51 protein-coding genes, 1 pseudogene and 1 riboswitch (1 of these 53 only partly in view) are annotated in these 56,358 nt (G+C 68.6%); of the genes and pseudogenes, 29 read left to right on the top strand and 23 right to left on the bottom strand.

Annotation, left to right across the window (positions count from 1 at the left end; genetic code table 11):
• Nucleotides 1–19 precede the first annotated feature (19 nt).
• Entirely contained in the window at nucleotides 20–1,219 is a 1,200-nt protein-coding gene (locus tag ACSZL9_RS03290; RefSeq protein WP_446664037.1) for a glycoside hydrolase 5 family protein, read from the bottom strand.
• 51 nt (nucleotides 1,220–1,270) lie between these two features.
• On the bottom strand, nucleotides 1,271–2,779 hold the full coding sequence (locus ACSZL9_RS03285) for an integrin alpha (protein WP_446664036.1): 1,509 nt from the start codon (nucleotides 2,777–2,779) through the stop codon (nucleotides 1,271–1,273).
• Nucleotides 2,780–2,893: 114 nt separating this feature from the next.
• Here ACSZL9_RS03285 and ACSZL9_RS03280 point away from each other — a divergent pair, with 114 nt between their 5' ends.
• The 6 genes from ACSZL9_RS03280 (at nucleotide 2,894) to acs (ending at nucleotide 9,669) form a co-directional block, all read left to right on the top strand.
• Nucleotides 2,894–4,081, top strand: coding sequence for a histidine kinase (locus ACSZL9_RS03280; RefSeq protein WP_446664035.1), 1,188 nt, complete (start codon nucleotides 2,894–2,896; stop codon nucleotides 4,079–4,081).
• A 10-nt stretch (nucleotides 4,082–4,091) separates the two neighbouring features.
• On the top strand, nucleotides 4,092–4,826 hold the full coding sequence (locus tag ACSZL9_RS03275; RefSeq protein ID WP_446664034.1) for a LytR/AlgR family response regulator transcription factor: 735 nt from the start codon (nucleotides 4,092–4,094) through the stop codon (nucleotides 4,824–4,826).
• Nucleotides 4,823–5,239: a hypothetical protein gene (locus tag ACSZL9_RS03270; protein ID WP_446664033.1), complete on the top strand. Its 417-nt coding sequence runs from the start codon at nucleotides 4,823–4,825 to the stop codon at nucleotides 5,237–5,239. Before ACSZL9_RS03275 ends, ACSZL9_RS03270 begins: the two co-directional genes overlap by 4 nt.
• Nucleotides 5,236–6,825 (top strand): sodium/solute symporter, encoded by a 1,590-nt coding sequence (locus tag ACSZL9_RS03265; protein ID WP_446664032.1) that lies wholly within the window; start codon nucleotides 5,236–5,238, stop codon nucleotides 6,823–6,825. The genes ACSZL9_RS03270 and ACSZL9_RS03265 overlap by 4 nt, the downstream gene beginning before the upstream one ends.
• Before the next feature lie 127 nt (nucleotides 6,826–6,952).
• Nucleotides 6,953–7,555, top strand: a complete 603-nt coding sequence (locus tag ACSZL9_RS03260) for an acetate uptake transporter (RefSeq protein ID WP_446664031.1) — start codon at nucleotides 6,953–6,955, stop codon at nucleotides 7,553–7,555.
• A 134-nt stretch (nucleotides 7,556–7,689) separates the two neighbouring features.
• A complete protein-coding gene (gene acs, locus ACSZL9_RS03255; RefSeq protein WP_446664030.1) occupies nucleotides 7,690–9,669 on the top strand; it encodes an acetate--CoA ligase in 1,980 nt (659 codons plus the stop codon).
• 102 nt (nucleotides 9,670–9,771) lie between these two features.
• On the opposite strand, the gene ACSZL9_RS03250 is transcribed toward acs, so the two are convergent.
• Nucleotides 9,772–12,783, bottom strand: coding sequence for an alpha-mannosidase (locus ACSZL9_RS03250; protein ID WP_446664029.1), 3,012 nt, complete (start codon nucleotides 12,781–12,783; stop codon nucleotides 9,772–9,774).
• A gap of 282 nt (nucleotides 12,784–13,065) precedes the next feature.
• Between ACSZL9_RS03250 and pyrH the strand changes: the two genes are divergently transcribed.
• The 5 genes from pyrH to ACSZL9_RS03225 are packed head-to-tail and all read left to right on the top strand — an operon-like array spanning nucleotide 13,066 to nucleotide 17,381.
• Nucleotides 13,066–13,809, top strand: a complete 744-nt coding sequence (pyrH, locus tag ACSZL9_RS03245) for a UMP kinase (RefSeq protein WP_446664028.1) — start codon at nucleotides 13,066–13,068, stop codon at nucleotides 13,807–13,809.
• Nucleotides 13,810–13,861: 52 nt separating this feature from the next.
• Nucleotides 13,862–14,428: a ribosome recycling factor gene (frr, locus tag ACSZL9_RS03240; protein ID WP_446664027.1), complete on the top strand. Its 567-nt coding sequence runs from the start codon at nucleotides 13,862–13,864 to the stop codon at nucleotides 14,426–14,428.
• A gap of 20 nt (nucleotides 14,429–14,448) precedes the next feature.
• Complete coding sequence (locus ACSZL9_RS03235; protein WP_446664026.1) at nucleotides 14,449–15,360, top strand: phosphatidate cytidylyltransferase; 912 nt, start codon at nucleotides 14,449–14,451, stop codon at nucleotides 15,358–15,360.
• Nucleotide 15,361: 1 nt separating this feature from the next.
• Nucleotides 15,362–16,525 (top strand): 23S rRNA (adenine(2503)-C(2))-methyltransferase RlmN, encoded by a 1,164-nt coding sequence (gene rlmN, locus ACSZL9_RS03230; protein ID WP_446664025.1) that lies wholly within the window; start codon nucleotides 15,362–15,364, stop codon nucleotides 16,523–16,525.
• Between the two features lie 19 nt (nucleotides 16,526–16,544).
• On the top strand, nucleotides 16,545–17,381 hold the full coding sequence (locus ACSZL9_RS03225) for a phosphatase PAP2 family protein (protein ID WP_446664024.1): 837 nt from the start codon (nucleotides 16,545–16,547) through the stop codon (nucleotides 17,379–17,381).
• Here the strand turns inward: ACSZL9_RS03225 and ACSZL9_RS03220 are convergent.
• Together ACSZL9_RS03220 and ACSZL9_RS03215 are read right to left on the bottom strand one after the other, a co-directional pair.
• Nucleotides 17,368–18,378 carry a LuxR C-terminal-related transcriptional regulator gene (locus ACSZL9_RS03220; protein WP_446664023.1) on the bottom strand — a complete coding sequence of 337 codons (1,011 nt, stop codon included), beginning with the start codon at nucleotides 18,376–18,378 and terminating at the stop codon, nucleotides 17,368–17,370. The genes ACSZL9_RS03225 and ACSZL9_RS03220 overlap by 14 nt on opposite strands.
• Complete coding sequence (locus ACSZL9_RS03215) at nucleotides 18,375–19,526, bottom strand: LOG family protein (protein ID WP_446664022.1); 1,152 nt, start codon at nucleotides 19,524–19,526, stop codon at nucleotides 18,375–18,377. The genes ACSZL9_RS03220 and ACSZL9_RS03215 overlap by 4 nt, the downstream gene beginning before the upstream one ends.
• 167 nt (nucleotides 19,527–19,693) lie before the next feature.
• Here ACSZL9_RS03215 and ACSZL9_RS03210 point away from each other — a divergent pair, with 167 nt between their 5' ends.
• The 3 genes from ACSZL9_RS03210 (at nucleotide 19,694) to ACSZL9_RS03200 (ending at nucleotide 22,224) form a co-directional block, all read left to right on the top strand.
• Complete coding sequence (locus ACSZL9_RS03210; protein WP_446664021.1) at nucleotides 19,694–20,185, top strand: hypothetical protein; 492 nt, start codon at nucleotides 19,694–19,696, stop codon at nucleotides 20,183–20,185.
• A 208-nt stretch (nucleotides 20,186–20,393) separates the two neighbouring features.
• The gene (locus tag ACSZL9_RS03205; RefSeq protein ID WP_446664020.1) at nucleotides 20,394–21,557 is read left to right on the top strand and encodes an AAA family ATPase; all 1,164 of its coding nucleotides are present in this window, start codon (nucleotides 20,394–20,396) and stop codon (nucleotides 21,555–21,557) included.
• Between the two features lie 34 nt (nucleotides 21,558–21,591).
• Entirely contained in the window at nucleotides 21,592–22,224 is a 633-nt protein-coding gene (locus tag ACSZL9_RS03200; protein ID WP_446664019.1) for an SIMPL domain-containing protein, read from the top strand.
• A gap of 1 nt (nucleotide 22,225) precedes the next feature.
• Here ACSZL9_RS03200 and ACSZL9_RS03195 read toward each other — a convergent pair whose 3' ends face one another.
• Complete coding sequence (locus ACSZL9_RS03195; RefSeq protein WP_446664018.1) at nucleotides 22,226–22,858, bottom strand: histidine phosphatase family protein; 633 nt, start codon at nucleotides 22,856–22,858, stop codon at nucleotides 22,226–22,228.
• Nucleotides 22,859–23,201: 343 nt separating this feature from the next.
• Here ACSZL9_RS03195 and ACSZL9_RS03190 point away from each other — a divergent pair.
• Nucleotides 23,202–23,660: pseudogene (locus ACSZL9_RS03190) on the top strand (alpha/beta fold hydrolase); the annotation flags it as partial.
• On the opposite strand, the gene ACSZL9_RS03185 reads toward ACSZL9_RS03190, so the two are convergent.
• From ACSZL9_RS03185 to ACSZL9_RS03165, 5 genes are all read right to left on the bottom strand, one after another.
• Entirely contained in the window at nucleotides 23,642–24,718 is a 1,077-nt protein-coding gene (locus tag ACSZL9_RS03185) for a winged helix DNA-binding domain-containing protein (protein WP_446664017.1), read from the bottom strand. The pseudogene ACSZL9_RS03190 and the gene ACSZL9_RS03185 sit on opposite strands and share 19 nt — an antisense overlap.
• Nucleotides 24,719–24,766: 48 nt before the next feature.
• Nucleotides 24,767–26,002 (bottom strand): saccharopine dehydrogenase family protein, encoded by a 1,236-nt coding sequence (locus ACSZL9_RS03180; RefSeq protein ID WP_446664016.1) that lies wholly within the window; start codon nucleotides 26,000–26,002, stop codon nucleotides 24,767–24,769.
• Nucleotides 26,003–26,024: 22 nt separating this feature from the next.
• Nucleotides 26,025–26,858 (bottom strand): hypothetical protein, encoded by an 834-nt coding sequence (locus ACSZL9_RS03175; protein WP_446664015.1) that lies wholly within the window; start codon nucleotides 26,856–26,858, stop codon nucleotides 26,025–26,027.
• Nucleotides 26,859–27,032: 174 nt separating this feature from the next.
• Nucleotides 27,033–28,457, bottom strand: a complete 1,425-nt coding sequence (locus ACSZL9_RS03170) for an aspartate aminotransferase family protein (protein ID WP_446664014.1) — start codon at nucleotides 28,455–28,457, stop codon at nucleotides 27,033–27,035.
• Nucleotides 28,454–28,930, bottom strand: coding sequence for an Lrp/AsnC family transcriptional regulator (locus tag ACSZL9_RS03165; RefSeq protein ID WP_446664013.1), 477 nt, complete (start codon nucleotides 28,928–28,930; stop codon nucleotides 28,454–28,456). The genes ACSZL9_RS03170 and ACSZL9_RS03165 overlap by 4 nt, the downstream gene beginning before the upstream one ends.
• A gap of 88 nt (nucleotides 28,931–29,018) precedes the next feature.
• Here ACSZL9_RS03165 and ACSZL9_RS03160 point away from each other — a divergent pair, with 88 nt between their 5' ends.
• On the top strand, nucleotides 29,019–30,392 hold the full coding sequence (locus tag ACSZL9_RS03160) for an L-serine ammonia-lyase (RefSeq protein ID WP_446664012.1): 1,374 nt from the start codon (nucleotides 29,019–29,021) through the stop codon (nucleotides 30,390–30,392).
• A 215-nt stretch (nucleotides 30,393–30,607) separates the two neighbouring features.
• Nucleotides 30,608–32,056: a gamma-aminobutyraldehyde dehydrogenase gene (locus ACSZL9_RS03155; protein WP_446664011.1), complete on the top strand. Its 1,449-nt coding sequence runs from the start codon at nucleotides 30,608–30,610 to the stop codon at nucleotides 32,054–32,056.
• A gap of 135 nt (nucleotides 32,057–32,191) precedes the next feature.
• On the opposite strand, the gene ACSZL9_RS03150 is transcribed toward ACSZL9_RS03155, so the two are convergent.
• Genes ACSZL9_RS03150 through ACSZL9_RS03135 form a run of 4 tightly spaced genes read right to left on the bottom strand, consistent with a single transcriptional unit; the run spans nucleotide 32,192 to nucleotide 34,628 of the window.
• On the bottom strand, nucleotides 32,192–33,232 hold the full coding sequence (locus ACSZL9_RS03150) for a C40 family peptidase (RefSeq protein WP_446664010.1): 1,041 nt from the start codon (nucleotides 33,230–33,232) through the stop codon (nucleotides 32,192–32,194).
• A 48-nt stretch (nucleotides 33,233–33,280) separates the two neighbouring features.
• Nucleotides 33,281–33,649: a fluoride efflux transporter FluC gene (locus ACSZL9_RS03145; protein ID WP_446665097.1), complete on the bottom strand. Its 369-nt coding sequence runs from the start codon at nucleotides 33,647–33,649 to the stop codon at nucleotides 33,281–33,283.
• A gap of 5 nt (nucleotides 33,650–33,654) precedes the next feature.
• Nucleotides 33,655–34,092 carry a fluoride efflux transporter FluC gene (locus tag ACSZL9_RS03140; RefSeq protein WP_446664009.1) on the bottom strand — a complete coding sequence of 146 codons (438 nt, stop codon included), beginning with the start codon at nucleotides 34,090–34,092 and terminating at the stop codon, nucleotides 33,655–33,657.
• Nucleotides 34,092–34,628 carry a universal stress protein gene (locus tag ACSZL9_RS03135; RefSeq protein ID WP_446664008.1) on the bottom strand — a complete coding sequence of 179 codons (537 nt, stop codon included), beginning with the start codon at nucleotides 34,626–34,628 and terminating at the stop codon, nucleotides 34,092–34,094. Before ACSZL9_RS03135 ends, ACSZL9_RS03140 begins: the two co-directional genes overlap by 1 nt.
• 53 nt (nucleotides 34,629–34,681) lie before the next feature.
• A riboswitch (Fluoride riboswitch) is annotated at nucleotides 34,682–34,755 on the bottom strand.
• A gap of 57 nt (nucleotides 34,756–34,812) precedes the next feature.
• Between ACSZL9_RS03135 and lipB the strand changes: the two genes are divergently transcribed.
• The 4 genes from lipB to ACSZL9_RS03115 all read left to right on the top strand — a co-directional run bounded on the left by lipB (nucleotide 34,813) and on the right by ACSZL9_RS03115 (nucleotide 40,697).
• On the top strand, nucleotides 34,813–35,478 hold the full coding sequence (gene lipB, locus ACSZL9_RS03130) for a lipoyl(octanoyl) transferase LipB (RefSeq protein ID WP_446664007.1): 666 nt from the start codon (nucleotides 34,813–34,815) through the stop codon (nucleotides 35,476–35,478).
• A gap of 101 nt (nucleotides 35,479–35,579) precedes the next feature.
• On the top strand, nucleotides 35,580–37,949 hold the full coding sequence (locus ACSZL9_RS03125; protein ID WP_446664006.1) for a GNAT family N-acetyltransferase: 2,370 nt from the start codon (nucleotides 35,580–35,582) through the stop codon (nucleotides 37,947–37,949).
• 83 nt (nucleotides 37,950–38,032) lie between these two features.
• Nucleotides 38,033–39,604, top strand: coding sequence for a serine/threonine-protein kinase (locus tag ACSZL9_RS03120; protein WP_446664005.1), 1,572 nt, complete (start codon nucleotides 38,033–38,035; stop codon nucleotides 39,602–39,604).
• Nucleotides 39,605–39,683: 79 nt separating this feature from the next.
• Complete coding sequence (locus tag ACSZL9_RS03115) at nucleotides 39,684–40,697, top strand: acetamidase/formamidase family protein (RefSeq protein WP_446664004.1); 1,014 nt, start codon at nucleotides 39,684–39,686, stop codon at nucleotides 40,695–40,697.
• A 17-nt stretch (nucleotides 40,698–40,714) separates the two neighbouring features.
• Here the strand turns inward: ACSZL9_RS03115 and ACSZL9_RS03110 are convergent, their stop codons facing one another.
• The 4 genes from ACSZL9_RS03110 to lpdA all read right to left on the bottom strand — a co-directional run bounded on the left by ACSZL9_RS03110 (nucleotide 40,715) and on the right by lpdA (nucleotide 45,739).
• Complete coding sequence (locus ACSZL9_RS03110; protein WP_446664003.1) at nucleotides 40,715–41,614, bottom strand: TIGR01777 family oxidoreductase; 900 nt, start codon at nucleotides 41,612–41,614, stop codon at nucleotides 40,715–40,717.
• A 45-nt stretch (nucleotides 41,615–41,659) separates the two neighbouring features.
• Entirely contained in the window at nucleotides 41,660–42,370 is a 711-nt protein-coding gene (locus ACSZL9_RS03105; protein ID WP_446664002.1) for a spermidine synthase, read from the bottom strand.
• 126 nt (nucleotides 42,371–42,496) lie between these two features.
• A complete protein-coding gene (sucB, locus tag ACSZL9_RS03100; RefSeq protein ID WP_446664001.1) occupies nucleotides 42,497–44,314 on the bottom strand; it encodes a 2-oxoglutarate dehydrogenase, E2 component, dihydrolipoamide succinyltransferase in 1,818 nt (605 codons plus the stop codon).
• Between the two features lie 42 nt (nucleotides 44,315–44,356).
• Nucleotides 44,357–45,739: a dihydrolipoyl dehydrogenase gene (gene lpdA / locus ACSZL9_RS03095; protein ID WP_446664000.1), complete on the bottom strand. Its 1,383-nt coding sequence runs from the start codon at nucleotides 45,737–45,739 to the stop codon at nucleotides 44,357–44,359.
• A 222-nt stretch (nucleotides 45,740–45,961) separates the two neighbouring features.
• Between lpdA and ACSZL9_RS03090 the strand changes: the two genes are divergently transcribed.
• The gene (locus tag ACSZL9_RS03090) at nucleotides 45,962–46,141 is read left to right on the top strand and encodes a DUF5302 domain-containing protein (protein WP_446663999.1); all 180 of its coding nucleotides are present in this window, start codon (nucleotides 45,962–45,964) and stop codon (nucleotides 46,139–46,141) included.
• A gap of 72 nt (nucleotides 46,142–46,213) precedes the next feature.
• Here ACSZL9_RS03090 and ACSZL9_RS03085 read toward each other — a convergent pair whose 3' ends face one another.
• Nucleotides 46,214–47,716, bottom strand: a complete 1,503-nt coding sequence (locus ACSZL9_RS03085; protein WP_446663998.1) for a leucyl aminopeptidase — start codon at nucleotides 47,714–47,716, stop codon at nucleotides 46,214–46,216.
• Between the two features lie 129 nt (nucleotides 47,717–47,845).
• Here ACSZL9_RS03085 and gcvT point away from each other — a divergent pair, with 129 nt between their 5' ends.
• Nucleotides 47,846–48,949, top strand: coding sequence for a glycine cleavage system aminomethyltransferase GcvT (gene gcvT / locus ACSZL9_RS03080; RefSeq protein ID WP_446663997.1), 1,104 nt, complete (start codon nucleotides 47,846–47,848; stop codon nucleotides 48,947–48,949).
• An 82-nt stretch (nucleotides 48,950–49,031) separates the two neighbouring features.
• On the opposite strand, the gene ACSZL9_RS03075 is transcribed toward gcvT, so the two are convergent.
• Nucleotides 49,032–49,703: a response regulator gene (locus ACSZL9_RS03075; RefSeq protein WP_446663996.1), complete on the bottom strand. Its 672-nt coding sequence runs from the start codon at nucleotides 49,701–49,703 to the stop codon at nucleotides 49,032–49,034.
• On the bottom strand, nucleotides 49,690–50,898 hold the full coding sequence (locus ACSZL9_RS03070; RefSeq protein WP_446663995.1) for a sensor histidine kinase: 1,209 nt from the start codon (nucleotides 50,896–50,898) through the stop codon (nucleotides 49,690–49,692). The genes ACSZL9_RS03075 and ACSZL9_RS03070 overlap by 14 nt, the downstream gene beginning before the upstream one ends.
• Nucleotides 50,899–51,030: 132 nt before the next feature.
• Between ACSZL9_RS03070 and ACSZL9_RS03065 the strand changes: the two genes are divergently transcribed.
• The 4 genes from ACSZL9_RS03065 to ACSZL9_RS03050 all read left to right on the top strand — a co-directional run bounded on the left by ACSZL9_RS03065 (nucleotide 51,031) and on the right by ACSZL9_RS03050 (nucleotide 53,808).
• Nucleotides 51,031–51,930: an ABC transporter ATP-binding protein gene (locus ACSZL9_RS03065; protein ID WP_446663994.1), complete on the top strand. Its 900-nt coding sequence runs from the start codon at nucleotides 51,031–51,033 to the stop codon at nucleotides 51,928–51,930.
• Nucleotides 51,927–52,766 carry an ABC transporter permease gene (locus tag ACSZL9_RS03060; RefSeq protein WP_446663993.1) on the top strand — a complete coding sequence of 280 codons (840 nt, stop codon included), beginning with the start codon at nucleotides 51,927–51,929 and terminating at the stop codon, nucleotides 52,764–52,766. Before ACSZL9_RS03065 ends, ACSZL9_RS03060 begins: the two co-directional genes overlap by 4 nt.
• Nucleotides 52,767–52,908: 142 nt before the next feature.
• Nucleotides 52,909–53,124, top strand: coding sequence for a hypothetical protein (locus ACSZL9_RS03055; RefSeq protein ID WP_446663992.1), 216 nt, complete (start codon nucleotides 52,909–52,911; stop codon nucleotides 53,122–53,124).
• Nucleotides 53,125–53,808 carry a nucleotidyltransferase domain-containing protein gene (locus ACSZL9_RS03050; protein ID WP_446663991.1) on the top strand — a complete coding sequence of 228 codons (684 nt, stop codon included), beginning with the start codon at nucleotides 53,125–53,127 and terminating at the stop codon, nucleotides 53,806–53,808.
• Between the two features lie 24 nt (nucleotides 53,809–53,832).
• Here the strand turns inward: ACSZL9_RS03050 and ACSZL9_RS03045 are convergent, their stop codons facing one another.
• Nucleotides 53,833–54,438: a DUF3043 domain-containing protein gene (locus ACSZL9_RS03045; protein WP_446663990.1), complete on the bottom strand. Its 606-nt coding sequence runs from the start codon at nucleotides 54,436–54,438 to the stop codon at nucleotides 53,833–53,835.
• A gap of 89 nt (nucleotides 54,439–54,527) precedes the next feature.
• Here ACSZL9_RS03045 and ACSZL9_RS03040 point away from each other — a divergent pair, with 89 nt between their 5' ends.
• Nucleotides 54,528–55,907, top strand: coding sequence for a M20/M25/M40 family metallo-hydrolase (locus ACSZL9_RS03040; RefSeq protein ID WP_446663989.1), 1,380 nt, complete (start codon nucleotides 54,528–54,530; stop codon nucleotides 55,905–55,907).
• Nucleotides 55,900–56,358, top strand: partial view of a nucleotidyltransferase domain-containing protein gene (locus ACSZL9_RS03035; RefSeq protein WP_446663988.1) — the 5' portion only. The gene runs 435 nt beyond the window's last position; 459 of the gene's 894 nt are visible here — the first part of the coding sequence; it begins with the start codon at nucleotides 55,900–55,902; its stop codon lies off the right edge, out of view. Before ACSZL9_RS03040 ends, ACSZL9_RS03035 begins: the two co-directional genes overlap by 8 nt.

Genomic DNA, 56,358 nt, shown 5'->3' with positions numbered 1-56,358 from the left:
TCGCTCGCCGAGGAAGCCGTCACTGGGCGATGGTGGTGGGCGTGATCAGGGGTGGGGTGAAGCTGCGGCTGCCACCGGGTTGTGCGCCGAGCGCCACCCAGGCGCAGTGGAAGTCACTGCCCGGTGCGACGAGCGAGCGCGTCGATGGGTCGGCGACGATGTCGGTCGGCAGCGGAATCGACTGCGGCTCCTCGTGTTTCGTATGCCGAGCCGACTCGACAGCCTCGCGCAACGCGTGCGCCACCGGCTTGGCGACGTGGTCGACGGTGAACAGGCCGAGGTCGTATTCGCGCTCCGGGAAGTCCGCCAACCGGCGGTCGATGTCGTGCGAGCACCACCAGGTGATGCCGGTCAGCGTCGGGACGGCACTGACCGCCTCGACGGTCCGGCGAACGAACTCCGGCGCCGCACCGGTCGGTATGTCGGGCGACGGAGCGCCCACCTCCTGCAGCCACACCGGTCGATCGGGCGCACCGCACGCACCGGCGAGCCGCGCAAGGTATGCCGCGTGCGACGTGGTCGCCGGTCCGAGCGGGCCGTCGATGCGCGACGTGCCGTTGAACACCCATGAATGCACCGACGACACGTCGCCGATGGTCGTGACGTCGGCGGGGGAGAAGGGGTGGTCGGGCGCATAGAACGCGTCGTCGAAGAGCGAGTGCACTGCCAGCTGGTCCGCTCTCGCGTGCTCGCGGACGACCTCGACGAGGTCCTGTGCCCACTCGGTCGACGCCGCGAACCTGGTGGCGTTGGCCGGCCAGAGGTTGTTGACCTCGTTGCCGAGGGTGAATGCGAAGACGTTCGGCTCCGGCGCCAGCTCGCGGACGAGTTCTTCGACATAACAACGCAATCCGGCACGTGCGTCGGGGTCGGTGAAGATGCTGCGCTGGTGCCAGGTCAGCATCCACGACGGCAGGAAGTCGAAGCTGGACAGGTGCCCCTGCACGAGGTCGACGCAGACGTCGAGCCCGCGCTCCGCGCCCAGTTGTATGACGGTTCGCACGTCGGCCACGGCACGCGCTCGCACATGGGACCGGTTCGGCTGGATCCAGGGCCAGATCGGGAAGATCCGCACGTGATCCATCCCGAGCGAGGCGATGTCGTCCAGGTCGTGTGCGACCGCGTCCCGGTCCAGGTCCAGGTCGAGCCAACTGTGGAACCACCCCGCCGACGGCACGTAGTTGGCACCGAACCGCAAGGGTCGCTCTTCATCGATCACGAAGAGCGACCCTAGCCAACGGTGCGGTCAATGCACGATGTCAATGCTCCGTCAGTGCACGGTGTCGCCGAACCCGCCCTTCTGGACGGGGTTCAACGGACCGAGGTAACCCCACGGCCCCCAGACCATGCCGTGACCGTTCTCGTTGGGGACGCCGATGATCGGTGCGCTGTCGCCGGCCACCGAGTACCCGAAGTAGTCCTCCGACTCGGCCGCTCCCGGGACAGCCGGAGACTTCTGACTCTGGAACCACATGCGGTTGTGCGTTGCGCCCACCTCGTTGACCGCGCCCGCTGCCTTCACCTGGCCGATGCTCTCGAAGGGCGCACCGACCAGTCGCAGCGGCGCACCGCCGTCTTGTTTGTCGATCGACACCGACAGGCCGAACCGATCGTTGTCCTCCGGGCTGCCACCGACACCCTCGGAGCCTTGCTGGTAGCCGTGGAAGCTGCCGGTGCGCCCGGTTGCGGGGTCGGTCCTGAAGCGGAGCACGGCTCCGGCATACGGGACCGTGCCGATGCTCTCGTTGGGTATGCCGACCAACGTCTCGACGGGAGATCCCGGGCCGCCGAGCGCTACCGAGCTCACCGAGGTCCCGAAGTCGTCTCCGGACTCCGGGTTGCCGACGACTCCGTCGGTCGCCTGCGTGAGGAGCTGCGGCGAGGTGAGCTTGCCGGCACTCCCGATGAAGGTGAGCACCGCACCCGGGCCGGCCTGCATCCCTTCGTGGATTCGGTGCCCCGGGGAACCCGCGGTGACGACACCGCCTGCAGCTGCCAGCGAGGCTCCGAGGCGACCGTCCAAGGACGGCTCTCCGGGGACTCCGGGCGAGCCCAGGTCCAGAGTCACACCGTCGGCGTGGCCGCCGTCGGTGTCGGGGATGGTCAGTTCGGTGATCGTTCCTGCATCAGTGATGTAGCCGACGTTCTGACCCGGTGCCCCGACATACAGCGGTATGGCGTTGTTTCCGGAGCTGTCCGACAGTGGGGCCGATGCGAGCGACGCTCCGAAACGAGCATCCTGCTGGGGCGTGCCGGGAACGCCGTTCGAGCCCTGCGTGTACTTGGCCCGCAGCGCCATTCTCGAGCCGTCCCACTTGTAGAGGTAGACCGCACCGGCTCCCGGCTTGCCGTCGACGTTCGCACGCGGCGCCCCGACGGCCAGTTGGGCACACGTGGACGGGTCGCCGTCGCCCTCGTGGGAGGACACGGATGCCACGGCGGCTCCGAAACCGTATGCGTCCTTCGGTGCCGGGATGGTGACGTTCCGGTGCTTGCCCCCGTTGGTCAGCCGCAGCTGAACCTGCGGATCCCCGGAGTCGGGTTCGTCGGCCGGTGCACCCACGGCGACGTCTCGCTTGCCGTCGAGATCGAAGTCCCAACTCGGTATGTCGCCGCACCCAGGACTCGCGGATGCGGGCGATGGGTGAGCCACACCGGATGTCGCAAGCCCGGCGACGGCCAGCGCAACTGCTCCGGCGAACGCCACCGGACGGCGAGGGCGGCGACGAGCAGAGCGGTCGGGCACGTCGAACGGTATGGCGAAACGGTGAACTGACATGAGACTTCCCCCTGGTAATTCGATGATTTCTCCCTGTCGGGTAAGGACGCACGCGACTTCTTCGGGTTGCACGGCAGTTCTTCGGCCGCGCGGCGGCGTACTACCGTTCCGTCGGTGAGCAGCCTGGGAGTCGCGGTGCTGATCGCCGTGATCCTGGTGTTGCCGGTCGCGGCGTTGTGGTGGTGGGCGCGCACCCGCCGGGGGATGGGCAGTGAGGCCGATCGGGCGACGTTGCGCACCTTGCACGAGGCCAATCAGGCTGCCCGTCCATTGCGCGAAGGACTGACCGGGCCGGCCGCCGAACGCGCAGTGCGTTCGCTACGCCCGCTGTTGACCGCACCGGCCGTCGCACTGAGCGACGGTCACGACGTGCTCGGGTGGGACGGCCCCGGCGAGGGGCATCGCGACGACGTGTCGGCGGCTGCTGCCGGGGTGCTGGCGGACGGCCGCGCGCGCGTCGACCGGGTGGCCTGCACGGACCCGGGGTGCCGCCTGCGCGACATCATCAGCGTTCCGCTCGCCGTCGACGGTTCGGTGGTCGGGACCCTGCACGCGTTGGTCACCGTTGCCGGCGCGCCGGTGATCAAGGCGACGCACGAGGTTGCCGACTGGGTCAGCGGGCAGCTGGAGCTGGCCGAGGTCGACCGTCGTCGCTCGGGGCTCGCCGAGGCCGAGCTGCGCGCACTGCGTGCCCAGATCTCACCGCACTTCATCTACAACGCGCTGACGACCATCGCGGCCTTCGTGCGCACCGACCCGGACCGAGCCCGCGAGTTGCTGTTGGAGTTCGCCGACTTCACCCGCTACTCCTTCCGTCGGCGCGGTGAATACACCGCACTGGCCGACGAGCTGCAGTCCATCGAGCAATACCTCACCCTCGAGCGGGCACGGTTCGGCGAACGCCTGCGCGTCACCTTCCGGGTTGCCCCGGACTGCTTGACCGTGATGGTGCCCTACCTGTCGTTGCAACCGGTCGTCGAGAACGCGGTGCGGCACGGACTCGAACCCAAGGCAGGACCGGGCGAGGTCATCATCGAGGCGCTCGCGGATGGCGCAGATGTGCGAATCTCGGTGGAGGACAACGGTGTTGGTGAGGATCCGCAACGCATCCAGGAGGCGCTGGACGGCGTCGCGCAGGCCGACTCGATCGGGTTGTCCAACGTCGACATGCGGCTGCGGGCGACCTTCGGTGAGCAGCACGGACTGATCGTGGAGACCGCACCGGGCGCCGGCACGAAGGTCGTGATGCGAGTGCCGCGCTTCTCGCCGAGAGCGCACCAGAGCGACGGCATCGCGCACTAGCATGGATGGCATGCCAGAGCACCTTCGCGTGCTCGTCGTCGACGACGAGCCACCGGCGCGCGGCGAGCTGGCCTTCATGATCGAGCAATCGGCTTCGGTCGAGTCCGTGCTCGCGGTCGGCTCGGGCGTCGAGGCACTGCGCGCGCTGGAGTCGACACCCATCGACGCCGTCTTCCTGGACATCGCCATGCCCGGTCTCAGCGGCTTGGACCTGGCCCGTGTGCTCGCCCGGTTCGAGCGGCCACCGGCGGTGGTGTTCGTGACCGCGCACGACGCGCATGCCGTCGAGGCGTTCGAGCTGGATGCCGTCGACTACCTGCTCAAGCCGGTGCGCCCGGCGCGGGTCCAGGAGGCGATCCGCCGGGTGCTCGCGCACGACGCACCGTCGGCGACGCCGGTCGAGGACCCGACGATCCCTGTCGAGCTCGGTGGCATCACCCGATTCGTCCGGCGTTCGGAGGTCCATTTCGTGGAGGCACACGGCGACTACGTGCGACTGCACACCGGCGACGGTGCGCACCTGGTGCGGTTGTCGTTGGGCACCCTGGAGCGCGAATGGGCGAGCGCGGGGTTCCTGCGCATCCACCGCAGCTACCTGGTTGCCACCCACCACATCACCGAGTTGCGACAGCAGGACCAGCGCAGCGTCGTGGTGATCGACGGGCACGAGCTGGAGGTCAGTCGTCGCCGCAGCCGAGAGCTGAAGGACGTGCTGTTGCGGGGGACGGACGCGCAGCGGTCGTGACCGCGAGCAACGAACGTGTCCGTGTCGAGCGTCGCCGCAAGGCCGCGCCGGATGTCGTGGCGATGAGCCAGGAGATCGACGCGCAGACCATGCTCGGTGAGGCCTTGCTGCGCTCGCTGATGCGCACCCAGCTGCGGCTGGCCGCCGTGGTGCTGGCGCTGCTGGCGATCACGCTGGGTTCGTTACCGCTGATCTTCGATGTCGTCCCCGGCATCCGGCGGCTGCACGTGCTCGGCATACCCCTGCCCTGGCTGTTGCTCGGTGTGCTGGTCTACCCGGTGCTGCTCGGGCTCGGCTGGTTCTACGTGCGTTACGCCGAACGCATCGAGGCGGGTTTCGTGCGCCTGATGAGCGCCGGGCCCGCCGGCGCCGACACCGACACGGGCACCACCGACACCACCACGGACCGATGAGCCCCGTCGTCGGCCTGACCGCCGTGCTGGCGGTCTCCCTGCTCACGCTGGGGATCGGCATCTTCGGGGTGCGGGTGTCTCGCACGACCAGCGATTTCTACGTGGCGTCCCGCAGCGTCGGACCGGTGGTCAACGCCGCGGCCATCGGCGGCGAATACCTTTCTGCCGCATCGTTTCTCGGCGCAGCGGGGCTGATCCTCGCCCATGGCGCCGATGCCTTGTGGTACCCGGTCGGGTGGACCGCCGGATACCTCGTGCTGCTGGTGCTGGTCGCCGCACCGCTGCGGCGTTCGGGCGCCTACACCCTGTCCGACTTCGCCGAGCTGCGTCTGGAGTCCCAGGCCGCGCGCAAGGTCTCCAGCGTGGTCGTGGCGCTGATCGGTGTGCTCTACCTGCTGCCGCAGTTCCAGGGCGCGGGGATCACGCTGCGGACCCTCGTCGGCGCCCCGACCTGGACCGGCTCGGTGCTGGTGGCCGTCGTGGTGCTGGTCATCGTGTTGTTCGGTGGCATGCGGTCGATCACGGTGACCCAGGCGTTCCAATACTGGCTCAAGCTGACCGCGCTGATCATCCCGGCAGCCGTGCTGTTGAGCCACTGGCGTCGCACCAGCGGCACGTCGGCACCGCAGATGCACGTGACCGACTGGGTCGAGCCCATGCAGGGTCAGTACGCGACCTACCTGGTCTACTCGCTGATGCTCGCGACCTTCCTGGGCACGATGGGCCTGCCACACGTGGTCGCGCGCTTCTACACCAACATCGACGGGCGTGCCGCCCGCCGCACCACCCTCGGCGTGCTCGGTCTGCTCAGCGGCTTCTACCTGCTCCCGACGGTGTATGGCGTCCTCGGCCGCATCTACAGCTTCCACCTGGTGTCCGACGGGCGCACCGACGCGGTGGTCCTGGAGCTTCCGAGCGACGTGCTGCACGGTTTCGGCGCCGACATACTCACCGGGCTGCTGGGCGCGGGCGCGTTCGCGGCGTTCCTTTCCACGTCCTCCGGGCTGGCCGTCTCGGTGGCGGGTGTGCTCAGTCAGGACGTGTTGCGCGGCCGCTCGGACCCGGTGCGCAACTTCCGACTTGCGACAGCGCTGGTGGTGTCGCTGACCCTGGTGCTCCTGGTGGTGTCGACCGGGGTGCCGGTGGCGCGCGCGGTTGAGCTGGCGTTCGCGGTCGCGGCATCGACGTTCTGCCCGTTGCTGTTGCTGGGCATCTGGTGGCGCGGACTCACCGCGCCGGGTGCGATCGCGGGTCTGCTGATCGGTGGCGGCACCTGCACCGCGGCGGTCGTCGCGGCGCTGGCCGGCTACGATGCGCCGGGCATCGCCGGTCCGTTGCTCGCCCAGCCCGCTGCGTGGACGATGCCGCTCAGCCTCGGTGTGATGGTCGCGGTCTCGGCGGCGACCGCGTCCCGCCGGCCGCTCAGCGTGATGCGCACGATGGTCCGGCTGCACACACCGGAGCACCTCGACGTCGATCGCGGGACGTTCGATCCGGAGCGCCGCACGGCCGACCGTGCCGCAACGCGCTCCGCCGCAGGTGCCGCTCAACCCGCCGAACCGACCGTTCAGCGCGGCTCCGACTGACGCCCGGCGACCATGTGACTCCGCTCACATCATTGAATCCTGAATCAGCCGCGGCCGGCGTTGTCGGTGCACAAGCTTGTCTCGGGCGGCATACGTCGCCCGACCGCCCGACGTCAGGAGACCTTCCATGTCAGAGACGCCTACCCGCCCGGCTCCGGGCGCCCACATCGCCGATCCAGCGGCCCTCGGTCTCGGCGCCTTCGCGCTGACGACATTCGTGCTCAGTTGCGTCAATGCGGGCATCGTCCCGGACAAGGTCGAGCCCGTCGTCTTCGGGCTGGCCTTCGCGTATGGCGGGGCGGCTCAGTTCGCCGCAGGCATCTGGGAGTTCGTCAAGGGCAACGTGTTCGGCGCGACTGCCTTCTGCTCGTTCGGGGCGTTCTGGTTGTCGTTCTGGTGGTTGACCGGCCACACCGACCTGTCCGGCGCCGGAGCCGATGTCAACAAGGGACTCGGCCTCTACCTGCTGGCGTGGGGCATCTTCACCCTCTACATGACGGTCGCCGCGATCCGCGTCAGCGGGGCGGTCCTGACGGTCTTCGTGCTGCTGACGATCACCTTCTTCCTGCTCGCGTTCGGCGAGTTCGGCAGTGACGCGGCTGGGCACGGCCTGACCGCGGTCGGGGGCTACCTGGGTCTGTTGACGGCCATCGCCGCGTGGTACGCATCATTCGCGACGGTCGTGAACTTCACCTTCAAGCGGACGGTGATGCCGACCTTCCCGCTGTGAGCCTGCGCAGATCTGCCCGGGCGGCATTCTCCCGCCCGGGCAGCATTCTCGTCCGGCGAGTGATTGAGTAGACGTGCAGCGCACGCGCGCTCAGTCCGGCCGATTGACCCGACGACTGAAACAAGGAGACAACGATGGCGCAAGATGGGCAGAGCCAGAACATTGATGCACTCATGGCGGAGTCACGCACCTACCCGCCGGGCCCGGCATTCACCGAGCAGGCGAATGCCAAGCCGGGCTTCTACGACCAGGACCATGACGAGTTCTGGGAGCGCGAGGGCCGCGAGCGACTGTCCTGGTTCACCGATTTCACCAAGCTCAAGGAGTGGGACCGCCCCTACGCCAAGTGGTACCTCGGCGGCAAGCTGAACGCCTGCTACAACTGCGTCGACCGGCACGTCGAGAACGGCCTGGGCGACAAGGTCGCCTACTACTGGGAGGGCGAGCCCGTCGACGAGCGGCTCACCATTACGTATGCCGACCTGCAGTCGCGAGTCATCAAGGCTGCCAACGGCTTCAAGAGCCTGGGCATCGGCAAGGGCACGAAGGTCGCGGTCTACATGGGGATGATCCCCGAGGCGCCGGTGACGCTGCTGGCGCTCGCGCGACTGGGCGCACCGTTCACCTTCGTCTTCGGTGGATTCTCCGCGAGTGCGCTGGGTAGCCGCATGCAGGAGATGGAGTGCGAATACCTCATCACCCAGGACGCAGCCAACCGCCGGGGCAAGCCGGGCCCGTTGAAGCCGACCGCCGACGAGGCGATGGACATGGCGCCGACGGTGAAGACCTGCGTGACGGTCAAGCGCACCGGCCCGGACGTGGAGATGAAGGAGGGCCGGGACCACTGGTGGAGCGACGTGGTCGACGGCCAGGACGACGACCCGAAGTCGTGCCCGTGCGAGCCGATGGACTCCGAGGACCTCTTCTTCCTGATGTTCTCCTCCGGCACGACCGGGCGCCCGAAGGGCATCCTGCACACCACTGCCGGCTACCTCGCGGGTGTGTCCACCACGCACCACTACGTGTTCGACATCAAGCCGGACACCGTCTACTGGTGTGCCGCGGACATCGGGTGGATCACCGGGCACAGCTACATCGTGTTCGGTCCGCTTATCAACGGCACGACGAGCGTGATGTACGAAGGCACGCCGGACTTCCCGGACAAGGCCCGCTGGTGGCAGATCATCGAGCGCTACAAGGTCAACGTGCTCTACACCGCGCCGACCACGATCCGCACCCACATGAAGTGGGGGACCGAGGCGCTGCAGGGCCACGACCTGTCATCGCTGAAGGTGCTGGGGTCTGTCGGCGAGCCGATCAACCCCGAGGCGTGGATCTGGTATCGGGACAATGTCGGGGGAGGCAAGTGCCCGGTGGTCGACACCTGGTGGCAGACCGAGACCGGCATGATCATGGTGACGCCGTTGCCCGGCGTCACGACGCTGAAGCCCGGTTCGGCGACCAAGCCGTTCGTCGGTGTCAAGGCCGCCGTGTATGACGAGAGCGGCAAGGAGATCGCTCCCGGTGACGGAGCCGGATACATGGTCGTGAAAGAGCCGTGGCCGGCGATGTTCCGCGGCCTGCTCAACGACGACCAGCGGTTCAAGGACACCTACTGGAGCCAGTTCTCGGACGCTTACCTGGCCGGTGACGGCGCCCGGGTGGACGACGACGGCGACTTCTGGATGATGGGTCGCATCGACGACGTCATGAACGTCTCCGGGCACCGGCTGTCGACGATCGAGATCGAGTCCGCACTGGTCAGCCACCCCGACGTCGCCCAGGCCGCTGTCGTCAGCCGGTCGGACGACACGACGGGCCAGGCGATCGTCGCCTACGTGACGCTGAACGACGGTGCCGAGGGCACGTCGGAGAAGCTGACCGAGCTGCGTGAGCACGTCGGCAAGGAGATCGGTCCGATCGCCAAGCCGGCCAACGTGGTCTTCGCCGACTCGTTGCCGATGACGCGGTCCGGCAAGATCATGCGCCGCTTGCTCAAGGACGTCGCGGAGAACCGCGAGCTCGGTGACACCACGACACTGGCCGACCCGTCAGTGGTGCACGAGATCAAGGAGCGTGCCGAGTCCGGCAAGGAAGCTGACAAGGAAGGCTGAGGCGACCGGCCTCACGAGGGCGGGTGACCGGCGACTTCGCCGGTCACCCGCCCTTGCTGATCGAGTAGCAGCCGAGGGACGAGGCTGCGTATCGAGATCCCCCTACCTGCACAGCCGGAGCGTCATCAGCTGAAACGGCCTGAGCCGTATGCCGATCGAGCCGTCGTGCAGGTCGAGGCCGTCCGGCTCCATCGGGTCCTCCAGCAGGTCCACCTGGCGGACCTCGCGCACCGGGAAGCTCGGGTGCAGCGTCGCCGCCGCACGTGCGCCACGTGGCTCGTAGAGACGCACGATCACGTCGCCGGACGCGTCCTCGGCGAGCTTGACCGCTTCCACCGCGGCGGTGTCGCCGGTCAGCCCGAGCAACGGCTCGATCGGCGATCCGGTGAGGTGTCGTTCGGGCAGGTTGAGCCGGTAACCGGCCCGCACCGCGTCGACGATGTCGGGCGCGACGACGAGCGCATAACGTCGCGTGTGCAGCCCCTGATCGGTCTCCGGGTCGGGGAAGCGTGGCGCGCGCAGCAGCGACAACCGCACCGTTGAGAAGGTCCCACTGGGTGTTGCCTCGTGCCGGGTGACTTCGTGTCCGTAGGTCGCCGAATTCACCACTGCCACACCGAATCCCGGCTCGGACACATGCACGAAGCGGTGCGCGCACACCTCGAAGCGAGCAGCGTCCCAGCTGGTGTTGGTGTGCGTCGGCCGTCGCAGGTGCCCGAACTGCGTCTCGTATGCCGCGTCGGTCGCGTGCACGTCCACCGGCAGCGCCACCTTGAGCACGGTCTCGCGCTCGTGCCAGTCGACGGCAACGCTGCAGTCCAGCTGCCGGGAGCCGGGGGAGAGGGTCATCGTCTGGACGACGTTCGAGTCGCCGAACTCCCGGCGGACCGTCACCACCGCGGCACCGTCGGCACGGACCTCGACCTGCAGGTCGGCCACGGTGTCCAGGTCACGAACGGTGTTGCGGTAGAACTCGTCCAGGTCCCACGCATCCCACTTGTTCGGGAAGTCCGGGTGCAGTTGGAGCAGGTTCCCCCGCTCGCCATCGGGTATGACGTCCCGACCGCTCGTCAGGTCGACCATCCCGCTCACCAGCCCGGCGCGGTCGATCGTGACCCGGAGCAGGTCGCTGGTCAGCACCAGATCGTCACCGATCCGATCCAGCCGGACCGGCGCGTCGTTCGAGGACGCGGGGCCGGCGCCGAGAGCGGCGACACCTGACACCTCGAAAGGCGTTGCGTTCACGACGATCTCGGCGTCTCCCGCCCCGGTGAGCACCCGCAGGCGGTCCTGGATCAGCTCATCCAGCTCCGCCTCGACGGCGGCGTAGTTGTCCGCCGCCTCCCGATGGACCCAGGCGATCGAGCTGCCCGGCAGGATGTCGTGGAACTGCTGCAGTAGCACCAGTTTCCAGATCCGAGACAGCTGCTCGGCCGGGTAGTCGGCCAGCCCTCGGACGGCAGCGGTCGTCGCCCACAGCTCGGCCTCGCGCAGCAGGTGCTCACACCGCCGGTTGCCATCCTTGGTGCGGGCCTGACTGGTGTAGGTCCCACGGTGCATCTCGAGATAGAGCTCGCCGACCCAGACCGGAGCATCCGGGTAGTCGGTCTCGGCGGCGGTGAAGAACTGCGACGGGGATTCGATCGCCACCTGCGGCGATCCGGCGAGGTCGGCGGTGCGCGTGGCCCGCTGCAGCATCTCCCGGGTCGGACCGCCACCGCCGTCGCCATACCCGAACGGCACGAGCGAGAGGTTCGTGGCGCCCTTGTCCCGGAAATTGCTTGCGGCGTGGGCGAGTTCGCGTCCGGTCAGCTCGGCGGTGTAGGTGTCGACCGGCGGGAAGTGGGTGAAGACGCGCGTGCCGTCGATGCCTTCCCACCGGAAGGTGTGGTGCGGGAAGACGTTCTGCTGGTTCCAGCTGATCTTCTGCGTCAGGAAGTGCGTGCAGCCGGCCTGCCGAACGATCTGCGGCAACGCTGCCGAGTAGCCGAACGAGTCCGGCAACCACACCTCGCGACAGGTGATGCCGAACTTCTCCCGGAAGTAGCCCTGGCCGAGCACGAACTGCCGCGCCATGGCCTCGCCGCCGACCATGTTGGTGTCGGACTCGACCCACATGCCGCCGGTCGGCACGAACCGCCCGTCCGCGACGTGCTGTGCCAGCCGTGCGAAGACCTGCGGGTGGTGCTCCTCGAGCCAGGCGTACTGCTGGGCGCTGGACATCGTGTAGACCAGCTCAGGGTGCTCGTCCAGCAACTGGGTCACGTTGGCGACGGTCCGGGCGATCTTGCGCACCGTCTCACGGACCGGCCACAACCACGCCGAGTCGATGTGCGCGTGCCCCACCGCGCTGATCCGGTGTGCACCGTCCGCGGCGGGCCGGGCGAGCAGCGGTGCCAGCTCGGCGCGTGCGTGCGCGGCGCTCCCAGGTAGGTCGGCCAGGTCGAGTCGGTCCAGGCTGCGCTCCATGCCCAGCAGCAGCTTGGTGCGCCGGGCGTCCTCGACCGGCAGCTCCCGCATGAGGCCGTCGAGCACGTCGAGGTCGGCGGCCAGCTCCCAGACCTCCGTGTCGCGGACGCAGATCTCGGCGCGCGCCAGCCGATAGAGCGGCCGGTCGCCCGCCGTCGTCTTCTCGCCGAGGTCGGTGGGCAGGAACGGGTGCGGTTGCAGCACCAGGGGATTGGCGGCCGCTTCGACATACAGATCGACGTCGGTGCCGGGTTCGACGGGGATCCAGCCGTTCATCGGGTTGAGACCCTTCACGACGCTGCCGTCGGGTCGGAAGGCCAGCCCCTCGGCCTGGAAGCCGGGCGAGTGCGGCGACCAGCCGAGGTCGACGACGACCTCGGGCGGGCCGGCGTCGTCGGCCGGTGGGACCGTCCCGGTCAGGTGGAACCACGTCGTGCCCCAGGCAGGTCCCCACGGGTCACCGACGGCGAAGGGTCCGTATGCCGCCCGCAGCGCCTGCGCAGCCGGGACAGGCTCGCCCTGACCACCCGCCACGTGCCACGCCTCGACCTGCAGCGGTGCGACCGGACGGTGGACCTGCGGCCGGATCCGCTCGGCCAGCACTCGGGTGATCCGGTCCTCGATCAGCCGTCGACGGTCATGCACGATGGGCAACTCCTGTAGCGAGAGGTGATGGGCGTGCCGACGAGCCGGATTGGCGGAGCGGCGGTGCGGACCGGGGAGTGGTGAACGTCGGCCGACGCCAACGTACTTCACGGTGCGGGCACCTGTCCGCCGTCGGATCGGCTGGCACTGATGCGCGTCCTGAGCGTCCGGTGTGGCAGGATCTACCGACCGCTACAAATGCCCGGACGAGTGGTCGCGCCCGTCCGCATTTGCCTGTGTCGCGCGAAATATGACCGCAAACATCGACCGGAGGCAGCGCCAATGACCGACCCCTCTGTCCGCTCAGACTCCGCTCAGAAGCCCGCCCAGCGGGTGCTGCTCAAGCTCTCCGGAGAAGTCTTCGGCGGTGGCAAGATCGGCCTGGATCCGGACGTCGTGCGCGGTGTCGCCGAGCAGATCGCGGCAGCGTCGCGCAGCGGCGTACAGATCGCGATCGTGGTGGGTGGCGGCAACTTCTTCCGCGGGGCGGAGCTGCAGCAGCGCGGAATGGACCGCACCCGCGCGGACTACATGGGCATGCTCGGCACGGTCATGAACTGCCTGGCGCTGCAGGACTTCCTGGAGAAGGAAGACATCGACACCCGAGTGCAGACCGCGATCACGATGGGCCAGGTCGCCGAGCCCTACATCCCTCGCCGGGCCATGCGGCACCTGGAGAAGGGCCGCGTCGTCATCTTCGGCGCCGGTGCCGGCATGCCGTTCTTCTCGACGGACACGGTCAGTGCCCAGCGGGCCCTGGAGATCCGCTGCGACATGGTCCTGATCGCCAAGAACGGCGTCGACGGCGTCTACACCGCCGACCCGAAGGTCGACCCCACGGCCACCAAGCTCGACGCCGTCACCTACGCGGAAGCGCTGGCCAAGAACCTGCGGATCGTCGACGCTGCAGCGTTCAGCCTGTGCATGGACAACGACCTGCCGATGCGCGTGTTCGGCATGGAGGGCCCCGGCAACATCACCAAGGCACTGCAGGGTGAGAAGATCGGGACATTGGTCAGCGCCTGAATAGACTCGGGCAACGCCACACCGAACCGGACGAGAAGAGAGTCACCACACCATGGACGGCAGCATCGACGACAGCCTGCTCGAGGCCGAGGACAAGATGGAGAAGGCGGTCGAGGTCGCCAAGGAGGACTTCGCCGCCATCCGCACCGGCCGCGCCAGCGCCGCGATGTTCAACAAGTTGCTCGTCGACTACTACGGCGCGCCGACGCCGTTGCAGCAGTTGGCGTCCTTCCAGACTCCCGAGGCGCGCACCGTGCTCATCCAGCCCTTCGACAAGGGTGCGATGGCAGGCATCGAGAAGGCGCTGCGGGAGAGCGACCTGGGCGTCAACCCCAGCAACGACGGCAACGTCATCCGCGTGGTGATGCCGGCCCTCACCGAGGAGCGCCGCCGCGACTACATCAAGCTCGCCCGCACCAAGGGTGAGGACGCCAAGGTGTCGATCCGCAACGTGCGCCGCAAGGCCAAGGAAGAGATCGACCGCGCGGTCAAGGACGGCGACATCGGCGAGGACGAGGGCTCCCGGCACGAGAAGGAGCTCGAGGCGACCACCAAGAAGCACGTCGACGTCGTGGACGAGCTGCTCAAGGGCAAGGAGTCCGAGCTCCTCGAGGTATGAGGTCGCTCGTCAGTCAGCAGATGTCCGAGCCCAGTTCACGGCCCAGCTCGCGTCGGGCTGCGCGGGAGGCGCGGACCGACCCCGCAACAGGTGGCGGCACCCCCGCTGCCCATAACCCGACCCCGCGCGCCGGCCGCAACCTTTACGCCGCGATCGGGGTCGGCGTGCTGCTCGGGCTCATCGTCGTTCTCAGCCTCTTCCTGCAGAAGGAGATCTTCGTCGCCGTCGCGATGGCCGCGTCGGTCATCGGCTGTGTCGAGATGCTCCGCGCGATGAGTCACGGCGACCTCCACCCGCCGACGATCCCGACACTGGTCGCCGCCGCCGCAGTGCCGCTGGTCGCCTACCTCTGGGGCGCCACTGCCCTCGCGTTCTCGGTCGTCGTCGCCGTGCTGGTGATCGTCGTATGGCGCGCGCTGGGCCGCATTGACGGCATGCCGCGTGACGTTGCCGGTGGTGCGCTGGTCACGCTCTACGTCCCGGCCCTGGTGGGTTTCGCGATGTTGCTGCTCGCCGAGGACGACGGGCCACAGCGGATCGTGGTCTTCATCCTGGTGACCATCTGCAGCGACATCGGCGGCTACATCGTCGGCGTGATCGCCGGCAAGCACCCGATGGCGCCGAGCGTCTCGCCGAAGAAGTCCTGGGAGGGTTTCGCTGGCTCGGTGACCGGCTGCGTGCTGGCCGGCAGTCTCAGCGTTGCGCTCGTGCTGGACGGCCGGTGGTGGGTCGGTGCGCTCCTCGGCGTGCTGGCTGTGGTCGCTGCGACGGTCGGCGACCTGTGCGAGTCGATGATCAAGCGCGATCTCGGCATCAAAGACATGAGCAATCTGATCCCCGGCCACGGCGGGCTGATGGACCGGCTGGACTCCCTGCTGGTCGTCGTTCCCGTCGCATGGGCCGTCCTTACTCCCTTGGTGGCGGTGCACTGACATGACTGATCTACCTACCCCCTCGACCAAGAAGCCGGTCCCCGGCCAGCTGACCTTCACCGCGCCGCGGCGCGGGAAGCCGCCCAAGCACCTGGCCGACTTCGACGAAGCCGGCCGCAAGGAAGCCGTTGAGGCGTTGGGGCACAAGGGTTTTCGTGCGAAGCAGCTGTCGACCCACTACTTCGAGCACTTCGTCGCCGATCCCGAGCAGATGACCGACCTGCCCGCAGCCGGCCGCGCCGAGCTGGTCGAGACCATGCTCCCGACGCTGCTCACCTCGGTGCGCACGCTGAACGCCGACGAGGGCCGCACCGTCAAGCAGGTCTGGCGGCTGTTCGACGGTGCCTTGGTGGAGTCGGTGCTGATGCGCTACCCGGGCCGGGTGACCATGTGCATCTCCAGCCAGGCCGGATGCGGCATGAACTGCCCCTTCTGCGCCACCGGGCAGGAGGGCCTGACCCGCAACCTGACGACCGCCGAGATCGTCGAGCAGGTCGTGGCGGGCGCCCGGATGCTGCGGGAGGACGCCCTCGCCGGCGGTGACGACGAGTCACGTGCGGAGCCCCTGCGGGTCTCCAACGTCGTCTTCATGGGCATGGGGGAGGCGCTGGCCAACTACCGGCAGGCGATCAACGCGATACATCGGCTCGTGGACCCGGCTCCCGCCGGCCTGGGTATGTCGGCTCGGCACGTCACCATGTCGACCGTCGGGCTGGTGCCGGCGATCGACAAGCTCGCCAAGGAGGGCATCCCGGTCACGCTCGCGCTGTCGCTGCACGCACCGGACGACGAGTTGCGCAACGAGCTGGTCCCGATCAACACCCGCTGGACCGTCGACGAGGCGCTCGATGCGGCATACCGCTACTACGAGGCCACCGGACGACGCGTGTCCATCGAATACGCGCTGATCAAGGACATGAACGACCACGCGTGGCGTGCGGACCTGCTCGGCGAGAAGCTGCGGGCGCGCGGCAAGGGCTGGGTGCACGTCAACCCGATCCCGCTCAACCCGACGCCCGGCTCGAAGTGGACGGCATCACGCAAGGGTGTCGAGCAGCAGTTCGTCGAGCGGTTGCGCGCGCACGGCATACCGACGACGGTCCGCGACACACGCGGCTCGGACATCGACGGGGCGTGCGGCCAACTCGCAGCATCGACAGCCTGATTCGGACCGGGTGGGGGATATGCCCAATCTGATGCTCAACTGGCAGCAGGCCCTCGGGGTCGGTGCGCTGCTGGTCGTGGCATGGCTGCTGTTGCGGCGCCGGCCGCGGTGGTCGGGGGTGGCGACATTCTGCCGGGAGGGCGCGATCATCGCCGGGTTGTTCGCGTTCTGGCAGATCCTGCAGCGGGTCACCTCCAGCGACGGTGGTGACGCGATCGGCCGCGCGCACTGGATCGACCGGCTGCAGTCGGCGCTGCTCTTCCCCAATGAGCGCAGCGTCCAGGACCTGATCCTGGGACACGAGGCGGTCGTCAAACTGGCCAACCTGTTCTACGCGAGCATGCACTTCACCGGCATGGGGATCTTTCTGCTGTGGCTCTATTTCCGGCACCGCGACGACTACCCGGCGGTCCGCACGACACTGGCGTTGAGCACTCTCGGGTGCTTCTTCGTGCAGTTCCTCGCGGTCGCGCCGCCGAGGTTGCTGCCGGGGTATGTCGACACGGCCGAGTTCTACGGCCAGTCGGTCTACAACGCCGGCTTCTCGGTGGACAACTTCGGTGCGATGCCGTCGGTGCACGTGCTCTTCGCGGCTGTCGTCGGGTGGTACGCCTGGCGGGTCAGCACCTCGCCGTGGCGCTGGATCGGGCCGCTGCACTTCGCGGTGACGGTCTTCGTCGTGGTCGCCACGGCCAATCACTGGTGGCTGGACGGCGTAGTCGCGATCATGATCCTGGTCGGCGCGGCGTGGCTGCGCCGTGGCACTCTCGCGATCGTGCACCGGTGGCGGGCCGGGCGGCTTCCGGCGCCGGAGACCGCGGACCTGGAGGCGACGGTGCCGGTCACGGCTCCTTGAGGTGCGCGGGCGGGTGCAGCTCGCCCAGCACATAGGGGATGGCGGAGCGCTGCGAGATGCCCAGCTTGCGCAGCACGTTGCCGACGTGGACCTTGACGGTCTTCTCCGAGATGAACAATCGACTCGCCAACTGCCGGTTGCTCAGCCCGTCGACCGCGATGAGCATGGCGATCTCCAGCTCCCGGGTGGTCAGGCCGGCGGTCGTGTCCCGTGGGGTGGTCTGCTCCACGCCCACGGTCTGCAGCGCGTCCGCGAGCCGCAGGTGGAGGCGTTCACCGACAGAGCGGGCCTCGTCCAGTGACTGGCGCTGCTCGGCCAGCTCGGTGGTCTCGGGCAGCTCGATCGCGTGCAGTGCCAGTCGCATTCGCTCCAACTCGGCCGTGAGCGTGCGCAACATCTCAGCCTGGTCGCGCGGCTGGGTGCTGTCCAGCTCGGGATAGAGCTCGTAGAGACCGAGGTCGTCGGCGAAGCTGCGGTCCTGGGCCATCTCCCACTCCAGGGCCTTGCCGAGCCACTGCATGGCCAGCGCGGCCTCGTCGTCGAATACGTTCGTCTGCGAGCCTTCGATGGCCATCATGCCGGTGACCGCGCCGGTCTCCGGATGCCGCAGCGGCACGACGAGCACGTCGAGGACGGGCTGGTCGTTGAGGTTCCAGCCCATCCGCGCGCGCCGGCCGTCGTCCTGCGCGTAGCGGTAGATGTCACCGGTGGACCGGATGTATTCGGACAGTCCGTTGGGTCCGAACTGTTGGACGTCAGCGCTCAGAAACTGTTTGTGGTCAACGCAATAGGGGATCGACAGCGTCGTCGGGCCGATGTAGTGCCCGATGTAGAACGTGTCGACCTGCGTCAGCGCGCACATCGCCGCACGACAGGCGGCATACCGCGTCATTGCATCGCCGCGGTCGCAGAATCGCAGCCGACGGTCGGCCGCGCGCAGCACCGAGATGGCGAACGGGGAGAAGCCGTCCGCGGTGCTGTCGCGAGCGTCGGTCACGGTGCCGTGTTGCCTTCCGTCGGTGCGCCGGGCGTTTCCTGTGTGCCGGCTAGGTGTCCAATTGTGCTGCACGCCGCATCGACGTCCGGGACCAGGTGTATGGCGTCCGCCATCGGCCTGCCCGCGCCGAGTGCCTGCAGCACCTGCCAGACGGGCACCTCATCCCGCCAATGCTGCTCGCCGACGAGGACGAGCGGAGGCAGCCGGGGACGGTCGCCGTCGGCGTAGTAGAGGGCCGTGGCCACCTGGAAGATCTCCTGCACGGTGCCGGCCGCGCCGGGCAGGACGACGATGCCGCCGTTGCAGATCCGCAGCAGGATGTCTTCGCGCAGTGCGTTCGAGAAGTACTTCGCCATCCGGTTGCCGAAGGCGTTCGGGGGCTCGTGACCGTAGAACCAGGTCGGCACGCCGAGACTGCGCGGTGCTCCGGTGTCGGCCGTGATCCGGTCTCGCACGTCGAAGGCGACGCGCGCCCACGCGGTGATGTCGGGCCGGAAGGAGGGCACGGTCGCGAGGTCGGTGATGGCCGGCGTGAGCAGTGCCGGATCGGTGCACAAGGCGCCCAGGTTCGCGGCCTCCATCGCGCCTGGCCCGCCGCCGGTGGTGACCAGCAGCCCGGCGGACGCCAATTCATGTCCGAGCTGTGCTGCCGCCTCGTAGTCCGCGGACCCGCGATCGACGGCGTGACCGCCCATGACGCCGACGAGCGTTCTGCCGTCGACGAATTCGTGCAGCGCGTCACCGATGCTGTCGTCGTGGATCGCGCGCAGCAGCGATGAGTAGACGTCCTGCTGACCCTCGGGGTCGAGCGACCACTCGTAGCTGCGTGCGTCGGGCGTGGTGTCGTATCCGTGGTCGCGCAGTCCGGCATACAACTCGCGAGGCCGGTAGAGGCGCGACCGCCACGCATCGAAGGGCACGCCGGGGTCGGCGGGGAAGACCAGGGCGCCGTGCAGTCGCAGGTGTCGGTGCAGTCGGTCGGTCGTCCGGCCGCCGAGCACCACGACGCCGGTGAAGTCGTCGATCTGCAGCAGCTCGGTCTCGACCTGCGTCAGGTCCAGGTCCTGCAGCCGCAGATCACGCACCGACGAGCCCTCGGAGAGCAATCGCCGCAGTTTTGCAAGGGTTTCGACCTCTGTGGTGGACACCAGCCGATTCAATCGGATGGGTGGTCCGGGTGAGGTCACGATCCGATCACAGGTCTGGATCGGGCCCAACTCAGTGGGAGGATGGAGCGTCTTCCACATCGCCGGGCGCAAGCGTCCGGCACCACTCGGGGATCGCGATTTGTCGTCGCGGAAAGGAAGGACACCAGATGAAGCGCACCTTGGTCACCTGCACAGCCGGAGCACTTCTCGTGGGAGGTGCGGCCGTCGTCGTGCCCACGCAGGCACACGCGATCGAGCTCGGTCATCACGCACCGTCGGTCGTGACGCCGGCCGTCCACCATGCGACCACGGCGTCCGCTCAGCGGACGGGTGCCACCACGACCAGCAAAACGAACAGCACGGCGAAGAAGAAGACCAGCGACACGCAGCAGGTCGTCGCGGCGATCCGAGCCAGCAAGATGCTCGGAGCCGTGAAGCCGTCGAACATCACTGTGTCGCAGGTGAAGTTCGCCGGCGCCGACCACACGTGGGCGGGTGCGCTGGTGACGCCGAAGAACGCGCAGACCGACCCGGCGCAGGTGCTGCTGAAGAAGTCCGGCAGCACCTGGAAGGTCCGTGACCTCGGCACCGCGTTCGTCGGCTGCAACATCGCACCGTCGGGCGTGCGCAACACTCTGGGCCTGCACGGCCCCTGCTGAGTTCTCTTGCTCTGTCTTGGTCGTCGTCTCCGCGGCCGTCGGCTCGTCGTGAGGTTGCGTTGTCCTGGGCTGTCACCGTCCCGTCTCGCTGGTCGAGTGCCGGAGGAGCGCAGCGGGGGAGGTGTATCGCGACCGAGGAGTCGAGCCAAGGATTCAGCGGGGGGGTATCGAGACGAGGCTGTCACTACGTGTCGGTAGCTTTGCCGCCATGATCACCACGCTCGCGGTCAGCGGCTACCGGTCGCTGCGTGATGTCGTCGTGCCGCTCAGCCCGCTCACCGTCGTGACCGGCGGCAATGGCAGCGGCAAGTCCTCCCTCTACCGTGCGCTACGGCTGCTTGCCCAATGCGGTGACGGACAGGTTGTCGGCAGCCTGGCACGCGAGGGCGGGCTCCAATCGGCGTTGTGGGCGGGCCCGGAGTCACTGGCCGGCGCCCGACGTGGCGCCGCCGTCGAAGGCACCGTGCGCAAGGGTCCGATCAGCCTCCGAATGGGTTACGCCAGTGACGATTTCGGCTATCTGGTCGACCTCGGACTGCCCCAGCCGACGGGGCTGCCGACGGCGTTCCAGCGTGACCCGCACGTGAAGCGGGAGCTGATCTTCTCCGGACCGGTGATGCGCCCGGCGACCCTGTCGATGCGGCGTCGCCGGGGTCTGGTCGAGGTTCGTGATGGCCGCAGCTGGTCGCAGGTGCGGGACGACCTGCCGGCATACCGCAGCGTCCTGCGTGAGTATGCCGACCCGCACGTCGCCCCCGAGATCAGCTCGGTCCGTGACCAGATCCGGTCCTGGCGGTTCTACGACAACATCCGGGTCGACGCCGACGCGCCGGCTCGCCGCCCGCAGGTCGGCACTCGGACGTCGGTGCTCGCCGGCGACGGCTCCGACCTGGCGGCCGCGGTGCAGACGATCCTGGAGAGCGGTTTCGACGATCTCGAGCGCACCATCGCGGACGCCTTCGACGGGGCGCGGCCGGAGGTGCTCATTGCCGACGGGCTCTTCGACGTCGCCATCGCCCAGCCGGGCATGCTGCGCCCGCTGCGCGCTGCCGAGCTGTCCGACGGCACACTGCGCTACCTGCTGCTGGCGACCGCGTTGCTCAGCGTCGACGCGCCTCCGTTGCTGGTGCTGAACGAACCCGAGACCTCCTTGCACTCCTCGCTCATCGAGCCGCTGGCCCGGCTGATCACGGCCGCGTCGATGCGGTCTCAGATCGTGCTCGTCACGCATTCACGCGCGCTGGCCGATGCGTTGCAGGCCGACAACGGAGACCGGGTCAGCGAGGTCGTGCTCGACAAGAACCTCGGCGAGACGGTCGTCCAGGGGCAGGGGATGCTGAGCAAGCCACCGTGGGAGTGGGGTTCGCGGTGACGTTGCAGGGGCGATCTGTTGCAGACTGGCAGGCATGAGTGACGAGCAGCTCGGCGTGACCGTGACCGGGGTCGGCTCCGTGCAGGTGCCGACCACCGAGGCGGCCGTGCGATTGCGGATCGATGGCAGGCAGCCGCATCCGGGTGCCGCGCTGCGCGAGGCGGGCTCCGTGGTCAGCACCGCACTCGGGGTGCTGCGCGACGTCGGCGTGCCCGAGCACGACATACGCACCGAGGCGGTCAGTGTGTCCCCGAACAAAGTGTGGCGGGACGACGTCGAGCAGATCGAGGGGTATGACGCCACGCAGTCGTTGCGGGTGCGGGTCGCCGAGTTCGATCTGCTGGACCGACTGCTCGGCGAGCTCGTCGACGGGTGCGGTGCGGCGTTGCAGATCGAGGACGTGTCGTTGTCCGCCGAACCCACCGACGAGGCGCTTGCCGAGGCGCGCGCCAACGCCGTGCAGCACGCGCATGCAAAGGCGACCGACTACGCCCGACTGACCGGCCGCACGCTCGGCCGTGCGGAGTCGGTGGTCGAGCAGGTCGGAGCGTTCCGGCCGCCGGCGCCGCGGGGTCGGCCGATGCTTGCCGCAGCCGCGCCGATGCCGGTCGCGCCGGGTGAAGAGACCTCGACCGTGACGGTCCAGATCCGTTGGAGTCTCGAGTGATTCAGTCGTTCGCAGGTGCCGAGTCGAGCTCCGCGATCGGCTGACCGACCCAGCTCACGCAACGCCAGCCGCCGTCGGGCGAGGTCGGCTGCAGCTCGATCACACCGGTGTTGGGGATCGGACGTGCCGCGACGAACCGGTGGTCGAGGTTGACACACCGCGCAGCCGTCCAGGTGCGCAGCGCGGCGCCGTGACTGACGACGGCGACGGTTCCTTCCATGCCCGCAGTGGCTTGCTCGATCGAGGCATCGAATCGAGCGAAGAACTCCGAGCCGTCGTGCCCGCCAGGGATGCTCTCCTCGTGCCGGCCGTCAGCCCAGCCGAAGATGACCTGGTGGTAGGCGTCGTGCGCGAGGGCGTCGGTGTGACCTTCGTAGTCACCGGCTTCGATCTCGCCCACGTCGAGGACGCGCGCCTGCAGGCCGCTGCGCTCGAGGAAGGGTGTGATGGTCTCCTCGGTGCGGACCATCGGAGACCGGAAGACGTGTCCGATCCCTTCGGGTGCGAGGCGATCGGCGAGCTCCCTCGCCTGGCTCCGGCCAGTGTCGGTCAGCGAGGGGCCGGGCACGGAGGTCTCGAGCCGACCCTCCACGTTGGGCGGGATCTCGGCGTGACGGATGAGTAGCAGGCGCATGGCCGCACGCTACCCAGGAGGCATCCGGACCTGCCGAACCGTCCACTTGGCGACCAACTCCGTGTGAGACTCGGTCCCATGGAACACCAACTGATTTCGGCGCCTGACGATGTCTCCTCGCACGATGTCTCCCTGCACGTTGCCGGCACCGGGGCGGGACCGGATGTCGTCGTGCTGTCCGGTGGTCCTGGTTGCGTGCACTACCTGGCGGACGAGCGACTCGCGCCGGAGGGAGTGCGCGCTTGGTTCCCCGATCCGCGCGGTGTCGGCCGGTCCGGCGGTGGACCGCACGGTATGACGACAGCGGTGGCCGACCTGGAGGCGATCCGGGGAAGGTCTCGGTGTCGAGCGGTGGATCGTGCTCAGGCACTCCTGGGGGAGCGACCTGGCGGTGCGGTACGCCCTCGACCACCCCGAGCGTGCTCGCGCTGTCATCGGACTGTGTGGCCGCGGACTCCAGTACGACCGGTTCTGGTCGGCTGCCTACGAGCGCGGTGAGCATACCGAGAGTGGCTTCGACATCGACTTCGATTCGGGGGTGCACGAGGCGTTGAAGACGTCGTTCCAGGACTGGATCCACCAGCCCGATCTCTTTCGACGGCTTGCGGATTCGCCGGTGCAGATGCAGTTCATCGCCGCAACTGAGGACATTCGCCCGGACTGGCCGCTACGGCAGCTCGCCGAGCTGGTGCCGGACTCGACGTTCGAAGAGGTCCCTGGCGTCGTGCACAACTTCTGGAGCACCGACCCTGCACGGTGGGTCGACGTGGTGACCCGGGCGTGTCAGCGCGCGAACGGATAGCACTTGGCCAAGCGCGGCAACGCTCGCTGGGCGCGCTTCGACAGTGCGTCCCGGAAGGGCGAAACCTCAATATCCAGAGGAGCTTTCGCCGGTCCACGACGCCAGGTCGCCACACCGCGGGCACCGTCGATCAGGACCGCCTTGAACATCCCGTTGCCGCCGGGCACCACCAGATCGAGGTGCGCTCGGTCGAGGGTCGGGGTGCGGTCGGCATACCCGAGGAGGATCTCGTCGAAGGCTGGGGTCAGCAGCGGTCTCAGCGTCGCGGTCCTCTTGCCCGGCCACTGCTCGAGCGTCTCCGGGGCGAGGAGGTATGACGTGCCGTCCACCACGATCTCCTCGAGGTGCGCACGCACGTCGTCCCACACAGGCGCCAGATCGCGGTGCAGGACGCCGCTCCACCAGCGGAAGTCCGCGATGGTTGCCGGACCGTGCGATCGGAAGTAGCGAAGCGCCCAATCCGCAATGTTGGCAGGCCGATCCACCGGTTCGGAGGACGGGATCCATTCGTCATACAGGACGAACTGCTGGTGCTTGCCGGCCATCGGTCCGAGGACGAGGTGGGCGCGCAGGCACAGCGCCTGCAACAGATGTATGCCGCGCTGGCCGCTGGTTGCGATGCCGTGCCGCTCCCACAGGTCGAAGGTCTCTGCTCGCGCGAGACCGCCTCCGCCGCGCAGTGCGTCGTCGGTGACCGACGCGGCGTGGTCGATGTCCCGCGGGGTGATCTGCAACTGCTCGTGGCGGCGTCGACCACTGCGCAGGATCGGCTCGGCGTTGATCGCGAGCATCCACCGAAGCTCGGCGGCGGGGACGAGGTGCAATGTCCCGCGCATCGGCCAGGATCGGACGAGCTCACCGGCGTCGATCGCCGCGTCGACGTCCGCGACCGTGCCGCCGGCGCGCAGCGCGACAGCGGAGCGTGCTGCGCGAAAGTCCTGTGCCTGCAGGCAGGTCAGCCACTGGACAACCTCCAGCGGGTTCTCGGCGCGGGCCTCGGTCAGTCCCTGCGCAATCAGCCGGAGTCGACCGATGCGCTCGGGCTTCCATGTGGTCATGCTTGGACCGTATGTCGCCGACCGGACCGAACCTGTCCGGAAGCTCCGTCAGACGGCAGACGCCTCGATCCGGAAGTCGCAGGCGCGCAGTCGCTCGACGAGCACATTGCCGAGGGCCGTGGCGGGTGTGAGCACTCCGCCGTTCAGACCCTGGGGGAGCGGGCAGTCGTCGCGCGACACGGCGAGGCTCAACGCGCTCTCACCGAGCATCACCGCCGTCGCCTTGTAGCCCGGATCTCCTTGTGCCGCAACGACACTCTGGTATGCGGCCCCTGTCGTGGTCGTCGTGCGAAGTGTCGCGGTGAAGAAGCCGGCGTCCCGCGCCGCCTCGTCCGGGCCATCGCCGGGGGAGGGCAGCACTCGCTGGACGACCGGGCGGAGCAGGCGTGACGACATGGCGCCGAACCCGAGCCCGAGGCCACCGGCCATGCCATACGCCATCAGCTGGCCACGCACGCCGCGACCGGTGCGCTGCACCTCGCGGTAGCGGAACGTGCGTCCGTAGGCGTGGCCCGCAAGAGCGTTGCTACGTCGCACGACCCGGGTGTTGTAGGTCGACATCACGAACGGCCCGGTCCACGCATCGATGTCGGCGGAGTGCCGCACCGCAGCACTGTCGCGCCACTCGCCACTCGGCTCCTGGGCGCGGTCGGGGCTGAGCGCGAACTTGTCGCCCGCGACTCGTCGCTTGCTCTTGTCGGCGCGGATCTCGTCCAGTTGCGTCATCGCCGACGCGATCGTGCCACCGCTGAAACCGCCCTTCATCGCCATGTAGAGCGTGGTTTCCCCGAGGTCGCCGGCGCCGTCGGCGTGGACCTTCTCGGACAACACGAAAGCGCCGAGATCCGAGGGAATGGAGTCGAATCCGCACGAATGGACGATGCGCGCACCGGTGCGCTGGGCAGTCTCCTGGAAGCGGTCGATCGACTCGCGGACGAAGAGCACCTCGCCGGTCAGATCGACGTAGTCGGTGCCCGCGTTCGCGCACGCCTCGACCAGCGGGAGGCCGTATTTCGCATATGGGCCGACGGTGGTGATCACGACGCGAGTGCTCTCCGCAAGAGCCTTCAGCGATCCTGCGTCGGCCGAGTCTGCAATGACCACAGGCCAATCCGCCGCTGCACCGGGCAACTCGCTGCGCACGGTCTCCAGCTTGGCGCGGTTGCGTCCGGCGAGTGCGATTCGCACACCGTCGGGTGTATGCCGGGCGAGATGCTCGGCGGTCAGTTTGCCGACGAAGCCGGTGGCGCCGAAGAGGACGATGTCGTGCTCGCGATTACTCACGGGTACGACTGTAGAGCCCGGCTCACGCCAGCGGCAGGCCCGTCGCGGTGACGCGGGTGACCTGGTCGTGCAACTCGATGAGTTGTGCCTCCAGGGCGTCGGGCGGTGACCCGATCGCCGACAGCAGTCGACAGGTGGCGTATTCCGTGATTGCTGCTTGATATTCGCCCAGCCAGCGGGCGGCCTCGGCAGACTCCTGGGACGACGTGGGCGGCCACGTGTGCTTCGGGGCGCGCAAGCCGCACCGCCATGGCTTCGGGGTCAGCCGGGCGCGACAGGTGTTGTACTTCCGGCACAGGTGCACGTAGACGCGGTCGGTGCCGAGCTGCTCGAAGAGTGCTGCTGCTTCGGCCGAGCGTGGCTCCAGTCGCGAACCGGTGACGATGACCCGCATGCCGGCATACGTCTCGTAGGTGCGCACTCCGAAGGCGGGATACGCAGCGGCGAACTGCTGTATGACGCCGGCGGCGACTGTCTTCGGATCCGGCTCGGCGTCGGACTTCTTGCGGCCGAAGAGCTTGCGCACCGAGGCTGTGCGCTTGGCCGGTGGCACGTCGACGTCGGCAATCAGCAGGCGGTCCGTGGCGAGCACGTCGGCGCCATACCTGTTGCGCGAGACCAGGCCCGCGAGGACGCCGTCGGTGTCGACGATCTCGTGCAGGGTCTCCTCCCGCGGCGGTGCCCAGCCGTAGGAACCCTTGCGGTCACGCTGCAGGCCGCCGCGAATTGCCTTGAGGCTGTGCGCAAGTCGTTCGTTGGCGACGTTGAGCGCCTCGTCGGCGGACCGGGTGGACCATCCCCATGCGCTGACCAGCCCGGACTGTGCTCGCTGCCAGTAGGTCGGCAATCGCTCCATGGTGGTGCAGCCTATGCTGGCATACCTCTGACAAATGCCGAGTGACGGCCCCTGAGCGAGTGACGGCGAAATTACGCCGTCTCTCGCCGAGGAAGCCGTCACTGGGCGAAAAGGGTCTGGCCTGGTCGGACCGGTCGGGTTGGTTCAGGTCAGGTCAGGTCGGGTTGGGTCAGGTCAGAGCAGTGACCAAGCCTCGGTCAGAACGCCGCGCAGCTTCTGCTCGATCTCGTCGAACTCGGCCTGGCCGCAGATGAGCGGCGGCGCGAGCTGCACGACGGGGTCGCCGCGGTCGTCGGCACGGCAGTAGAGGCCCGCGTCATACAGCGCCTTGGACAGGAAGCCGTAGAGCACGCGCTCGGCCTCGTCGTCCGAGAACGTCTCGCGGGTCTCCTTGTCCTTGACCAGCTCGATGCCGTAGAAGAACCCGTCGCCGCGGACGTCGCCGACGATCGGCAGGTCGCTGAGCTTCTCCAGGGTGCTGCGGAAGGCCGGGGCGTTCTCGTGCACGTGCTGGACCAGGCCCTCCTTCTCGAAGATGTCGAGGTTGGCCATCGCGACAGCCGCCGAGACCGGGTGCCCGCCGAAGGTGTAGCCGTGCGGGAACATCGTGGTGTCGTGCTTGAACGGCTCGAACAGCTTGTCGCTGGCGATCATCGCGCCGATGGGGGAGTAGCCCGAGGTCAGGCCCTTCGCGCAGGTGATGATGTCCGGCTCGTAGCCGTAGTCCTTGGACGCGAAGATCTCACCGATCCGGCCGAACGCGCAGATGGTCTCGTCCGAGACGAGCAGCACGTTGTATTCGTCGCAGATCTCGCGGACGCGGTCGAAGTAGCCGGGCGGCGGCGGGAAGCAGCCGCCGGCGTTCTGGACCGGCTCGAGGAAGACCGCGGCCACGGTGTCGGGGCCCTCGAACTCGATGGCCTCCGCGATGCGGTCGGCGGCCCAGCGGCCGAAGGCCTTCGGGTCGTCACGCAGCTCGGGCTGCGCGCGGTAGATGTTGGTGTTGGGCACCTTGAACGCACCCGGCACCAGCGGCTCGAACATCTCCTTGAGCGGGGGTAGCCCGGTGATGGACAAGGCGCCCTGCGGGGTGCCGTGGTAGGCGACCGCGCGGCTGATGACCTTGTGCTTGCCCGGCTTGCCGGTCAGCTTGAAGTACTGCTTGGCCAGCTTCCACGCCGACTCGACGGCCTCGCCGCCGCCGGTGGTGAAGAAGACGCGGTTGAGGTTGCCCGGTGCGTATGACGCGAGCCGCTCGGCCAGGTCGATCGCCGGACGGTGCGCATAGGACCAGATCGGGAAGTAGGCCAGCTCCTTGGCCTGCGCGGCTGCAGCCTCGGCCAGCTCGGTGCGGCCGTGGCCGACCTGCACGGTGAACAGGCCGGACAGCCCGTCGAGGTACTTCCTGCCCTGTGCGTCCCAGATGTAGGCGCCGTCGCCCTTGACGATGGTGGGTATGGCGGCACCCTGCCCGCCCGTCTCCTTCGGCTCGTAGACCGACTGCCGGGTGAAGTGGCCCCACAGGTGGTCACGCGCAGCCTCGGCCCGCGGTGTGCCCGCAGGCGTGATGTCGTCGGATTGTGTTGTGGGAGTAGTCATCTCGTTCCCCAGTCGTAGCGTTGTTTGGCAAGTTTGAGGTAGACGAACGTCTCGGTCTCGGTCACCCCGTCGATGGTGCGGATCTGCGCGGTGAGCAGGTCCAGCAGATGCTCGTCGTCGACACACACGACCTCGACGAGCAGGTCGAACCGGCCGGCTGTCAGCACGACGTAGGCGACTTCCGGCAGCTCGCTGAGAGCTGCCTGCACCGGCTTGAGGTCGCCCTTGACGGTGACGCCGATCATCGCCTGGCGGTCGAATCCGACCTGCGCCGGATCGGTCACGGCGACGATCTGCAGCACCTCGGAGTCGAGCAGTCGCTGCACCCGCTGACGGACCGCTGCCTCCGACAGGCCGATCTCGCGAGCGATCGCGGAGTAGGCCACGCGGCCGTCGGTCTGCAGGCGGGCGATGATCTCTTTCGAGACGTCGTCGAGTGTGGCCGCGGCCACAGTGCGATTCGACTCGGTCATGAGCACAGTGTGCCACGACATTCGTGCAGAATCAAGAAATCTGCTTCGAAATCAGTTGTCTAGTAGACATCATTGCTATGGTTTACCCATGGCGTTGAGCGCATTCGACCTGTATTCCGTCGGCATCGGTCCGTCGTCCTCCCACACCGTCGGTCCGATGCGGGCCGCGAAGACCTTCGTCGAGGGGCTGATCGCCGAGGGGAGACTGGCGGAGGTCACCCGGGTCCGGTCCCAGTTGTTCGGCTCGCTCGGCGCGACCGGGCACGGCCACGGCTCCGACAAGGCGGTGGTTCTCGGGCTCGAGGGGGAGGCCCCGGAGACGGTCGACACCGACACCACGGACGCCCGGGTCGCGCAGGCCCGTTCACGGCATACCTTGCGGCTGGGTGGCACGCACCCGATCGACTGGGATCCGGACGACGACCTGATCATGCACCGTCGCAAGTCGCTGCCCGCGCACCCCAACGGCATGCAGTTCGAGGCGTATGACGCGCAGGGCGCGGTCATCACGTCGCACGTCTATTACTCGGTCGGCGGCGGATTCGTGGTCAACGAGGAGGCGGCCGGTGCCGACCGCGTCGTGCTGGACGACACGCACGTGGAGTTCCCGTTCTCCACGGGGGCGGAGCTGTTGGCGATCTGCGAGCGTGAGGGTTCCTCGGTCGCCGACGTGATGATGCGCAATGAGCTCGCGTGGCGCACTGCGGACGAGGTCCGCGCCGGCATGCTGCACCTCTGGTCGGTCATGCGCGATTGCGTGCAGACCGGCATGCACCACGAGGGCACGCTGCCGGGCGGCTTGAAGGTGCCGCGCCGGGCACCGGAGCTGCACCGCGAGCTGACCAAGGGCGCGCTGCGGGATGACCCGCTGCGGGTCATGGACTGGGTCAACCTCTATGCGCTCGCGGTCAACGAGGAGAACGCCTCCGGCGGGCGCATCGTCACCGCACCGACCAACGGCGCGGCCGGCATCATCCCCGCGGTGTTGCACTACTACGTCAATTTCGTGCCGGACGCCGACGACGACGGCATCGTGCGATTCCTGTTGACGGCAGCCGCGATCGGCATTCTCTTCAAGGAGAACGCCTCGATCTCCGGTGCCGAGGTGGGCTGCCAGGGTGAGGTCGGGTCGGCCTGCGCGATGGCGGCCGGCGGGCTCGCCGAAGTCATCGGCGGGACACCGTCGCGGGTCGAGAACGCCGCGGAGATCGGCATCGAACACAACCTCGGCCTGACCTGCGACCCCGTCGGCGGGCTCGTGCAGATCCCGTGCATCGAGCGCAACGCCATCGCGAGCGTGAAGGCGATCAACGCAGCGCGGCTGGCCGTCCACGGCAGCGGGGTGCACACCGTGAGCCTGGACAAGGCGATCAAGACGATGCGTGACACCGGCCGCGACATGTCGGTGAAATACAAGGAGACGGCCCGTGGCGGACTGGCCGTGAATGTGATCGAGTGCTGACAGCAACACGAGGTGGCCGGGACGCTTGTCGAGTTGGCCGAGCCTGTCGAGGTCACCGGTCGCTTCGACAGGCTCAACGACCACGCCCCGTGCTGGTCGAGTAGCGGAGACACAAGGTGGTCGAGTAGGACGAGCCGCTAGGCGAGGACGTATCGAGACCCCAGCCCCCACGACGAACATCAAGAGCTGACAACCACACACAAAGGAGTGTCTGAATGACTGACAGCCCGCGCGAGTTGCGCAACTTCATCGGTGGCGAGTATGTCGCTGCCGAGACCGACCAGGCGATCGACATCGTCGACCCGTCGACGGCGAAAGTCGTTGCCAAATCACCTGTTTCGACGCAGGCGGACGTGGACGCGGCATACCGTGCCGCCGAGAAGGGCTTCGCCGAGTGGGGGCAGCTGATCCCGGGTGACCGGCAGGCCGCGCTGCTGAAGTTCGCCGATGCGATCGAGGCGCGTGCCGACGACTTCATCAAGCTGGAGGCCGAGAACACCGGTAAGCCCTACGCGCTGACAGCGAGCGAGGAAGTGCCGGTCATGGTCGACCAGTTGCGCTTCTTCGCCGGTGCGGCCCGCATGCTCGAGGGCAAGGCGGCTAGCGAGTACATGGCCGGCTTCACCTCGTTCATCCGGCGTGAGCCGATCGGTGTCGTCGGGCAGGTGACGCCGTGGAACTACCCGATGATGATGGCGATGTGGAAGATCGCTCCGGCGCTCGCTGCGGGCAACGCGGTCGTGCTCAAGCCGAGCGACACGACGCCGGAGACGACGCTGCTGATGGCCGAGCTGGCCTCGGAGTTCCTGCCGGCCGGCACCTTCAACGTCATCACCGGTGACCGGGAGACCGGCCGCATGCTCGTGGAGCACCCGACGCCGCAGCTGGTCGCGATCACCGGCTCGGTCCGCGCCGGCATGCAGGTCGCCGAGTCCGCGTCCAAGGACGTCAAGCGCGTGCACCTCGAGCTCGGCGGCAAGGCGCCGGTCATCGTCTTCGACGACGCCGACATCGAGGCCGCGATCGAGGGCATCGGCACGGCCGGCTACTTCAACGCCGGTCAGGACTGCACCGCTGCGACTCGTGTGCTCGCGGCGCCCGGCATACACGACGACTTCGTTGCGGCGCTGGCCGAATTCGCCAAGAACGACGCCAAGCTCGGCATGCCGGACAGCGAGGACGCGCTGCTCGGGCCGGTCAACAACGCCAACCAGTTGAAGCACGTGACCGGGTTCCTGGACCGCCTGCCGGACAACGCCAGCGTCGCTGCCGGTGGTCACCGGGCGAGCGGTTTCGGCGACGGCTTCTTCGTCGAGCCGACCGTGGTGTCCGGCCTGGAGCAGACCGACGAGGCCATCCAGCACGAGATCTTCGGCCCGGTCATCACCGTCCAGCGGTTCACCGACGAGCAGGCCGCGATCGCGTGGGCCAACGACGTGCCCTACGGTCTCGCGTCGTCGGTGTGGACCAAGGACTTCGGCCGGGCGATGCGGGTGTCCAAGGCGCTCGACTTCGGGTGTGTGTGGATCAACACGCACATCCCGCTGGTTGCCGAGATGCCGCACGGCGGTTTCAAGCACAGCGGCTACGGCAAGGACCTGTCGATGTACGGCTTCGAGGACTACACGCGCGTGAAGCACGTGATGGCCAACATCGAGAGCTGATTGACCGGCATACCCCCGCATTGAGCGGCGTACGGATTCATGGCGAATTCGTATGCCGCTCAATGCTTCGGTATGCCGCTCGATCAGGAGAGGGCGGCGCCGATCGCGAGGCTGCGGGCCGGGCGGCGCGGGGTGTCAGAGGTAGCGGCGGGACCCGGCGTACTGGTCGGCATACCGCTGTTGGTCGACCTTGACGATCTCCAGCCGGCTGACCTGTCCGGGGGTGTTGTTGGGCGCGTCGGCCTCCCACCCGTCGCCGAGGTACATCCCGACGTGGTGGATGTAACCGCTGGCGTATGCGTAGAAGATCAGGTCGCCCGGTTGCATGGTGTCCTTGGCGACCGGTCGACCGGCCCGCATCTGGTCGCCGGCGTCGCGCGGGATGGTCATGCCGTGCACGGCATACACCGTGTGCGTGAAGCCCGAGCAGTCGAATCCCCAGGCCGACGTCCCGGCCCACACGTAGGGCAGCCCGGCGAACATCCTGGCGGTGCGTGCCAGGTCCGCTGGTGTCGGTTGCGGGATGTCGCTCGGCGAGTTGTAGACCTGCGCGTCGCTCTTGGCGATCCAGCTGGCGCCGCGATCGGGAGTGAACACCTTGATCGCGTCCTTGGTGGTGCCCAGGACGGGCAGGCGGGTGTTGATCGACAGCTTCATGGAGGAGTGCTTGAGTGTCGGATCGGCATACAGGCCAGTGGTTTTGGCGCTCACGAGGGCGAAGCGCCGATCGGTCTTGTGCCCGAAGGCAGGGTTGCTGGTGAGTTGCTTTGCCGGCACCCATCCGGGATATCCCAGCGGGTTGCGCGGCGTGGGCTGCCCGGCCACGACCACATGTGCCCAGCCTCCGGACCGCTCCAGGACGGTGACCCGCTGCCCGTAGAGCGCCTGGGTCTCCAGCTTGCCCACCAGCCAACGTCGTTGGGCGACGGTCTGCTCGTCGGTCCACTTGCGCGGGTCGACCGGGTTGCCGACCGCGGGCGCGTCGATCGGTCGGTCGATGCCCGGCTCGGTCCACAGCGTGGCGACTGCGACATCGACGTAGGCGATCTCGGGTGCGGGCTCAGGGGTTTCCACCGCGTGTGCCGTCGGCGCGGTGAGTCCGGTCATGGCGAGCAGACCCGAGGTGACGACAGCGAGCGTGGTGACGAGTGAGGTGGATCGTGCGCGGCAGCCCATAGGCAAACTGTTTACCAGAGTGTGATAAAGGCGACAAGCATTCACATGTCAGGAAAGGGCGGCACCGATCGCGAGGCCGAGGAGTGCGGCGAGCAGCGAGACCACGGCGGTTGCGACGGCATACCGGCTGCCCTGGGCCTTGCCGGTGCTCAGCCACAACCGCGCGGTCTCGACCGAGGCCGTGCTGAAGGTCGTGAAGCCGCCGCAGAAGCCGGTGCCGAGTGCGGCCTTCGCGGTCGGCGACAGCCAGCCGGCGTGATGCGTCAGCGCGCCGGTGAGTATGCCGAGCAGAAGTGACCCGAGCACGTTGATCACGAAGGTGCCGACCGGGAACGCCCCTCGGACACGGCGGCGGACTTCGGCGTCGAGCACGAAGCGGCTCACCGCGCCCACACCTCCGCATGCGGCAATCAGCAATGTTGTCAACGCGATTCACCCACTCGGACGATCCGCGCCGAGCGGATCCCGGACCAGGCGGCGAGTGCGCCGAGCACGACCGTGGCGACGACATACGCGGTCGCGAGCTGCCAGGACAGGTCGGTCGTCTCCACCATGAACGTGCTGTATGTCGTGAAGCCACCCATCACGCCAGTGCCGACGCCGAGTCGGATCAGCCGACGTGCTCCGGTGTCCTCGCCGGAGCGGACCAGCGCCTCCAGCAGCAGGCCGAGCAGGAACGCGCCGCTCACGTTGATCGCGAATGTCGTCCACGGGAACGCATCACCGCGATGCGGGAACGCGTCGCTCAGCAGCGAACGGATGGCGGTGCCGATCGCGCCGCCGACGAAGACGACGGTGAGCAGCAACGGATCGCGGTGGGCGTGCACGGATGCGGTGCGCCGGCGGCCGCGGGTCGACATCAGTGCCACGGGAGCCCGTCCGACCAGTCGACGACCTGTAGCGGCACCACGATCACCGGACGGTGCTGGTGGTGCGCCAGGCGCACCGAGACCGAGCCGCTGAGGAACTCGCGCATCGGGTGCTTGCCCAGCCGGGTGCCCACCACGAAGCCGGCCGCATCGACCGCGCGCGCCAGATGTGTCAGCGCGCGATCGGGCCGGCCGGCGAGGTAGTGGAAATGCCAGGGCACGCCGTCGTCGCCGAGGACGTCCCGCAGTTGCTCGGTGATCTGCTCCGCGGTCACCTGCCACTGCTCGTCGGCGTCGTCCGGGTCCAGCGGCGCGTGCCGCACGTTGCCGTCCCGGTGCTCCTCGACGACATACCGCGTCTGGTCGGCATACCCGAAATGTATGGCGGGGGCGCCGACCGCCTTGGCCATCGTCGCGGCGGTGAGCGCGACGAGCGGCGGCTGGCCGGGCATGACGCCTGCGACGATCGGGTGGGCGTGGAAGTCGACCAGCCGGTCGGGGCTGGGCTGTGGCGGCTGCGGCGGCATACGGCTGACTCTCCGGGAGTATGACGGGCAGCATGACCTACCCGCCGGTGTGCGGCGTGGTAGGAACCATCAGCAGGAGTGCGGTTCGGGCCGACCGGCCCGGGCGGGATCCATCGCCCGACCCCAACCATAAGGGACTGCGGCGCTACCAGTCGGTAGCGGCGCGCTCGTGGCCGGACGCCGGATGCGGCGTAGCGTTGCCCGCATGCGCATCGAACACGTCGGGTTCGACCCGGATCTCGTTGACTACCAGGCCGCGTGGGATCTCCAGCGCGAGGTGCATGCCCGCGTCGCCGCCGGCGAGCAGGAGGACACCACCCTGCTGCTGGAGCACGAGCGGGTCTACACCGCGGGCAAGCGCACCGAGCCGCACGAGCGGCCCTTCGACGGCACACCGGTCATCGACGTCGACCGCGGCGGCAAGATCACCTGGCACGGCCCGGGGCAGCTGACCGGCTACCCGATCGTCCGGCTGCCCGACCCGGTCGACGTCGTCGGGCACGTGCGTCGCCTGGAGCAGCTGATGATCGACGTGTGCAGCGACCTCGGACTGCCGACCCAGCGGGTCGACGGACGAAGCGGAGTGTGGCTGCCGGCGTCGGAGGGCAAGCCGGAGCGCAAGCTCGGTCAGATCGGCATCCGGGTCAGTCGCGACGTGACGATGCACGGTTTCGCGCTCAACTGCGAATGCGACCTGTCCTGGGCGAATGTCATTGTGCCGTGCGGCATTCCGGACGCCGGCGTGACGTCGTTGAGCGAGGAGCTCGGTCGCGACGTGAGTGTCGCCGAGGTGTTGCCCTTCATCGAGAAGCGCCTGCCGGACATCATCGCCGCTCCCCAACAGGTGTGACCTGCCACCATTTCCGGTGAGCCGCGCCGCGCCGTGCGGATCGGACACGCCGCACGCCGTATGCTTCCGAACGGCCGCAATCCCCGACGAAAGCAAGATCCGTGACGCTGTCCGTTCGTGCCTGCACCGCTGCTGAATTCCTCGACACGGTCCACCAGGCAGGCAAGACCGTGCCCGTCGAGCAGTCGCCCGAGTGGGCGCAGTACGACTCGGTGCTGCCGGGTCGTGAGCACTGGCGCTACCTGGTCGTGGACGACGGCGACACCCCGATGGCCGCGCTGAGCCTCACCTCGTTCGCCGGGCGCTTCCTGGAGCAGCTGTGGGCCAAGCACGGGCCGATCTGGCTGGACGACGACCGCAACCCGCAGCGCGAGCGCGCGTTGCGCGATGCCCTGTCGTCATACATCAAGCAGGAGCGGCCGAACGCCGCCGTGCTGCGGCTGCACACGGTGCACCCGGGCGACGATCTCGTCGACCCGCTAATTGCGATCTTCTACGACCGCACGATCGTGCTCGACCTCACCAAGAGCGAGGACGAGTTGCTCTCGGGTATGTCGCAGAGCGGCCGCCGCAACATCCGCAAGGCGCTGAAGAACGACGAGCTGGTCTTCACCGACGACACCGACATCAGCGAGCAGGAGTTCGCCGACGTCATCTACCCGATCTTCGAAGAGACAGGCCGCAGAGGCGATTTCGTGCTGCGCCCGCCGGCGTTCTACTACGAGATGCTGCGCCAGCTCGGCCCGCAGATCTGCCGCCTCTACACCGTGCGGCACCGGGGCAAGGTCGTCTCCTGGGCGCTTGTCACGGTGTATGACGGCGAGGTCGACTACTACTTCGCAGCGTCGTCGGCGGAGGCGCGCAAGCTCCTCGCGGCATACCTGATGGCGTGGGGGACGATGCGCGCGACCAAGGCGGAGGGCGCGACCTACTTCGACTTCCTCGGCTGCGGGTCGGACCGTTCGCCATACCTGGACACGCTCAACGAGTTCAAGCTCGCGTTCGCCAAAAAGGGCATGATCGACGCCCCGGGCCCGTGGGACGTCGTGCTCCGCCCGAACGTGTTGCGTGCCTATCACGCGCAGCGGAAGGCCATCGCCGGTGTCGGCCGGGCCAAGCAGACGGCACGCGCGATCGTGGGGGGAGTGCCCCGGTCGAAGTCCGACGCGGTCGCTCTCGCCGACACCGCAGCCGGCAAGCTCGCCGGCGCCGTCACCCGTGCCCCGCAGGTGCCAGCCGACGCACCCAAAGTGTTGCCGGTCATCCTCGACTTCACGCTGTCCGGCTACGCCCTCGCGCGTGCGTTCCACGAGCGCTACGGCCTGACCAGCGCGGCTGTGGTGCCGTTCACCACCGGCGCGATCGCCGACTCCTCGATCATCCACGAGGTCCGCGAGGTCGGCCCCGAGGGCGTGCACAACTACGACCTCGTCCTGAAGCAGCTCCGCAAGCTGGCGACCGAAAACCCGCAGCTGACAGTCATTCCGCTCACCAACCACGACGGTCTGGTGCAGGCACTGTCGGCCAAACGCACCACCCTCGGCAAGAACGTCGTCGTGCCGCACGAGTCGCCCGAGATGCTGCAGCGGGTCTCGGACAAGCACGAATTCAACGAGCTGTGCGCCGCTGCGGGGGTCGCGACCCCGCGCACGGTGGTGCTCGATTTCGCCGACGGTCGGCCCGCCACGGACGGCCTCGACCTGCCGTGGCCGCTGATCGTGAAGCCGGCCGACTCCGGACACTTCGCCGCGCTGCGGATGCCGGGCAAGAAGAAGCTCTACCAGGTCGGCGACCAGCGTCAGCTGGACGAGCTGCTCGATCAACTGCAGGCCGCGGGGTATGACGGGCGGCTGCTCGCCCAGGAGTTCATCCCCGGCACCGACCTGCTGTCGGTCACGCTCTACCGCGCGCAGGACGGGCGGATCACGCTGGCGCGCGCGTCGGAGGTGCTGATGCAGGACCCGCGTCCGGCATACCTCGGCATACCGGACGTGCAGGTGGTGGCGCCACTGGAGGACGCGATCGAGCAGGGTTCGAAGGTCCTGGCCGAGGCCGACTACCACGGCTTCGCCAACCTGGACGCCATCCGCGACCCGCGCGACGGCAAGGTCGTCTTCTTCGAGATCAACCCGCGCTACGGCCGCAACTGCTACTACGCGACGGCGTCCGGCGCCAATGTCGCCGAGCAGCTCGTCGCCGACCTGATCGACGAAAAGCCAGTGGTCGCACCGGATCTCGATGGTGAGCTGCTCTACACCACGCTCCCGGTGAAGTTCGTCGCGCAGACTCTCGGCGGCGCGGTCGCAGACCGCGTGCGCCGGATCGCCCAGACAGGTCGGGTCGCCGACCCGCTGCAGTATGCCGGGGAGCGCAACCCCAAGCACCGCGCCTACGCCAAGCTCGCCGCGCTGCACCACCGCAAGGCCTACCAGGGTCAGTCGGTCACGCTCAACGTCGACGACGTCCGGTAAGTCACCAGCCGGTACCGCCCACACCCGCGCACCCTGTGGATAACTTCTGCGGGACGTGCGCCGACAGTGCCACGGTGTCCTTCGTGGACACACCATCGGAGGACCTGCCGCGCCGACCCGAGCTGCCCGGGTATGACGTGCTCGACCTGCTCGGGCACGGTGCCACCGGAGCGGTCTGGGCGGTGCGCGACCGGGACGGAGTGCGGCTCGCCGCAAAGGTTTTCGACGCGGACGTGGACCAACTCGACTACGAGCTGAGCGTGCTGGAGTCGTTGCGCCACGACCACGTCGTGCGGTTGCAGGACGTCGTCGTGGACACCTCGACCGATCCGGTGGGCACCGCGATGGTGATGGAGCTCGCGGAGGGCGGCTCGCTCGCAGACACCCTGGGCCGCCGCATGGTGCTGACACCGGGTGAGCTGGTGACGGTGCTGTGCCCGATCGCGCGGGCGCTGCACGACCTGCACGGCCTCGGTCTGGTGCACGGCGACCTCAGTCCAGGCAACATCCTGCTGACGGCGGCCGGCAAGCCGTTGATCGCCGACCTGGGCATGTCGCGACTGGCCGGGCACGCAGGCGACGAAGTGTGGGCCACCGAGTCGTGGGCGGCGCCGGAGGTGCTGGCAGGCAACAGCCCCGTCCCGGCGTCCGATGTCTACTCGCTCGGCGCGATCGCCTGGCGCGCCCTGACCGGAGCGGCACCCGAACCCGCTGCCCTGCGACCCGACCTCGCGGAGTTGGCGCCCGAGGTGCCTGATCAGTTGCGCGACCTGGTCAATGCCGCACTGGCACATACGGATTCGGCCCGACCGTTGCCCGGCGAGTTCGCGATCGCGCTGTGGGGGTGCGCCACTCCGGCACCCGCTCCCGTGCAGGGCTCGCCGGCGCGACGCACGGCAGTAGCGGCCGGGCCGGGCGACGAGGCCGACGCACTCACTCGGCGGATTCGTGCCCAAGCCGCCCGCGACGAGCGGGAGCGTGCGGACGCGCCCGCAACATCGGGGAAGAAGGTGCCGACGAAGGCCCGCTGGCTGCTGGCGAGCGCGGCTGTGGGCGGTGCGGTCCTCGCACTGGCGGTCACCGGATTTGGCAGCGGCGGCGCATCGGGGTCGGCGAAGGCCGCGAGCCGCACGAGGCCGGGCAGCGCGCAGTCGAGCCGGCACGACCCGAGCCGGTCTGCACCCGCGCCGCCGAAGCGGACACCGCCGACGACGAAACCGACGAAACCGACGAAGCCGAAGCACACAACCGGCTCCACAGCGCGGGCGCTGGCCGCAAGGCCGGTGCCGGTCGTGCAGCGACTCGCGTCGGCGCGCGCAGCCGCCTGGACGAAGGGAGATCGCGATCGGCTGCGCTCGGTCGAGGTCGCCGGCTCTCCGGCATACAAACGCGACAGCGCCGACCTGCGCACGGCGGCGGCCCGGAAGGTACACTACGAGGGGTTGAAGTTCACCGTCCGGTCGGCACAACTGCGCACGCGGAGCGGGGACGTCGCACACGTCACGGCCAAGATCGACCGGTCTTCCTACGACGTGGTGACCGAGGACGACCGGCAGACGGTGCCTGAGGCGACCGGGCAACGCACCGACCTCACGATGCACTGGACGAAATCCGGCTGGCGAGTGGTGGATTGGGCCGAACCGTCCACGGAGTGACTGACCCGGCATAGAGTCGGGACGGACCGCCCGAGCGGTCACTGAAGACGATCGTCACCGAGCCGTCGAGGAGACACCCATGCAGATCGTTCGTCATGAAGTCGACAAGGACGCCGACCCGCGCAGCTTGGTCTACACCTTCGGTGGCGCCGAGCCGGTCCGGACGATCCGGCCGGGTGAGGTCGTCTCGACCTGGACCGCCGACTGTTACGGCGGGCGCGTGCGCAGTGTGAGCGACATGGCCACGCAAGTGACGAACACCAGCATGATGAATCCACAGACCGGGCCGTTCTTCATCGAGGGTGCCGAGCCCGGCGACACGATCGCTGTGCACTTCTGCTCGATCACACCCAGCGTGGACTGGGGCGTGTCGACGACCGTGCCGCTCTTCGGGGCACTGACCACCACCCCCTTCACTGCGATGCTGCACGAGCCGCTGGCCGAGCGGACCTGGATCTACGACCTGGACGTCCCGCAGCGGCTGGTGCGCTATCACGCGCTGGACTCCGACGTGACCATCGATCTGCCGATGGAGCCGATGCACGGCACCGTCGGTGTCGCGCCGCCCCTTGGCGAGGTGCGCTCGTCGCTCACACCGGGGTCCTGGGGCGGCAACATGGACACACCCGAAATGCGTGCCGGCACAACGTGTTACCTCGGTGTCAACGTGCCCGGTGCGCTGCTCAGCCTCGGTGACGGACACGCTCGCCAAGGCGAAGGGGAGACCTGCGGAGTCGCCGTCGAGACGGCCATGGACACCACCTTCGCGGTCGAGCTGATCAAGGGCACACCGACGCCGTGGCCGCGGCTCGAGGACGACACACACATCATGTCGACCGGTTCCACCCGGCCGCTGGAGGACGCTTTCCGGATCAGTCACGCCGACCTGGTGCAGTGGATCTCCGGCGGTCTCGGGTTCTCCGTGCTCGACGCCTACCAGTTGGTCTCACAGACCGCGCTCACCCCGGTCGCCAACGTCTGCGACGAGAACTACGCCGTGGTCGGCAAGATCGCCAAGGCCCACCTACCCGGATTCACCGCGTATGACGGGGTCCACCGGAAGCTGCGGGCGGCGGTCGCGTCGATCGACTGAGCGTGCCGGCAGCCCGCTCAGGGGCGACCGGCGGCATACGCCATGCCCGCGTCGATGTCCGTGTGCGACCACTCGAAACCACTGCGCTGCAACACTTTCGGCGCCATACGGGTGCTGGACAGGACGTCGCCGGCGAACTCACCGAGGACGACACGCAACGCCGGGGAGGGCGCCGGCAGGATCGCCGGCCGGCGCAGTTGCCGACCGAGCGCGCGCATCGCGTCACGCTGCCGGGCCGCAGACTCTGCCGGCACCGAGACGTTGACCGGTCCGACGATCTCCGGGTGATCGATCAGATGCATCAGTGCCCGCACCTCATCGGCCAGCGAGATCCACGACCACCACTGACGCCCGTTGCCGAGCGGCCCGGCCAGTCCGAGCTTTGCCAGCGGCAGCACCCGGTCCATCAGGCCGCCGCCGGGGGAGAGCACCAGCCCGGTGCGCACGAACGCGACCGGCCACCCGGCGGCCGCGGCCGGTGCCGTCGCGGACTCCCAGGCGGTCACCAGCCGGGGGAGGAATCCCTCACCGGGTGAGGAGTCCTCGTCGACGGTCTCCTCTCCGCGGTCGCCGTAATAGCCCATCGCCGAGGCGTTCACCAGGCGGATTGGGCCGTCGAGTCGCTCGGCCACCCTGGCGATCGTGGTGGTGCTGTCGACCCGCGAGTCCACCAGCTTTCGCTTGTATGCCGCCGTCCACCGCTTGTCGCCGATGCCGGCACCGGCGAGGTTGACGATCGCTGAAACACCTTGCAGCGCAGTCGGATCCAGCTCGCCGATGGCAGGGTCCCAACGGATTTCGTGCGACGCCTTCGGGGCACGGCGCACCAGGTGCACGACCTCGTCCGCACGCTGGGTCAGCGACTGGGACAGGGCGGTGCCGATCAGGCCCGAGGCCCCGGCGATGGCGATGCGCATGAAGTGCTCCTGGTCGGCTGCGGGAGTGCTGTCCTCCCCATCGAACTACACCGACTCGCCGGGCGCGAGGGCGCGGACCCGACCGGCATACAGGTAGTAGTGCTCCGCGCGATCGCCGAGCCGCACGTCGATGGGTCGCTCCTGCACGTCGTCGAAGCCCGCCCGCATCGCCGTCAACAGCTCGGGTGCCGCGTCGGCGGACCACACCACGAGAACCCCGCCCGGGCGCAGCACGTCGTGCAGTTGCCGCAGGAACGGCGCGCGGTAGATGGCCGCATTGTCGGCGTGCACGAGGTAGCCAGGGCCGTTGTCGACATCGAGCAGCACCAGGTCGTATGTCGGCCCGGCTGCCTCGCGCACCGCGTCGGCGATGTCCGCTCGGATGATCCGCAAGCGGTCGTCGGCCAGCATCCCGCCGTCCGGCACGGTGCCGTCGCGGGTCCAGTCGATCAGCGCCTGCTCGAGCTCGACGACATCCACCCGCCGCACTCGCTGATCGGCGAGCAACTCACGCGCGGTGAACCCCAAGCCGAGGCCACCGACCAGGACCCTGCGCGGGCCGCTCGACAACGCCAACGCCTCGCCCGCCAATGCGCGCTCGGTGTCCGTCTGCAGCGTGTCCATCACGAACACACCGTTGACCCGCAGCTCCAGGACCACCTGTCCGGATCCGGTCACCCGACGACGCAGCACCACCTCGCCGCGCTCCGACTCGGCACGGCGGACCCGGGTGAGGAGACTGTCGGCGGCATACATCGGATGACTTCTCCGGCACTAGCAGATGGGACGACATACACGATGGCCCGAGCGGCCGCCAACCGGCAAACGCATTGCGCGTGACGTGCCGGTGCGCGGCCGCTCGGGCCGGTGTGCAGGGAAGGCTCAGACCTCGAAGGCGCCCTCTTCAAGGCGTTCCTTCATCGCCACCAGGAAGCGCGCGGCGTCGGCGCCGTCGACGATCCGGTGGTCGTAGGAGAGCGCCAGGTAGACCATCGAACGGATCGCGATCGTCTCGCCACCGTCAGCGTCCGTGACCACGACCGGACGCTTGACGACCGTGCCGGTGCCAAGGATGCCGACCTGCGGCTGGTTGATGATCGGGGTGTCGAAGAGCGCGCCACGGCTGCCGGTGTTGGTCAGCGTGAAGGTGCCACCGCCGAGCTCGTCCGGGGTGACCTTGTTGGTGCGGGTGCGCTCCGCCAGGTCGGCGATCTTGCGGGACAGGCCGGCGATGTTCAGATCGCCCGCGTCACGGATGACCGGCACCATCAGCCCGCGGTCGGTGTCGACGGCGATGCCGAGGTTCTCCTGCGGGTGGTAGACGATCGAGTCGCCCTCGATGCTGGCATTCACCTGCGGGTAGGCCTTCAGCGCCTCCACCGCGGCCAGCGCGAAGAACGGCATGAAGCTGAGCTTGACGCCCTCGCGCTGCTCGAACGCCGCCTTGTTGCGCGCCCGCAGCCGAGCGACCTTGGTGACGTCGACCTCGACGACAGTGGTCAGCTGGGCCGAGACCTGCAGCGACTCGACCATGCGCGTCGCGATCAGCTTGCGCATGCGGGTCATCTTCTCGGTGGTGCCCCGCTTGGCCGAAACCTCGGGCACCGCAGCCGGTTTCGCAGCACTCGCAGCACTCGCGGCAGGAGCCGGGGCCGCGGCCGGTGCCGCTGCGGGCTCCGGCTCGGCCGGCTTGGCAGCATCCAGCACGTCCTGCTTGCGGATGCGGCCACCGACCCCGGTGCCCTTGACGGTCGACAGGTCGACGCCGTTCTCGGCAGCCAGCTTGCGGACCAACGGGGTGACGTATGACGTCGGCTCGCGACCTTCCGAGCTGCCCGACGGAGCCGGAGCGGCTGCCGGTGCCGGCGCGGGTGCAGCCGCAGGTGCCGGAGCCGGAGCCGCTGGTGCGGGGGCCGGAGCTGCCGGTGCGGGAGCCGGGGCAGCCGGTGCGGGTGCCTCTTGCTTCGCAGGCTCGGCCGGTGCGGGGGCCGGTGCTGCGGGCTCGGCGGGCTTCTCCGCGGGCTTCTCGGCCGGTGCCGACGCGCCACCGGAGGCCTCGCCACCGATGATCGCCAGGTCGTCGCCGACCGGGACCGTCTCGTCCTCTTGGACGAGGATCTTGGTGAGCTTGCCCGCCACCGGGGACGGCACCTCGGTGTCGACCTTGTCGGTGGAGACCTCGAGCAGCGGCTCGTCGACCTCGACGTCGTCGCCCTCGGCCTTCAACCAGCGGGTGATGGTGCCTTCGGTGACGGACTCACCGAGCGCCGGCATGGTGATCTTCTCGCCGCCGCTGACCTCGCCACCGGAGGACGCGGGAGCGGGGGCGTCGGCCGGAGCGGCCGGTGCTGCAGCTGGCTCCGCTGCAGCCGCCGGTGCCGGGGCGGGGGCCTCCTGAGCGGGGGCTTCCTGGGCGGGCGCCGCCTGGGCGTCCGAGCCGGAGTCACTCGCCGGGGCGGCGGCACCGTCGCCGATCACCGCGAGGTCGGCGCCGACCGGCACGGTCTCGTCCTCCTCGACCAGCACCTCCTGCAACGTGCCGGCGACCGGAGACGGGATCTCGGTGTCGACCTTGTCGGTGGAGACTTCGAGCAGGGGTTCGTCGACCGCAACCTCCTCGCCGACCTGCTTGAGCCATCGAGTCACGGTGCCCTCTGTCACCGACTCGCCGAGTGCGGGCATTGTCACGCGTTCAGACATGAACTCAAGTCTCCTTGATCTTGGGGCTGATGTGCAGGTTTCTCACGCATGTGCGTGCAAAGGTTTCCCGGCGAGGGCCAGATGCGCCTCACCGAGAGCTTCGTTCTGGGTCGGGTGGGCGTGGATCAGCGAGGCGACGTCATCCGGCAACGCCTCCCAGCCGACGATGAGCTGCGCCTCACCGACCTGCTCACCCATCCGGGCGCCGATCATGTGCACACCGACGACTGTGCCGGTGTCGCCGGCACGCACCACCTTGACGAAGCCCTGGGTCTGCAGGATCTGGCTCTTGCCGTTGCCGCCGAGGTTGTAGTCGTAGGTCGTCGTGGAGTCGCCGTGCTTCTCGCGGGCGGCTGCCTCGGTCAGGCCGACCGATGCGATCTCCGGGTCGCAGTAGGTCACGCGTGGTATGCCGGACTCCTCGATCGGAGTGGGCTGCTTGCCCGCGATGTCCTCGGCCACGAAGACACCCTGCCCGAAGCCGCGGTGTGCCAGCTGCAGGCCGGGCACGATGTCGCCGACCGCGTAGACACCGGGCACGCCGGTCCGGCAGCGCTCGTCGGTCACGACATACCCACGGTCCAGGGTGATGCCGGCCTCCTCGTAGCCGAGGTCGGCGGTCACCGGCCCGCGACCGACCGCGACCAGCAGCAGGTCCGCGGTGACGGTGTCGCCCGACTCCAACGTCACGGTCACCTCGTCGTCTGTCTGCGTCGCGGACGCCAGCTTGGCGCCGGTCATCGCCTTGATCTTGCGCTTCCGGAAGGCGCGCTCCAGCTGCTTGGAGATCGCTTCGTCCTCGGCTGCGACGAGCCGGGGGAGTGCCTCCACGATCGTCACCTCGGAGCCGAATGACGAGAAGACAGAGGCGAATTCGACGCCGATGACACCCCCGCCGAGCACGATCACCCGTCCGGGGACGTGGTCGAGGCTGAGTGCCTGGTCGCTCGTGACGATCCGGCCGCCGATCTCGACCGACGGCAGCGTCTTGGCATAGGAGCCGGTGGCGAGCACGACGTTCTTGCCGGTGAGCACCCGGTCACCGACCGTGACGGTGCTCGGCGAGCTGAGTCGTCCGGTGCCCTCGACGAACGTGATGTCGTGCGACTTCACCAGGCCCTGCAGGCCCTTGTAGAGCCGGCCGATGACACCGTCCTTGTAGGAATGCACGCCGCTCATGTCGACCGACTCGAAGGTGGTCCTGACACCGAACTTCGCTCCCTCGCGGGCACTGTCGGCGATCTCCGCGGCGTGCAACAGCGCCTTGGTCGGGATGCACCCGCGGTGCAGGCACGTGCCGCCGACCTTGTTCTTCTCGACGAGCGCGACCCGCAGGCCCAGCTCCGCCGCCCGGAAGGCGCAGGCGTAACCGCCGCTGCCGCCACCGAGGATCACTACGTCAAAGTTGTCGGCAGATGCCGTCATGCCCGGAACGCTCCCTTGCGTCTCGCCGTTGCGCTGAGTAACGGTGACACCCCGACCGTCGTCAGAGTGCCATCGCCATCTTGGCACTTGTGCGCTTCCCGTCACGCAGCGGTATGACGCGAGCACGCGCCCCGGACGAATATGTGACGAATATGTGGTGGCGGTCACACGGCTCGCGTGCGACAGTGAGCGAATCACCCCCATGTGCAAGGAGGCCCATTCATGACCGACAAGCACGGACCCAGCGACGAGGTCAAGCGCAAGTTCCGCGAAGCACTCGACAAGAAGCACTCGCACGGCGGCACCGACGTCTCCGACAGGTCGGCGCACACGAAGGTCAGCGGCACCCACGATGCCGAGACCAGCGGTGCCCAGCAGATGTTCCGTCGCAAATCCGGATGATCGAACACTGCTGACGACAGAAGGGAACCCCACACCTGCTCGGTGTGGGGTTCCCTTCTGCCGTAGGGGTCGTCAGCTGCGGGACTGTGCCAACTGCACGAGGGTGCGCACGCCGTAGCCGGAGGCGCCCTTGCCGACATACCCGTAGGAGTCGTCGGCGGAGTAGGCCGGGCCGGCGATGTCCAGGTGTGCCCACGGCAGTGCTGCACCGTCGGCGTCGTCACCGACGAAGTCCTCCAGGAAGAGCGCCGCAACGATCATGCCGCCCTGCCGGGCACCGGTGTGCTTGGTGTCGGCGACCAGCGACTTCATCCCCGAGCGCAGGTGTTGCAGCAACGGGATCGGCCAGATGTCCTCGCCCGCAGAGCCGGCCGCGGCGACGACCTCGTCGCGTGCGGCGTCGTTGTTGCCGAGCACGGCGGCGGTGCGAGTGCCGAGGGAGAGCACGGCGGCGCCGGTCAGCGTCGCGACGTCGATGAGCAGGTCCGGCTCTTGGCGGGACGCCAGCGACAGCCCGTCGGCCATCACCAGACGGCCCTCGGCGTCGGTGTTGATGATCTCGACCGTGCGACCGTTGGGCATCGTGACGACGTCACCCGGACGCTGGGCGTCGGAGCCGGTGAGGTTCTCGGCGAGGCACAGGTAGGTGGTCACAGCGACGGGCAGTCCGAGGTCGGCGATCGCCTTGGTCGCAGCGGCGACCGCGGCCGCGCCGGCCATGTCGCACTTCATCGTGATCATGCCCTCCGGCGGCTTGATGCACAGCCCGCCGGAGTCGAAGGTGATGCCCTTGCCGACGAAGGACAGGTGGGACTTCGCACGGGCCGGCTCGTAGCTGAGCACGACCATCCGCGGCGGACGGGCGGAGCCGCGACCGACACCGATCAGGCCGCCGCACGACTCCTTGGCCAGGGCCTTCTCGTCGAGGATCTTGACCTTCACCTTGCTGCCGGCGAAGTGCTCCTTGACGGTGTTCGCGAATGAGTCCGGGTAGAGGTCCAGCGGGGGAGTGTTGACCAGGTCCTGTGCCCAGGCGCGCTCGTCGGCCACGACCTGAGCCTGCTCGGCACCGGACTTGACGTCTTTGTCCTTGGCCAGCGGGCTGAGCACGCTGATCTTCGAGATCGCTTTGCTGTCAGCGCCGTTCGACTTGTACGTCGTGAAGGAGTACGAGCCGTAGAGCGCGCCCTCGGCGGTCGCGACGACCTGCGCAGCACTACCGGACGGGAAGGCCAGCGCGACCGTCTCGGCCTTGCCGGACAGGGCTCGGACACCGGCGCCGGCCGCACGGCGGATCGCCTCGGCGTCGTCGTCGGACGGGGTGCCCGAGACACCGGAGCCGGACACCACGACCGTGCCGGCCACGCCGGGGACACCCGCCACGCGCACCGTCTCGTCGGCTGCGCCGGTCGCGCCCAAGGCCAGCAGGCTGGCATCCAGGTGCTCGCGCGTCTCCGGGGCGATGGCGGGGGTGGCGGCCACCTGTGCGTTGTCGCCGTCCTGGACGGCGAGCACGATCAGTGCATCGCTCTTGTTCTTGGCGACCAGTTGGTCGGCAACGTTCAACCTCGGCACGTCTGCTTACTCTCCTTGATCCTGGAACGGCGTTGTTCCGGTGCGCGAGCAGCCCGGGGATGTGCTGGGCTACCCGGTGGTTCGACTCCGGCGACGATACGCCCTCCGCCGGGCGCTAGCGTGCCCCGTATGACAGCGGAGCTGATGACGTCCCCCTTGCACGAGCGCCATACCGCTCTCGGCGCGAAACTCGCCGATTTCGGCGGCTGGCAGATGCCGATCGAATATCCCGGCGGCGGTGTGCTGCGCGAGCACGCGGCAGTCCGTGAGCGCGTCGGCATCTTCGACGTGTCGCACCTGGGCAAGGCGACGGTGCGAGGCACCGGCGCGGCCGACTTCGTCAACAGTTGCTTCACCAACGACCTGCGCAAGGTTGCGCCGCCGAAGGCGCAATACACGATGTGCCTCGACGACGCGACCGCCGGCGTGGTCGACGACCTCATCCAATACCTCAAGTCCGACGACGAGGTCCTGCTCGTGCCCAACGCAGCCAACACCGCCGAGGTGGTGCGCCGGATGCAGGCGAAGGCACCGGCGGGGATCGAGATCACCGACCAGCACAGCGAATTCGGCATCATCGCTGTCCAGGGCCCCAAGGCGCCCGAGGTGATCGAGGCCCTCGGCCTGCCGACCGAGATGGACTACATGTCCTTCGGCATCGCGCAGTGGCAGGGTCGCGAGGTCATCGTGCTGCGGTCGGGCTACACCGGCGAGAAGGGCTTCGAGCTGATGCCGCGCTGGGACGACACCCCGGCACTGTGGGACGCCCTGGTCGAGGCCATGGCGCCGTATGACGGACTGCCGTGCGGCCTCGGTGCGCGTGACACGTTGCGCACCGAGATGGGTTACCCGTTGCACGGCAACGAGCTGTCGATGGACATCACCCCCAACATGGCGCGCGCCGGCTGGGCGGTCGGTCGGACCAAGGACGCCTTCTGGGGCAAGGAAGCACTCGCGGCGCAGAAGGAAGCCGGCGGCTATCGGCTGACCTGGGGCCTGAAGGTCACCGGACGCGGCATACCCCGTGCGCACTGCGAGGTGCAGAGCTCCGACGGGGCTGCGATCGGCGAGGTCACGTCCGGCACCATGTCGCCCACCCTCAAGGTCGGCATCGCGATCGCGCTGATGGACCGCGGCACCAAGGAAGGCGACGAGGTGGTCGTCGACGTCCGCGGGCGCAAGGTGCCGGCCGTCGTGGTCAAACCGCCGTTCGTGCAGACCCAGGTCGACTGAGCCACCCCACGAAGTTCTCTCCTCCGCTTCGCTCCTCCGAGATACTTCGTGGGGATCCCGACTGACGCGGCTGGCTGCTCGCTCACTCCTGGTGGGCGTCGTGCACGACGATGGCGACCTGGACGCGGTTGTCCGCGTCGAGCTTGGTCAGCACACGCGACACGTGCGCCTTGACGGTCGGGACGCTCATGTAGAGCTGTCGCGCGATGTCGGCGTTGGCCAGGCCCTGCCCGATCAGAGTGGCCACCTCCAGCTCCCGGTCGGTGAGCGCGGACAACCTGGTGCGGGCTGCAGCGCGTTCGTCCCCGGCGTCGCCGCCGGTCACTTTGTCGACCAGCTGGCGGGTGACGCTGGGAGACAGGATGGGTTCGCCGGCGACCACCGACCGGACCGCTGCCACGAGACGTTCGGGTGGGGTGTCCTTGAGCAGGAAGCCGCTTGCTCCGGCGCGCAGCGCCTGCACGATCAGGTCGTCGGAATCGAACGTCGTCAGCACGATGACGTGCGGCGAGTCCGGTTTGCCGACAAGCATCTTCGTCGCTTCGATGCCGTCGGTGCCAGGCATCCGGATGTCCATCAGGACCACGTCCGGGCGCTGCGCGCGGGCCACCGCGACGCCTGCAGCGCCGTCGCTCGGGTCGTCGCCGAGGACCTCGATGTCCGGGGCTCCGCCGAGGATCAGCCGAAGTCCGGCACGCACCAGGGCGTCGTCGTCGACCAGCAGGACCCGGGTGGGGGCGTCAGGAGTCGTCACGGGGCCACGGTAGCCGGGCGTGGATGACGAAGTTGTCCGCGCGGTCGACTCCGGAGGTGAGCTCGCCACCGAGCAGCTCGGCGCGTTCGGTCGCTCCGACCAGACCGAGCCCGGAGTCGGGCAGGTCGAGCAGCTCGGTGTTCGACATGTCCGGTCGGACCGAGGTCAACGGGTTGCGCATGCTCAACCGCAGATCGTCGTCGGCGTGTGCCAGTTCGATCGAGATCGGTTGCCCCGGTGCGTGTTTGCGACGGTTGGTCAGCCCCTCCTGCACGATCCGGTAGGCATTGCGGGAGGTCAGCTCGGTCAGGCCGGAGAGGTTGTCGGGCAGGTCGAGATAGACCGGCCCGTCGGCGGATCTCACGCCGGCGACCAACGCCGGGAGGTCGGCCAGCGTCGGCTGCGGTGCATCCGGGCGCTGCGAGACGGAGGTGGGGTCACGCAGCACGCCCAGCACTTCACGCAACTCGGTCAGCGCCGCATGGGCGTTGTCGCTGATGATGGCCGTTGATTGCTGCAGCTCCTCCGCCGAGAGGTTCGTGCGGTAGCTCAGCGCGCCGGAATGCATTGCCACCAACGAGATTCGGTGCGCCAGCACGTCATGCATCTCACGAGCGATCCGGGCGCGTTCGGCGACGCGAGCCTGCTCGGTGCGCAGGTGCTGACGGTCCTCGGCGACCGCGAGTTGCGTGCGCAGGTTGTCCACGAGCAACCGGCGGGCGCCGATCGCGGCGCCGATGGCCACGCACAACGCGATCGCCAGCACACCGATCGCGATCGTCGAGATCCATTCGCTGAGACCGCCGTCCGGCGTCGGGAAGAGCAGCTGGTAGATCAGGCCGGCGGCGACCCCGGCGGCGCTGCAGAGCACGACCGGCCGCCACCGACGATGTGTCGTCAGCGAGATCAGCGCGACGGCCGAGGAGATGGCGGACACCGCGGAGACGGTGGACATCGCGGTCAGGACCAGACAGATGCCGAAGGGGAACCTGCGGCGCCAGTGCAGCAGGACGAGGGAGACGACGCCGAGACCGGCGTCGATCCACGCCCACGCGTGCGGCGGCCCGTATCCCTTTGCGTCGCCGACGATCTCGCCGATCAGCACCAGGAACCCGACGATCGCGGCGGCGGCGATGCGCCATACCTCGCCCCAGACGTGGCGGCGGTGGCTGATGCCGGGCAGGGCGAGGGTCACGATCGCCAGCGTAAACGCCTTCGGGGTACTCCAGGAGAGGGAGAAGTCTGCCGAACGCCATACCAAAGTAGGGGGCGGATTCAATCCCGCGGACGATGTGCGCGCGGTGGTGGTCACGGCAGTGTGGTGGTCATGATCGAAGTCACCAACCTCACCCGCCGCTACGGTGCGTATGCCGCCGTCGACGACGTGTCCTTCTCCGTGCGGCCGGGGACAGTCACCGGCTTCCTCGGACCGAACGGGGCCGGCAAGTCCACCTGCATGCGGATGATCTGCGGGCTGACACCGCCCACCAGCGGAGTCGCCACGGTGCTCGGCAAGCCGTATGCCGCGCTGGGTAACCCAGGAAGGCACGTGGGAGTGCTGCTGGATGCCGCGGCGCAGCACAGTGGCCGGACCGGCCGGGAGATCCTCACCCTCGGCGCGATCATGATGGGCCTGGACCGGCGCCGGGTCGACGAGATGCTCGAGCTGGTCGGGTTGACGCCGGCCGAGTCCCGCCGCCGGCTGCGCAACTACTCACTCGGGATGCGGCAGCGGCTCGGCATCGCACACGCGTTGCTCGGCGATCCGCGGGTGCTGATCCTCGACGAGCCCGCGAACGGCCTGGACCCGGCGGGCATCCGCTGGATGCGCAGCCTGTTGCGGGGCTTCGCCGACGAGGGCGGCACCGTGCTGCTGTCGTCGCACCTGTTGCACGAGATCGAGGTCGTCGCCGACGAGCTGGTGGTCATCGGCTGCGGCAAGATCGTCGCCAGCGGCTCGAAGTCGGAGCTGCTGGCTGCCGCCGGCACCAGTGTGCGCAGCGAGGACGATGCTCGTCTGGCGACCGCCTTGGAGGTCGGTGGTTTCCAGGCGACGCCGATGAACGGTGGCGGCATACACACCGACGCCGACCCTGTGGTGGTCGGCCGGCTCGCGCTGGAGCAGCAGGTCGTGCTCGTCGAGTTGCGCCAGGCCGGCTCCGCCGGGCTGGAGGAGATGTTCCTGCAACTGACGGCGGCCGACGCCCGCGAAGGAGTCGCAGCATGAGCCACACCGAAGCCAACACCGAAATCAACACCCGGGCACCCGTGCAGCAGGACCGCCGGGTCCCGGCGCCGCCGCGGCCCGACGGCGCGGAGTCCGGCATACCCTTCGGGCGGCTGGTGTCGCTCGAGCTGCGCAAACTGTGCGACACCCGCGCCGGCCGCGTGCTCGTGCTGGTCGTCGCCGTGCTGGTCATCGGCGTCTCGCTGATCGGGGTCTTCAGTGGTGACGCGCAGAACGACAAGGATCTGAACGACTTCCTCAGCCTGGCCTCGCTGCCGCTGCAGATGGTGCTGCCGTTGCTCGGCGTGCTCGCGGTGACCTCGGAGTGGTCCCAGCGGACCGGGCTGGTCACCTTCACCCTGGAGCCGCGGCGTGGTCGGGTGGCCTTCAGCAAGTGGTCGGCCGCACTCGTGCTCGGACTGGCGGGCGTGGTGCTCGCCCTCGTCACGTCGGTGGCGTTCACGGCGCTTGCCGCCGCACTGCGCGACAGCGACCCGTCCTGGAACCTGGGCTGGCAGGTGCCGCTCGGCGTGCTCGTCGGCCAGTTGCTCTACATGTCGATGGGTGTTGCCTTCGGCATGCTGATCCAGAACACCCCTGGCGCGGTGGTGGCGTTCCTGATGCTGCCGACGCTGTGGTCGATCCTGGGCAGCTTCTCCTGGGCGGAGTCGGTCGCGAAGTGGGCCGACACCAACCGCACGCTCTCCCCGCTGTATGACGGCTCGATGCACGGGGACGACTGGCCGAAACTGCTGGTGTCACTGGTGCTCTGGCTCGCCCTGCCGATGGTCATCGGCATCTGGCGGATGACCCACAGCGAGGTGAAGTCCGCCTGACACCAGACTCCCGGTCGGATCTTGCGGGGGCGAGACGACCGGGCGCACGGCCCGCTGGATCCTCGGGGGTGTCCAGCGGGTCGTTGTTTCTTGGGCGTAGTTGTCCTCCGTGGGTGTCGCCGGCGGCGGCTAGGGTCGCAGGATGGACGAGGGCTGGCGCTGGAGCTACGAGGACGCACGCGGATCCGCACTGACGGGAGTGGAGTTGGTGACGACCGGCTTCCCGACCCAGAGCGACGCCGAGAGCTGGCTCGGGGAGCAGTGGCGGACGCTGTTCGCCGCCGGCGTCGCGGCGGTGACGTTGCATCACGGTCCCGACCCGGTCTACGGGCCGATGCTGCTCACTGCGGGGGGATGAATGCACCGGACATCCATGGAGCGCACGGCAGCGGATGTCGCCGAGGACGAGGCCTTCTGTCGGCTGTATGGCGACTGGGCGTCCCTCACCCCGCGCGAGGTTGCGGCGGAGTTGCACGGCTTCGACCGGCCGTGGTGGGTGGTCGGCGGCTGGGCGATCGAGGCCGCCACCGGCTTCCGACGGGAGCACGAGGACACCGACATCTCGCTGCTGTCCTGCGACGTGGAGGCGTTCGTCGAGCATCTCGCCGGGCGCTGGGACGTCTGGAACAACGTCGGGGGAGTGCTGCATCCACTCGGCGGCCGCTGGAAGACCGTCGACGAGCCGGCCAGTCAGCTGTGGCTGCGGCGCGACGCCAACTCGCCGTGGGTGCTCGACATACCGCTCACGCCGTCCGACGACGGAGAGTGGACCAACAAGCGCCTGGAGGCACACGTGGCGCCGGTCGCGGACGTGACGTGGGTCGATGGCGACGGGATCCGCTACCTACTGCCGGAGATCGTGCTGGTCTACAAGGCCCGTCTGCGCCGGCAGAAGGACCAGCCGGACTTCGCAGCCACCGTGCCCACGCTGACGCCGGAGCGGCGTGCCTGGACCCGGCGCGCGCTGGCCGAAGCAGCACCCGGGCATCCGTGGATCACCGCATTGGAGGGGGCCGGCGACGGACGGTCGCCGTGCAGCTGACCGGGCAGACCGCTCAGATTCCGCTCAGATCGTGTCGCCGCGCTTGACGCGCGGCATCGGGCGACGGCCGGCGCGCAGCTGGAAGGCGCGCATCACGGCATACGACGGGGTGCCACGCGGCGGCTCGGTGTGGAAGCGCTCGCGGATCTGGGCCTTGATCCGGCGCACCATCAGGATGGCGTCGATGATGCCGATCAGCACCACGAACCACACGAGGAAGAACGCCACCATCTGCATCATCCGGTTGGGCAGGATCGTCAGCACCAGCACGACCAGCATGAGCGGCAGCAGGATCTCGCCGAAGTTGCGGCGTGAGTCGACGTAGTCCCGGATGAACGCCTTGACCGGGCCCTTGTCGCGCGGCGGCAGGGCCTTCTCGTCGCCCCGGGCGAACGCCTCGCGCTGCTCGACCCGCTGCTTGCGGAGCTCCTCGCGGGACTGCTTCTTGGCGGCCTTGCGGTCGACCGGGACCAGCGGCTTGCGGCGGGCGGCTTCCTGCTCCTTGCGGGTCGGGGTCGGCCGGCCCTTCTTCGGAGTGGTGCTCGAAGTGCCCGTCTGCGCGGTGGACTCGGGGGTCACCGCCGCGGCGGATGCCTCGGAGCCTGTCTGGGTCTTGTTGCGGCCGAACACGTCGCACAGTGTACGTGTGCGGTACGCGTCTGTCGCACCGCGTCAGTGACTGCTGCGGCCGTCGAAGGCACACCCACTACCGTGGCGACGTGACCGACAACGACGTTGCTCAGAATTCCTCCGATCAATCCTCCGATCTCGCCGCCACGATCCGCGACCTGATGCCTTCGGTGCGGACCGATCTCGAGGCGCTGACCCGCATCCCGAGTGTCTCGCTGGACTCCTTCGACCAGTCGCACGTCGACGAGAGCGCGGAGGCCGTCGCGCAGTTGCTGCGTGGTGAGGGGCTGGAGGTCGAGATCGTGCGCGAGGGCGGCCGCCCCGCGGTGATCGGGCGGCTGGCCGCTCCCGAGGGTGCTCCGACGATCACCCTCTACGCCCACCACGACGTGCAGCCGCCCGGTGAGGACAAGGACTGGGACACCCCACCCTTCGAGCCGACCGAGCGCGACGGGCGCCTCTACGGTCGCGGCGCTGCCGACGACAAGGCCGGGGTCATGGCGCACATTGCGGCGCTGCGCGCGCACGGCGGACACCCGCCGTGCGGTGTCAACGTCTTCGTCGAGGGCGAGGAGGAGGTCGGATCCGACTCTCTCGCAACGATTCTGGAGCGACACGGTGACAAGCTGGCCGCCGACGCGATCGTGCTCGCCGACTCCTCCAACTGGAAGATCGGCGTGCCCGCCCTGACCACCTCGCTGCGTGGCATGATCCGCGTGATCGTCTCGGTGCGCACCCTGGATCACAGCGTCCACTCCGGGATGTATGGCGGCCCCGTCCCCGACGCGCTCACCGCGCTCGTGCGCCTGCTCGCGTCCCTGCACGACGAGAAGGGCGACGTCGCGGTCGACGGCCTGGTCGGCGGCGACGCTGCGGACCTGGACTTCGACGAGGCACGACTGCGGGAGGAGAGCGGCCTGCTCGACGGAGTCCAGGTGATGGGCACGGGTTCGTTCCTGTCCCAGCTGTGGACCCGGCCGGCCATCACCACGATCGGCATCGACGCGCCAGCCGTCGACGTCGCCTCCAACACGCTCGTGCCGAGCGCTCGCGCCAAGGTCTCGATGCGCATTGCTCCGTCGGAGGAGCCGCGCGCGGCATACGACCTGCTGCGCAAGCACCTGACCGACAACGCACCGTGGGGTGCGCAGGTCGAGGTCACCCTGGACGACGAGGGCGCAGGTTTCGACGCGGACGCCGACGGCGCGATCTACACCGCCGCTCGGTCCTCCTTCCAGGACGCCTGGGACGGCACCGAGCCCGTCGACATCGGCGTCGGCGGGTCGATCCCGTTCGTCGCGGCCTTCGCCGAGAAGTTCCCGGACGCAGCCATCCTGGTCACCGGGGTGGAGGACCCCGACACCCGCGCGCACGGTGCCAACGAGAGCCTGCACCTGGGCGAGTTCGAGCGGGTCTGCCTGGCCGAGGCGCTCCTGCTGCAGCGGCTGCCGGGAACGTCGGTTGAGTAGGTCGCGGGAGCGCAGCGGCGGAGACCGTATCGAAACCACGTTCCTTTCCGGCGCCGTTGCGGGCGCCCTCGCACCACTTCCCGACGGGTATGCCGACCTGCTCGACCGGGTTGTCGAAGTGCTCGCAGCAGACTCGCGGGTGGCTTCCCTCTGGCTCGGTGGATCCCTGGGTCGGGGTGTAGCGGACACCGGCAGCGACCTGGACCTGATCGTCACGGTCCACGACGAGCACCGGGATGATTTCGAAGCTGCCGGTGGCTCGACATGGGCCTTCTTGGACCCGGCCATCAGCTATGAGATTCCTGGCGTGCCAGGGAGTTTCGTGCTGATGACCGGCGAGGGGCTGCGCGTCGACGCCGTGCTGGAGTCTGTTTCGCAGGTCGCGGAGACGCCCTACCGGCACCGAGTGGTGGTCTTCGACCGTCGGGCCGAACGACTGGCGGTGCCTGCC

This window comes from Flexivirga sp. B27 (assembly GCF_052905685.1).
Note: the sequence above shows the minus strand (reverse complement) of the source record. Positions and strands in the feature narration are given on the sequence as shown.

Excerpts from the sequence above, each read along its gene's own strand:
- ACSZL9_RS03275 (WP_446664034.1), top strand. The coding sequence starts at position 4,092 with ATGCCAGAGCACCTTCGCGTGCTCGTCGTCGACGACGAGCCACCGGCG.
- ACSZL9_RS03110 (WP_446664003.1), bottom strand. The coding sequence starts at position 41,614 with ATGCGCATCGCCATCGCCGGGGCCTCGGGCCTGATCGGCACCGCCCTG.
- ACSZL9_RS03160 (WP_446664012.1), top strand. The coding sequence starts at position 29,019 with ATGGCGTTGAGCGCATTCGACCTGTATTCCGTCGGCATCGGTCCGTCG.
- ACSZL9_RS03265 (WP_446664032.1), top strand. The coding sequence starts at position 5,236 with ATGAGCCCCGTCGTCGGCCTGACCGCCGTGCTGGCGGTCTCCCTGCTC.
- ACSZL9_RS03165 (WP_446664013.1), bottom strand. The coding sequence starts at position 28,930 with ATGACCGAGTCGAATCGCACTGTGGCCGCGGCCACACTCGACGACGTC.
- ACSZL9_RS03285 (WP_446664036.1), bottom strand. The coding sequence starts at position 2,779 with ATGTCAGTTCACCGTTTCGCCATACCGTTCGACGTGCCCGACCGCTCT.
- ACSZL9_RS03225 (WP_446664024.1), top strand. The coding sequence starts at position 16,545 with ATGCCCAATCTGATGCTCAACTGGCAGCAGGCCCTCGGGGTCGGTGCG.
- ACSZL9_RS03050 (WP_446663991.1), top strand. The coding sequence starts at position 53,125 with ATGCACCGGACATCCATGGAGCGCACGGCAGCGGATGTCGCCGAGGAC.
- ACSZL9_RS03055 (WP_446663992.1), top strand. The coding sequence starts at position 52,909 with ATGGACGAGGGCTGGCGCTGGAGCTACGAGGACGCACGCGGATCCGCA.
- ACSZL9_RS03210 (WP_446664021.1), top strand. The coding sequence starts at position 19,694 with ATGAAGCGCACCTTGGTCACCTGCACAGCCGGAGCACTTCTCGTGGGA.
- ACSZL9_RS03060 (WP_446663993.1), top strand. The coding sequence starts at position 51,927 with ATGAGCCACACCGAAGCCAACACCGAAATCAACACCCGGGCACCCGTG.
- ACSZL9_RS03175 (WP_446664015.1), bottom strand. The coding sequence starts at position 26,858 with ATGGAGCGATTGCCGACCTACTGGCAGCGAGCACAGTCCGGGCTGGTC.
- ACSZL9_RS03195 (WP_446664018.1), bottom strand. The coding sequence starts at position 22,858 with ATGCGCCTGCTACTCATCCGTCACGCCGAGATCCCGCCCAACGTGGAG.
- ACSZL9_RS03155 (WP_446664011.1), top strand. The coding sequence starts at position 30,608 with ATGACTGACAGCCCGCGCGAGTTGCGCAACTTCATCGGTGGCGAGTAT.
- ACSZL9_RS03065 (WP_446663994.1), top strand. The coding sequence starts at position 51,031 with ATGATCGAAGTCACCAACCTCACCCGCCGCTACGGTGCGTATGCCGCC.
- ACSZL9_RS03135 (WP_446664008.1), bottom strand. The coding sequence starts at position 34,628 with ATGCCGCCGCAGCCGCCACAGCCCAGCCCCGACCGGCTGGTCGACTTC.
- sucB (WP_446664001.1), bottom strand. The coding sequence starts at position 44,314 with ATGTCTGAACGCGTGACAATGCCCGCACTCGGCGAGTCGGTGACAGAG.
- ACSZL9_RS03260 (WP_446664031.1), top strand. The coding sequence starts at position 6,953 with ATGTCAGAGACGCCTACCCGCCCGGCTCCGGGCGCCCACATCGCCGAT.
- pyrH (WP_446664028.1), top strand. The coding sequence starts at position 13,066 with ATGACCGACCCCTCTGTCCGCTCAGACTCCGCTCAGAAGCCCGCCCAG.
- frr (WP_446664027.1), top strand. The coding sequence starts at position 13,862 with ATGGACGGCAGCATCGACGACAGCCTGCTCGAGGCCGAGGACAAGATG.
- ACSZL9_RS03090 (WP_446663999.1), top strand. The coding sequence starts at position 45,962 with ATGACCGACAAGCACGGACCCAGCGACGAGGTCAAGCGCAAGTTCCGC.
- ACSZL9_RS03205 (WP_446664020.1), top strand. The coding sequence starts at position 20,394 with ATGATCACCACGCTCGCGGTCAGCGGCTACCGGTCGCTGCGTGATGTC.
- lpdA (WP_446664000.1), bottom strand. The coding sequence starts at position 45,739 with ATGACGGCATCTGCCGACAACTTTGACGTAGTGATCCTCGGTGGCGGC.
- gcvT (WP_446663997.1), top strand. The coding sequence starts at position 47,846 with ATGACAGCGGAGCTGATGACGTCCCCCTTGCACGAGCGCCATACCGCT.
- ACSZL9_RS03185 (WP_446664017.1), bottom strand. The coding sequence starts at position 24,718 with ATGACCACATGGAAGCCCGAGCGCATCGGTCGACTCCGGCTGATTGCG.
- ACSZL9_RS03115 (WP_446664004.1), top strand. The coding sequence starts at position 39,684 with ATGCAGATCGTTCGTCATGAAGTCGACAAGGACGCCGACCCGCGCAGC.
- ACSZL9_RS03200 (WP_446664019.1), top strand. The coding sequence starts at position 21,592 with ATGAGTGACGAGCAGCTCGGCGTGACCGTGACCGGGGTCGGCTCCGTG.
- ACSZL9_RS03170 (WP_446664014.1), bottom strand. The coding sequence starts at position 28,457 with ATGACTACTCCCACAACACAATCCGACGACATCACGCCTGCGGGCACA.
- ACSZL9_RS03235 (WP_446664026.1), top strand. The coding sequence starts at position 14,449 with ATGTCCGAGCCCAGTTCACGGCCCAGCTCGCGTCGGGCTGCGCGGGAG.
- acs (WP_446664030.1), top strand. The coding sequence starts at position 7,690 with ATGGCGCAAGATGGGCAGAGCCAGAACATTGATGCACTCATGGCGGAG.
- ACSZL9_RS03140 (WP_446664009.1), bottom strand. The coding sequence starts at position 34,092 with ATGTCGACCCGCGGCCGCCGGCGCACCGCATCCGTGCACGCCCACCGC.
- rlmN (WP_446664025.1), top strand. The coding sequence starts at position 15,362 with ATGACTGATCTACCTACCCCCTCGACCAAGAAGCCGGTCCCCGGCCAG.
- ACSZL9_RS03150 (WP_446664010.1), bottom strand. The coding sequence starts at position 33,232 with ATGGGCTGCCGCGCACGATCCACCTCACTCGTCACCACGCTCGCTGTC.
- ACSZL9_RS03105 (WP_446664002.1), bottom strand. The coding sequence starts at position 42,370 with ATGTATGCCGCCGACAGTCTCCTCACCCGGGTCCGCCGTGCCGAGTCG.
- lipB (WP_446664007.1), top strand. The coding sequence starts at position 34,813 with ATGCGGCGTAGCGTTGCCCGCATGCGCATCGAACACGTCGGGTTCGAC.